Source organism: Streptomyces sp. NPDC001549 (genome assembly GCF_042894025.1).
In the GTDB taxonomy this organism is placed as follows: domain Bacteria; phylum Actinomycetota; class Actinomycetes; order Streptomycetales; family Streptomycetaceae; genus Streptomyces; species Streptomyces kutzneri.
The window spans coordinates 388,705-445,773 of sequence record NZ_JBIAVJ010000003.1 but is presented as its reverse complement, the minus strand read 5'-3'; the positions used below and the strand labels follow the sequence as shown (position 1 = coordinate 445,773).

Sequence of the window (57,069 nt, the reverse complement as noted above, 5' to 3'; positions counted from 1 at the left end):
CACGCCCGTGATCCAGATGTGTTCGAGGGTGGCGTCGGTGAGTTCCTGGGAGCGGGAGGTGACGTAGTCCCAGCAGATCCAGTCGTTCGCCACCAGGCAGTTCTGCGCCGCCATGCCCCCCACCCCCCGCCATTCGAACGTACGTCGTCACGATCACCCGTCACAGCGACCCTAACCCCCACCACCCTCAATGGCCGGAATCCTTCGCAGTGGGGCAACACGCCCTTCACAAATCAGCGGCCGGCGTGCGGAAAGATGGGTTTGTGATCCGATTCGAGCATGTGACCAAGCGCTACCCCGACGGGACGACAGCCGTCGAGGACCTGTCCTTCGAGGCGGCGGAGGGTGAGCTGGTCACGCTCGTGGGACCGTCCGGCTGCGGCAAGACGACCACGATGAAGATGGTCAACCGGCTGATCGACCCGACCTCCGGCCGGATCCTGCTGAACGGCGAGGACATCGCGGCCGCCGATCCGGTCGAGCTGCGCCGCCGGATCGGGTACGTCATCCAGCAGGTCGGGCTGTTCCCGCACAAGACGGTGCTGGAGAACACGGCGACCGTGCCGCAGCTGATCGGCACCCCGAAGGCACAGGCCCGCGCCCGGGCGGCCGAACTTCTGGAGCTGGTGGGCCTGGACCCCTCCGTCTACGGGGGCCGGTACCCGGAGCAGCTGTCCGGCGGGCAGCGCCAGCGCGTCGGCGTGGCCCGCGCGCTCGCCGCCGATCCGCCGGTGCTGCTGATGGACGAGCCGTTCGGCGCGGTGGACCCGGTGGTGCGCGAGCGGCTGCAGAACGAGTTCCTGACCCTGCAGCGGACCGTGCGCAAGACGATCCTGCTGGTCACCCACGACCTGGAGGAGGCGATCCGGCTCGGCGACCGCATCGCGGTCTACGGCACGGGCACCATCGAGCAGTTCGCCCGCCCGGCGGCGGTGCTCGGGGCGCCCGCCACCGAGTACGTGGCCTCCTTCGTCGGCTCCGACCGGGGGCTCAAGCGGCTCGCGGTCACCGCGGTCGAGGCGGCCGACCTGGCCGCGGCGCAGGGGAAGGACCCGGCGGCCTCGGTGGAGCTGGGCGCGACCCTGCGCGAGGCGCTCGCCGCCCTGCTGCAGGAGGACTCGGGGCGGATCGGGGTCACGGACCCGGAATCCGGCGCGCTGGTCGGCGTACTGACGCCGGAGGGCGTCCACCGGGCACTGCGCCGGGCCCAGTTGCAGGAGGCGTAGGCCTCGGCCGGCAGGGCGCCGGGCGGCCCCGGAAACGGCTGTGACCGGCCTCGGGAGGCCGGTCACGGGTGCGTCGGGCGGTCGGGGGCGCCGGGTGTCGCCGGGTGTCGGGCTGTCGGCGCGAGGCGGGTCAGGCCTCGATGCGGTTGCTCATCCACATCAGCATCGGCGGGATCTCCCGTCGCCACGTGTTGAAGTTGTGGCCACCGCTGTCGAGGATGATGGAGGAGACCCGGTCCGGGCCCTGCACCTTCTTGATGAACTTCCTGGTGTCGGTGAGGTTCGGCTCGCCCTTCTCGCTGCTGGTCACGAGGAAGGACGTACCGCTCGGCTTCTTGTGCTCGATGCTGTGCAGCACATCCGCACGCTTCTTCAGCTTCTCGTCCCCGTGGAACAGGTCACCGGTCGTCGGGTCGTCCGGGGCGTCGTAGTACGCGGACAGACCCGCGGCGGCGCCGAAGGTCTGCGGGTAGTGCGCGGCGATCTTCAGGGCGCAGTAACCGCCCGTGGAGTTGCCGATGAAGCCCATGTTCTGGGGCTTCTTGCCGACCCGGAAGGTGTCCGTGATGGCCTGCGGGAGGTCCTCGCCGAAGAAGGTCTCGGTCTGCGGGCCGCCGGGTATATCGACGCACTCGGTGTCACGCGGCGGCGCCACGGTCGGACGCAGCATGACCAGGATCATCGGCTTCATCTTGCCCGACTTGGACAGGCTGAAGGCCTTCATGGGGTAGTCGAGCCCTTTGATGAGGTTCTCGGCGGTGCCCGGGTAGCCCGTCAGGACGATGGACGCAGGGAAGTTCTGGTCCTTGTGCTGGGGCTGGAAGTACTCCGGCGGGAGCCAGACGTAGCCGGGGCTCGTTATCTTCGACTTCTGCCCGGTTATGGCAACCTTCAGGATCTGACCACCGACCTGGGGCTTGGCGCCACCGGGTACGTCCAGCTTCTGCTTGTCGACGACCTTGATGTCCTTGCTGCTCATCGAGTGGTCGACGACCTTGCCCATGGACGTCTCCTGACCGAGCAGGTCGGCCCAGGAACCGTAGAAGAGGAACGACTTGTTAGCCGCCAGCCCCACAGCCGAGAACAGCGCCAGCTGGGTCGCCAGCAGCAGCCCGATCCGGCCGGCGAACGCGCGCCAGGTGCGGCCCGAGAGCTTCGGCCAGAACCACACCGTGGCTGCGAAGAGCAGCACACCGGCGAAGATGGCCAGCGCCAGAACCGTATTACTGGTGAGACCCATGAGCAGTAAGTCGACTTTCTGGTGGCAGGACTGTTTTTTTCCGACGAAAGAGTGAACCCGCTCCTCGTCGATGTCGTCCTAAGGGACGCACCACACACCGGAGGCTGTCGCGGCCTTCGGCCACATGTATCTCTCGCGGAGCAACGGGAAGCGATGTCTAGCAGGATAGATGGCGATAAGTCGGGACAGGTTCCGAGCAGGGTCCGCCGAATCCTCCGAGGCCCACAGTCGGAGTCGGTGCCCGGCCTGGTAGGTACGGCCGTCATGATCGTCGGCCTTCTGGACATCGCGGCAGGGGTGTTCCCGCGTTTCCGGCACAGCCGGATCCACGCGCTGGCGGAGGTGCTGCCGGTCTTCGGGCCGTTCGCAGCGGCCCTCGCCATCAGCGCGGGCGTACTGCTCCTGCTGCTCGCGCACGGCCTCAAGCGCCACAAGCGCCGGGCCTGGCGGGCGGCGGTCGTGCTGCTGCCGGCCGGTGCCGTGGCGCAGTTCCTCTACCGGCACTCGATCCCCGGCGTGATCATCGCGGCGGTGCTCTTCGTGCTGCTGCTGCGCCACCAGAGTGAATTCAAGGCGCTGCCCGACCCGCGCAGCCGCTGGAAGGCCCTCGCCAACTTCGTCGTGATGAGCGCCGGCTCCATCGGGCTCGGCCTGCTCATCGTGAACGTCCACCCGAACCGGGTCGTCGGCAACCCCAGCCTGTACGAGCAGATCACGCACGTCGTCTACGGCCTCTTCGGCTTCGAGGGCCCCGTCGACTACGCGGGCCAGGTGTCCTGGACCGTCGGGTACTCCCTCGGCGCCCTCGGCATGCTGACCGCCCTCACCACCATCTACCTGGCCTTCCGCCCCGAGCACCCGGCCGCCCGGCTCACCGCGGACGACGAGGGCAAGCTGCGCGAACTGCTGGCCAAGCACGGCGGCCGCGACTCGCTCGGCCACTTCGCGCTCCGCCGCGACAAGGCCGTCGTCTTCTCCCCCAGCGGCAAGGCCGCCGTCACCTACCGCGTCGTCTCCGGTGTGATGCTCGCCTCCGGCGACCCCATCGGCGACGTCGAGGCCTGGCCCGGCGCGATCGAGCGGTTCATGGAGGAGGCCAAGGCTCACTCGTGGACCCCGGCCGTCGTGGGCTGCAGCGAGACCGGTGGCGAGGTCTGGACCCGCGAGACCGGTCTGGACGCCCTGGAGCTGGGTGACGAGGCGATTGTCGATGTCAAAGACTTCTCCCTCGCAGGCCGTCCCATGCGCAATGTCCGCCAGATGGTGAAGCGCATCGAGCGCAACGGCTACACCACCCAGGTGCGCCGGGTCAGCGAGCTGACCGAGGAGGAGCTGGAGCGGGTCCGCGGCGCGGCCGAGGCCTGGCGCGGCACCGACACCGAGCGCGGCTTCTCGATGGCCCTGGGCCGGGTCGGCGAGGAGGGCGACGGCGACTGCTTCATCGCCACCGCGCACCGCGTGGAGGAGGGCGACACCAGCCCGTTCGGCGACCTGAAGGCCGTCCTGCACTTCGTCCCGTGGGGCACCGACGGCATGTCGCTGGAGCTGATGCGCCGCGACCGCGCCGCCGACCCCGGCATGAACGAGCTGCTGATCGTCGCCTCCCTCCAGGCCGCCCCCGCCCTGAAGATCGAGAAGGTCTCGCTGAACTTCGCGATGTTCCGCGCGGCCCTCGCCCGCGGCGAGAAGATCGGCGCCGGCCCGGTCCTGCGGATGTGGCGCGGCCTGCTGGTCTTCCTCTCCCGCTGGTTCCAGATCGAGTCGCTCTACAAGTTCAACGAGAAGTTCCGCCCCCGCTGGGAGCCGCGCTTCATGGTCTACCGCACCTCCCGCGACCTGCCCCGCATCGGCTTCGCCGTGATGCAGGCCGAGGGCTTCGTCACCGTGGCCCTGCCCCGGCTCTTCGCCAGCCGCCGCCGTCCCAAGCCGGTGCGCACCTGCACGCACACCCACATGACGGCCGTGCCCAAGCAGGCGGAGCGCGAGGTCCAGGCGGCGTAACCACCGGCAAGCGCCCGTCCAGGGCCCCGGCGGTCGCGAGACGCCGGGGCCCTGTCGTATCCAGGTCAGCCCTACCCTTGGACCTATGAACACGAAGCGCGGAGCCACCGGCAGGGGCCGGGTCGCAGGTCTGCCGGACTGGGACCGCTGCGCGGTCATGGGCGTCGTCAACGTCACCCCCGACTCCTTCTCCGACGGCGGTCGCTGGTTCGACACCACCGCCGCGGTCAAGCGCGGCCTCGACCTGGTCGAGCACGGCGCCGACCTCGTCGACGTCGGCGGCGAGTCCACCCGCCCCGGCGCCTCCCGCGTCGACGAGGAGGAGGAGCTGCGCCGGGTCGTCCCCGTGGTCCGCGGCCTGGCCTCCGAAGGCGTCACCGTCTCCGTGGACACCATGCGCGCCACCGTCGCCGCCCGCGCCGTCGAGGCCGGGGCGGCCCTGGTCAACGACGTCAGCGGCGGCCTGGCCGACCCCGGGATGATCCCGGCCGTCGCCGCCGCCGAGGTGCCCTTCGTCGTGATGCACTGGCGCGGCTTCAGTGCCGGCATGAACAGCCTCGCCGTCTACGACGACGTGCTCGCCGAGGTCACCGCCGAGCTGCGGACCCGGATCGACGCGGTCGTGGCCGGCGGAATCGCCCCCGAGCGGCTCCTCGTCGACCCCGGACTCGGCTTCGCCAAGAACGCCGAGCACGACCTGGCCCTCGTCGCCCACCTGCCCGAGCTGCGCGCCCTAGGCTTCCCGCTGCTGGTCGCCGCGTCGCGGAAGCGTTTCCTCGGCCGGGTCCTGGCCGGCGGGGCCGACAGCGCCCCGCCGCCCGCCCGCGAACGGGACGCCGCCACGGCCGCCGTCTCCGCGATCGCCGCCCATCAGGGCGCCTGGGCCGTACGGGTGCACGAGGTACGGGCGACCGCGGACGCGGTTCGGGTGGCCCGTGCCGTGGAAGGCGCACTCTGATCCGTACCCACCGACAAGGAGCACCGTGAGCAGAACCGACATCGAGGCGGTCGAAGAGGTCAACACGGCCTTCTACGAGGCAATGGAGCGGGGGGACTTCGACGCACTGTCGGCGCTCTGGCTGGAGGACGAGATCTCCTGCGTCCACCCCGGCTGGCCGGTGCTCTCGGGCCGCGGCGAGGTCCTGCGCTCGTACGCGCTCATCATGTCGCACACCGACTACATCCAGTTCTTCCTCACCGACACCAAAGTGGCCGTAATAGGTGATACCGCCCTGGTCACATGTACGGAGAACATCCTCAGCGGCGGCCCCGCCGAGGACGGCGGGGAACTCGGCCCGCTCGTCGGTCAGCTGGTCGTCGCGACGAATGTGTTCCGACGCACATCCGAGGGCTGGCGGCTCTGGTCCCACCACGGTTCTCCCGTCCTCACGGAGTCCGACGAGGACGAGGAGGAGGACGCCTCCTGACCCCTCCGGCGGGATCCGGAGTATTTCGCAGGTAAATTCGAAGACGGACGACGCCGACCGCACTCGGCGCAGCCATGGCCCCGGGGAGCCCCGGGACCGGAAGCACCTACCAAAGCAGGAGTGATTCGCGTGGATCGTGTCGCGCTGCGCGGCCTCAAGGCTCGCGGGCACCACGGCGTCTTCCCCCGGGAACGCGAGGAAGGCCAGACCTTCATCGTCGACCTCGTGCTGCACCTCGACACCCGCCCCGCGGCGGCCGGAGACGACCTGGCGAAGACCGTGCACTACGGGGTCGTCGCCGAGGAGGTCGTCGACGTGGTCCAGGGTGAGCCCGTCGACCTGATCGAAACCCTGGCCGAGCGAATCGCCCAGCAGTGCCTCAAGCACGAAGCGGTGGCACAGGTGGAGGTCGTCGTCCACAAGCCGGACGCGCCCATCACCGTCCCCTTCGACGACGTGACCATCACGATCACCCGGAGCCGCGCATGAACAACGGACTGAACGCACCGAGCGACCCCACCGTCCAGCCGGTACCCGCCTCCGTCGTCGAGACGGTCGACGCGGCGGACGTGACCCTGTCCAACCCCAAATGGGCCGTGATCGCGCTCGGCGCGAACCTCGGCAACCGGCTGGAGACCCTGCAGGGCGCCATCGACGCCCTCGGCGACACCCCCGGCATGCGGGTCAAGGCCGTCTCCCCCGTCTACGAGACCGAGCCGTGGGGTATCGAGCCCGGCTCGCAGCCCTCGTACCTCAACGCGGTCGTCGCCGTGAAGACCACTCTGCCGCCGTCCTCGCTCCTGGAGCGCGCGCACGCCGTCGAGGAGGCCTTCGACCGCGTCCGCGAGGAGCGCTGGGGCCCGCGCACGATCGACGTCGACATCGTCGCGTACGCCGACCGGGTCTCCGACGACCCGGTCCTCACCCTCCCGCACCCGCGCGCCCACCAGCGTGCCTTCGTACTGGCCCCCTGGCACGACATCGACCCGGAGGCCCAGATCCCGGGCCGCGGCCCGGTCACGGCGCTGCTGGCCGAAATCGGCCTGGTCGGCGTGGCGCCGCGCCCCGACCTGGAACTCCACCTCCCCGAGTAGTCGTTAGTAGCCTGTTCACGGCTACTCGCTGAAAGTGGGGAACGGGCAATTGAAGCAACTGAGGCCGGGGGTCCTGGCGGGCATCTTCGTGGTCGCCGGGGTCCTGTCCTGGGCCGGTGCCAGGCTGTGGAACGCGTACGGCACCCTGCCGGGCGTTCCGCTGGCCGCGCCGATCGTCCTGGGCGTCATCGCGGCGGTGCTGCTGGCCACGGCCCTGTCGATGCGCGCCCGCCTCAAGGCCCAGCGGGAGCGCCGCCCGGGCGCCAAGGGCGTGGAGCCGCTGATGGCGGCCCGCGCGGTGGTCTTCGGCCAGGCCAGTGCCCTGGTGGCGGCGCTGGTGGCGGGCATGTACGGCGGTGTGGGCGTCTTCCTGCTGACCGACGCCCTCGACGTCCCCGCCCGCCGTGACCAGGCCTGGTACGCCGGCTTCTCGGTCCTGGCGGGCGTGGCGGTCATCGCCGCGGCCCTCTTCCTGGAACACGTCCTCAAGCTCCCGGAGGACGAAGACCCGAGCAAGGCCCCGGCCCAGGCCTAGGGCCACCACGGTACCCACGGCATCGCGTGCGTGCGTCCATCCGTCAGGAGTCCACAGAAGCTGGTCGGGAGACACGGCGAAGGTCGCATGATCCGTGGTCACGCCGACGAGCAGGCGGGCCTTGGCCGCACGCACGTCAGTGACCTCGGTCTGTTCGGTTCGGCCTTCTCGCAGAGTCCACAAGCGGTCCCCCGGGCGGACATCACAGGCCCGGAGTCGCCCGCCGACGGCGTTCACCGTCTGCCTGCTCGGTACGCCCCAATGCATCGGTCCCCCTCCGTGACGCCTTGGAGGGGGACCGTAGCGGACAGTGCTGACAATCCGGCTAGCGCGCCATGATCAGGCTCATCGCCTCGGCACGGGTGGCCGTGGCACGGAGCTGGCCGCGGACTGCGGACGTGGTGGTCTTGGCGCCCGGCTTGCGTATACCGCGGACCGACATGCACATGTGCTCGGCCTCGATCACCACGATGGCGCCGCGCGCGTCGAGGATGTCCATCAAGGAATCCGCGATCTGCGTGGTGAGACGTTCCTGTACCTGCGGTCGGCGGGCGAAAACGTCCACGAGGCGAGCCAGCTTCGACAGGCCCGTGATCTTGCCGTTCTCCGCCGGGATGTAGCCGACGTGGGCGACTCCGTGGAACGGCAGCAGGTGATGCTCGCACAGAGATACGATTTCGATGTCCTTCACCAGGACCATCTCGTCATGCCCTAGGTCGAAGACCGTCGTCAGGACGTCTTCTGGCTTCTGCCACAGGCCCCCCAGGATCTCCTTGTACGCCCGCGCCACGCGCGCCGGGGTCTCCAGGAGGCCCTCGCGGTCCGGATCCTCGCCGACCGCGATCAGGAGCTCACGGACCGCCGCTTCGGCGCGCTTCTCGTCGAACACGCCGATCGTGCCCTCGTCGCCGGTCAGGGTCACTGGGTCCGTCATCGATTCCTCGTTCCTGTGAAAAAATACCGCGCCCCCCAGGCTAGAACCTGGGGGGCGCGGCTTCCATTCCGGGTGGCGCGAGCCGCCGGTTACTCGGGGCGGTCCTCGGGAGCCACCTCGATGCCCTTCTCCGTGGAGACCGGCGCGACGGCGGCCGACGTGCCGTTCGCCGAGTTCGTCAGCTGGAGCTCCTTGGGAGAGAGCACCGGCGGACGGGTGGAGGGGGTGCGGCGGGAGGAGCCGGTCCACGCGGGGCGGGCCGGACGCTTCACGATCGTCGAGAAGATCTCGGCGATCTGCTCCTTGTTCAGCGTCTCCTTCTCCAGCAGCGCGAGGACCAGGTTGTCGAGGACGTCGCGGTTCTCGACCAGGATCTCCCAGGCCTCGTTGTGCGCGGTCTCGATGAGCTTCTTGACCTCTTCGTCGACCAGCGCCGCGACCTCTTCCGAGTAGTCCCGCGGGTGCGACATCTCGCGGCCCAGGAACGGCTCGGTGTTGTCGCCGCCGAACTTGATCGCACCGAGACGCTCGGTCATGCCGTACTGCGTGACCATGGCCCGCGCCGTGGCGGTGGCCTTCTCGATGTCGTTCGCCGCGCCGGTGGTCGGGTCGTGGAAGACCAGCTCCTCCGCCGCGCGCCCGCCCAGCATGTACGCCAGCTGGTCGAGCATCTCGTTGCGCGTGGTCGAGTACTTGTCCTCGTCGGGCAGGACCATGGTGTAACCCAGGGCCCGGCCGCGGGACAGGATCGTGATCTTGTGGACCGGGTCGGAGTTCGGGGAGGCCGCCGCGACCAGGGCGTGTCCGCCCTCGTGGTACGCGGTGATCTTCTTTTCCCGGTCCGACATGATCCGGGTCCGCTTCTGCGGGCCCGCCACGACACGGTCGATCGCCTCGTCCAGCGCGTGGTTGTCGACCAGCTTCTTGTCCGAGCGGGCCGTGAGCAGCGCGGCCTCGTTCAGGACGTTGGAGAGATCGGCACCGGTGAAGCCGGGCGTGCGACGGGCAACGGCGCCCAGGTCGACGTCCGGGGCGACCGGCTTGCCCTTCTGGTGGACCTTGAGGATCTCCAGACGGCCCTGCATGTCCGGACGGTCGACCGCGATCTGCCGGTCGAAGCGGCCCGGGCGCAGCAGCGCCGGGTCGAGGATGTCCGGGCGGTTCGTGGCGGCGATCAGGATGACGCCGCCCTTCACGTCGAAGCCGTCCATCTCGACCAGCAGCTGGTTGAGGGTCTGCTCGCGCTCGTCGTGACCGCCGCCGAGACCCGCACCGCGGTGCCGGCCGACGGCGTCGATCTCGTCGACGAAGACGATCGCCGGGGCGTTGGCCTTGGCCTGCTCGAACAGGTCACGGACACGCGAGGCACCGACACCGACGAACATCTCGACGAAGTCGGATCCGGAGATCGAGTAGAAGGGGACACCGGCCTCGCCCGCGACGGCACGCGCGAGCAGGGTCTTTCCGGTGCCGGGCGGGCCGTACAGCAGCACACCCTTGGGAATCTTGGCGCCGACGGCCTGGAACTTCGCCGGCTCCTGCAGGAACTCCTTGATCTCGTGGAGTTCCTCGACGGCCTCGTCCGCGCCCGCGACATCGGCGAACGTGGTCTTCGGGGTGTCCTTGGTGATGAGCTTGGCCTTGGACTTCCCGAAGTTCATGACCCGGGAGCCGCCGCCCTGCATCTGGTTCATCAGGAACAGGAAGACAACGACGATGAGCACGAAGGGCAGGAGCGAGAGCAGCACGCTCAGGAACGGGCTGGTCTTGTCCGGAGTGACGGAGTACCCGTCCGGGATCTGACCGGCGTCGTACTTGGTCTGGAGGCTCTGGGCGAGCTGAACGCCCTGATCCCCGATGTAGTTGGCCTGGAACTTTTTGCCGTCGTGCTTGCCGAGCTTCTGGCCTTCGCTCAGCTCGATCTTGATCATCTGGCTGTCGCCGGTGGTCAGCTTGGCTGTCTCCACCTGGCCAGTGTTGATCGCCTTGATGACCTCGCTGGTGTCCACCGACTTGTAGCCGCCGCCGGAGCCGACGACATTCATCAACACGACCACGGCGAGGACGGCCAGCACGATCCACATGACCGGCCCACGGAAGTATCGCTTCACGTCCATCCATACGGGACGCCAGGCGTCCCGTCCCTCCTGCCCGTAGGTAAATGCTGCTGTGAGTAAAGACTGTTCTTCGGAATGTACCCCTGAATTGTCACCCGCGGCCCTGTGGGACGGCTGACAGACCCGCCTTCCCCTGCTCCAACGGCGGGAATCGCCCCCAGGTTCCCCGCAGGCTTGCCGGGGTTCCCGGGGGCGGGATCAGCCGCCGTAGACGTGCGGGGCGAGCGTGCCGACGAACGGCAGGTTGCGGTACTTCTCCGCGTAGTCCAGGCCGTAGCCCACGACGAACTCGTTGGGGATGTCGAAGCCGACCCACTTCACGTCGATCGCGACCTTCGCGGCCTCGGGCTTGCGCAGCAGCGTGACGACCTCCAGGGAGGCCGGCTGGCGGGAGCCCAGGTTCGACAGCAGCCAGGACAGCGTCAGGCCCGAGTCGATGATGTCCTCGACGATCAGGACGTGCTTGTCCTTGATGTCGGTGTCCAGGTCCTTGAGGATCCGCACCACGCCGGAGGACTGGGTCCCGGCGCCGTACGAGGACACCGCCATCCAGTCCATGGTGAGCGGGGTGGACAAGGCACGCGCCAGGTCCGCCATCACCATCACGGCGCCCTTGAGCACACCGACGATGAGCAGGTCCTTGCCCGCGTACTCCGCGTCGATCTTCGCGGCCAGCTCGGCCAGCTTCGCGTCGATCTCTTCCTTGGTGATGAGCACCGACTGGAGGTCGTTGCCCATGTCCTTCTCGTCCACCCGCATCACTTTCGTTGTCGGCCGGGGCTCCGGGGGCGACCCCGGAGGACTCAGCCGTGTTTCAGCACCAATCAGCCCTGCCGGATGACAAGTCTGCCACCCTGCCGCTGGGCCTCGACCCGGCCGGGCAGGTTGATGGCGCCCTGACCGCGCCATCCGGTGATGAGACGGTCGACTTCTTCGATGTGACGGGCGAAGAGCGAGCCCGCGGGGGAGCCCGCCGCGACGACGGCCCTGCGCAGCACGCGGCGGCGGACGGCCGGGGGCAGGGCGTAGAGCTTGGCGCACTCCAGGCGGCCGTCCGCGTCGCGTACGCCGGTCTCCGCCTCGGCGGCCCAGGCGTCCAGGGCGTCGGCGTCGTCCCGGGAGAGCTGCGCGGTGCGGGCGAGTGCCTCGACGACTCCCTTGCCGAGCGCCTTCTCCAGGGCGGGCAGTCCCTCGTGGCGCAGCCGGGAGCGGGTGTAGGCGGGGTCGATGTTGTGCGGGTCGTCCCAGACGGGGAGGGACTGGACCATGCAGGCCTTGCGGGCGGTCTGCCGGTCGACCTGGAGGAAGGGGCGGCGGTAGCGGTTCGTGCGGCCCGCGCTGCCGCCGGAGACCTCCGGCATGCCGGAGAGCGAGCGGATGCCGGAGCCGCGGGCCAGGCCCAGCAGGACGGTTTCGGCTTGATCGTCCCGGGTGTGGCCGAGCAGCACGGCGGCGGCGCCGAGGCGGTCCGCGGCTTCGTCCAGGGCCCCGTAGCGGGCGTCGCGGGCGGCGGCCTCGGGTCCGCCGTCGCGGCCGACGCGCACGGCGACGGACTCCACCGGGTCGAGGCGGAGTGCGGTCATGCGGGTGACGACCTCGGCGGCGCGCAGGTCGGAGCCGGGCTGCAGTCCGTGGTCGACGGTGATGCCGCCGGCCCGGATGCCGAGCTTGGGGGCCTCGAACGCGAGGGCGGAGGCGAGCGCCATGGAGTCGGCGCCGCCGGAGCAGGCGACGAGGACGAGCGGCAGGGGGCCCCCGGCGCGGCGGGGGCCGGCGGGACTGCCCGTGTGGTCGGTGAGGACGTCGTGGAGTACGCGGCGGACCGCCAGGCGTATCGCCGCGACCGCAGGATGGGGACCCATGTCCGGTGCCCTTCGATGGAGTTCGGATGCCTCGGAGGCGTTGGGGTGGTGTGCTGGAGTGCTGCTGCCCGGCTGCCCCCGCGGAACGGGAGGATGTCACTCAGAGTGCGTCGATGGTGACAGAACCGAGCCGTTCCCCGAGCATCGCACGCCCTTCCACGGCCCACGGTCCCTCGGATGGGTGACGCTGCTTCCCCCAGTGAGACATGTTTACGCCCCCTGTGTCACTCCGCTTCGCTCGGTTCGCTCCCCTTGCGGTGCACCCGGGCCACCCAGTCGGCGGGCCTGGCGATCTCGGCCTTGGTCGGCAGTGTGTTCGGAGAGGTCCACACCCGGTTGAAGCCGTCCATGCCGACCTGGCCCACGACGGCGCGTACGAAGCGCTCGCCGTCGCGGTACTGGCGCAGCTTGGCGTCCAGGCCCAGCAGCTTGCGCAGGGCGGCGTCGAGGCGGCCGGCGCCGCTGGCCCTGCGCTGCTGGAACTTCTCGCGGATCTCGGCGACCGAGGGCACCACCTGGGGGCCGACCCCGTCCATCACGAAGTCGGCGTGGCCCTCCAGCAGGGACATGACGGCGGTGAGCCGGCTCAGGATCTCGCGCTGCTCGGGGGTCTGCACGAGCTCCACGAGGGAGCGGCCCTCGTCGCCGTGCTCGGCGTCGGGGCGGGCGCCGACGAAGGACTGGGCGGCCTCGCGGATGCGTTCCAGGACGGTGGACGGGTCCATCTCGGTGGCGCCGAGGAACGTCTGGATTTCGCCTTCGAGGTGGTCGCGCAGCCACGGGACGGCCGTGAACTGTGTACGGTGCGTCTCCTCGTGCAGGCAGACCCAGAGCCGGAAGTCGTGCGGGTGCACCTCCAGCTCGCGCTCGACGTGCACGATGTTGGGCGCGACGAGCAGCAGCCGGCCGCCGGCGGCGGAGGCGGGCAGGTCCCGGGAGACGGGTGCGAAGGTCTCGTACTGGCCGAGGACCCGGGAGGCCAGGAAGCTCAGCAGCATGCCCAGCTCGACGCCGGTGACCTTGCCGCCGACGGCGCCGAGGACGGCTCCGCCGGAGGCGCCCGCGCGGCGGTCCTGCATCTTGCCGAGGAGCGGCTGGAGCAGTTCGCGGAAGCCGGCGACGTTGGCCTTGACCCAGCCGGCCCGGTCGACGACCAGGACGGGCGTGTCGGGGACGGCCGACCCCTCGGGGATCATCCGGGTGAACTCGCGCACGTGCCGTTCCGAGGTCCTGGCGTGCCGCCGCAGCTCGGCGACGACGGCCCGCGCCTCGTCCCGGGTGACCTCCGGGCCGGGTCGTACCAGTCGGGTCGCGGTCGCCACCGCGAGGTTCCAGTCGACCATCTCCACACCACCGATGCTCGTCATGCGTCAACCGTACGTGGACCGGCCCTCCGGCGGACCCCCTACGAAGCGGTCGAGACGGCCGCGGCCAGCTTGTCGAGGGCCTTCTCGGCGCCCTCGGGGCCGGGGGTGTTCGCCGCCAGGAAGGCGAAGGCGAGGAGTCGGCCGGAGGGGTCGACGACCGTCCCGGAGAGGGAGTTCACCCCGGACAGGGTGCCGGTCTTGGCGCGGAGCAGGCCTGCGGCCGGGGAGCTGCCGGAGTTGCGGGCCTTCAGGGTTCCGGTGAATCCGGCGACGGGCAGTCCGGTGAGGACCGGACGCAGCTCGGGGCGCTGGGGGTCGGCGGCCTTGGTGAGGAGCCCGGTCAGCAGGCCGGCGCTGACCTTGTCGGCGCGGTTGAGTCCGCTGCCGTCGGCGAAGCGGGAGCCGGCGGTGTCGATGCCGAGGGCGGCGAGCCGGTCGGTGACGGCCTGCTCCGCGCCCTCGAAGCTCGCGGGACGGCCGGAGGCGAGGGCGGTCTGCCGGGCGAGGGCCTCGGCGATGTCGTTGTCGCTGTTGGTCAGCATCCGCTCGACGAGCCCGGCGACCGGGGTGGAGAGGGTGACGGCCAGCGGCTGGACGCCGGCGGCGGCCTTGGCCTTCGCCGGTTCGCCGGTGACCTTGATGCCGCGTTCGGCCAGCAGGGTGCGGAAGGCCCGGGCGGCGTCCTTGGAGGGGTCGTCGGACCGGTCCACGGGCCCGGAGGTGGAGTCGTCGGGGCGGCCCTCGTCGGCCGTCAGGGCGGTCACCGGAGCGATGTTGGGGTTGGCGCCGATCGGGTGGCGGACGGGGCCGGTGTAGAGGCTGTCGTCGTATCCCAGGGTCACGGTGTCGGTGCCGGCGGCCTTGAGGGCCTGCGCGGTGTCGGCGGCGAGGGCGACGAGGCTGCCGCCGGATCCGGCGGGGCTCTTCTTCTTCGCGGTGAGCGAGGGGTCGCCGCCGCCGGCCAGGACGATCTGCCCGGGGGCGGCGCCGGGCGTGACGGTGGTCCTGATCCGGTGCTCGGGTCCGAGGGCGGCCAGCACGGCCGCGGCGGTGGCGATCTTGGCGGTGGAGGCCGGGGTCATCGCGTCCCGCGCCCCGGACTCGTAGAGGACCTGCCCGGTGGCGGTGTCGACGACGGACGCGGTCCGCAGGCTGCCGAGCGCGGGGTCGGCGAGCAGCGGCTTCAGCGCGGCGGCCAGGCCCCCGGCGGAGGCGGGCGCGGCGGGCGCGGCGGGGGCGCTCTGCGCGCGCGGGGCGCCGGGGCCGATGGCGCCGAGCACCCCGGGGGCGCTGGGGGCGGCCTCGGGCAGGGTGCCGGAACCGGGCCCTCCACCGTGATCTGCGCCACCCGTACGGTCCCAGGAGGCGGCGGTGTCCCGCTCGGCCTTACGCTGGCCGGAGTCCCAAGGACCGGCCGCGGTCACCGCTGCCACCGACAGGGCGAGGCCGGCTACGGCCGACCCTGCGATGAGCTGCCAGGTCTTGACCAATGGCACCTCGGACCAGCCCCTTTCGCGATCACACATATGCGTGAGGGACACTTAACCACTGCGTCTTGCCGCGAGCATGGCACCCCACCCGGCAGGGCTGGGCCGGACGCGCACGCAGATCAATCGACGCAGTCCCGAAGCAATGCAGCTGATCATGGAGGAGCAGGACGTGGAGTTCGACGTCACCATCGAGATCCCCAAGGGTTCGCGGAACAAGTACGAGGTGGACCACGAGACCGGCCGGATCCGCCTGGACCGTCGCCTCTTCACCTCGACCAGCTACCCGGCCGACTACGGCTTCGTCGAGAACACCCTCGGCGAGGACGGCGACCCGCTGGACGCGCTGGTCATCCTTGACGAGCCGACCTTCCCGGGCTGCCTGATCAAGTGCCGCGCGATCGGCATGTTCAACATGACGGACGAGGCGGGCGGCGACGCCAAGCTGCTGTGCGTGCCGGCCTCCGACCCGCGTGTCGAGCACCTGCGCGACATCCACCACGTCTCCGAGTTCGACCGCCTGGAGATCCAGCACTTCTTCGAGGTCTACAAGGACCTGGAGCCGGGCAAGTCCGTCGAGGGCGCGAACTGGGTCGGCCGCACCGAGGCCGAGGCCGAGATCGAGGCCTCGTACAAGCGCCTGGAGGCGCAGGGCGGCCACCACTGAGCTCGCGCTCGGCGGTAACGGGCCGGGGCACTCCCCCGCGCCCCTTGTGACATGGCGGGCGGTATCCCTCGGGGATGCCGCCCGCCGTCGCGTTCGCGGGCCGCTGCGGCGGGCGCGGCCGGGTGTGCGGCGGGCAGGCGTTGGGTGTGCGGCGGGAGGAAACGATTCCGCATACTGATACCCCGGGTGATCACGGACTGGAGGACGCGTGGCGGAGGCCGACGGGGCAGCGGACAGGAAGCCCCAGTCCGACGAGGCGCACAGCGCCTTCACGCCGCCGCCCGGCATGGAGCCGGACGTTCCCGAGGAGGACCAGCCCACCTCGGAATTCGCCCGTCCGGCGGGCGCCGATCCGGTGGAGCCCGAGCCCGAGGGGTCGGCCTTCGCCGCCCCGGCCACCTACCGGGCCGCGCAGTCCCCGCCCGCCTACACCCCCGGCCAGGGCTTCCCCGTCGCGCAGATGAAGGAATCGCCCTGGCAGGACCGCATGCGCACGATGCTGCGCATGCCGGTCGACGTGCGCCCCGTACCGGACCTCGTGCAGCGCCACAGCGAGACCGGGCCCGCCGTGGGCCGCGTCCTCGACCTGACCCTGCGCATCGGCGAGCTGCTGCTCGCGGGCGGTGAGGGCGCCGAGGACGTGGAGGCCGCGATGTTCGCGGTGGCCCGCTCCTACGGGCTGGACCGCTGCGAGCCGACCGTCACCTTCACCATGCTGTCGATCACCCACCACCCCTCGCTGGTGGGCGACCCGGTCACCGCCAGCCGGACCGTGCGCCGCCGCGGCACCGACTACAACCGGCTCGCGGCCGTGTTCCGGCTCGTGGACGACATCAGCGCCCACGAGATCGACGTGACGCTGGAGGAGGCCTACCGGCGCCTCGCCGAGATCCGCCGCAACCGGCACCCGTACCCCGGCTGGATGCTCACGGCCTCCGCCGGACTGCTCGCCGGGGCCGCCTCCACGCTCGTCGGCGGCGGGGTCCTCGTCTTCTTCGCCGCAGCGATCGGCGCGGTCCTCGGCGACCGCCTGGCCTGGCTGTGCGCCGGGCGCGGGCTGCCCGAGTTCTACCAGTTCGTGGTCGCCGCGATGCCGCCGGCCGCCATCGGGGTCGCGCTCAACATGACGGGGATCGACGTCAAGGCCTCCGCCGTGATCACCGGCGGGCTGTTCGCGCTGCTGCCGGGACGGGCCGTGGTCGCGGCCGTGCAGGACGGCCTGACCGGCTACTACATCACCGCGTCGGCCCGGCTGCTGGAGGTCATGTACCTCTTCATCGGCATCATCATGGGCGTGCTGGTGGTGCTCTACGTCGGGTTGCAGTTCGACGCCTCGCCGCGCCCGGAGGAGGTCCTCCAGATCCAGCAGCGGCCGCTGATCCAGATCGCCGCCTCGATGGTGCTGGTGTTCACCTTCGCGATCCTGCTCCAGCAGGAACGTTCCACGGTGTGGATCGTGACGCTGAACGGCGCGGTCGCCTGGGTCACCTTCGGGGCCCTGCACTACGCGGGGGGCATCCCGCCCGTCCCGTCCACGGCCATCGCCGCCGGGCTGGTGGGCCTCTTCGGGCAGCTCTTCTCCCGCTACCGCTTCGCCTCCGCCCTGCCGTACGTGACGGCCGCCATCGGCCCGCTGCTGCCCGGCTCGGCGGTGTACTACGGGCTGCTGCTGATCGCCGAGAACCGGCTGAACGAGGGCCTGGGCTCGCTGGTGAACGCCGCGGCCATCGCGCTGGCCATCGCGATCGGGGTCAACCTCGGGTCGGAGGCCTCGCGGCTGTTCATGCGCATCCCGGGGGCCACGAGCGCCGCCAAGCGCCGTGCGGCGAAGCGGACCCGCGGCTTCTGAGCGCCGCGCCGCGTACGTGTGCCCGTACGCGGCCTCGTACGGGCACACGTACGCCCCGGGGCCTCTCACGGGCCTCCGGGGCGTACGGGCTGCACGGGGGTGCTGCGGGCGGGCCTCAGCGCTTGGCGTGGCGGCCGCGCGCGCCCGGGGCCTGCGGGGCGGAGCCGTCGGCCACGGCCTCGGCCTCGGCCGCCTCGGCGCCGCCGTTCGCCTTGTTCTCCTTGCGGGCCTTGAGGACCTCGAAGACCACCGGGATGACCGAGATGAGGACGATGCCCACCAGGATCGGCTCGACGTGCTCCTTGATGAACTCGATCTGCCCGAGCCAGTAGCCGGCGAGCGTGACGCCCGCGCCCCAGCCGATGCCGCCGATGACGTTGTACGTCAGGAAGGTGCGGTACTTCATCGAGCCGGCGCCCGCGACCATCGGGGCGAAGGTGCGGATGATCGGCACGAAGCGGGCGAGCACGATGGCCTTCGGGCCGTGCTTGTCCATGAACTCGTGCGCCTTGTCCAGGTTCTCCCGCTTGAAGAGCTTGGAGTTCGGCCGGTTGAAGAGCTTCGGCCCGAAGAACTTGCCGATCATGTAGCCGACCTGGTCACCGATGATCGCGGCGGCCACGATCAGGGTGCAGACCAGCCACAGCGGCTGCTTGATGTACTGCCCGTCCGCGACCAGCAGGCCCGCCGTGAAGAGCAGGGAGTCGCCGGGGAGGAACGCGAAGAGCCCGGACTCGGCGAAGACGATGACCAGGATGCCGATCAGACCGAAGTGCGAGATCAGATAGTCCGGGGACAGCCACTGAGGGCCGAGCGCAAGCGTATACACGGGTTCCGGGCTCTCCTGGATCAGGGGTGTGCTGAGGGACGGGCGGTTTTCAATTATCAACGCACACGACCCCCGCCCGGTTCCAGGCCCGGGAGGGGGTCGCTTGCGTGACATTCCGCTTACACCTTGCGCACGCCGTTCGCGAGGATCGCGTCCCGCAGGTGCCCGGCGAGACCCGGCTTCATCGCGTCGTAGAACGCCGTGAACCGCTCGTCCGCCACGTACATCTCGCCGAGGCACGTGTGCGTCTCGTACGGGCAGTCGTAGAACCACTTGTGGATGTGCAGGCGGTGCTCCTCGGCCAGGTCCATCGCGCGCTCGCCGTCGGCGGGCTCGCCCGCCTCCATGGCCGCCACGTACCGGCGGCCCCAGTCGGCGGCCTCGTCCTGGATCCGCTGCCAGTCGTCCTTCGTGTACGAGGCCGCCCGGCGCTGCGACTGGGCGTACGCCCCGGTGTCGCCCCAGCGCTCCTCGACCTCCTGCGCGTACTGCTCCGGGTCGTTGTCCCCGAAGACCTCGAACTTCTCCTCGGGCGTGAGGTTGATGCCCATCTTCTTCGCCTCCATGGCGTGCTCAACGGCCTTGGCCATCTGCTGGAGCCGGGCGATCCGGTCGGTCAGCAGGGCATGCTGCCGGCGCAGATGCTCCTGTGGATCCGATTCCGGGTCGTCCAGCAGGACCGCGACCTCGTCGAGGGGGAAGCCGAGCTCCCGGTAGAACAGGATCCGCTGCAGCCGGTCCAGGTCGGCGTCGTCGTACCGCCGGTGTCCCGCGCCGCTGCGGCCGCTCGGGGAGAGCAGACCGATCTCGTCGTAGTGGTGCAGGGTGCGCACCGTGACTCCGGCGAAACCGGCGACCTGGCCCACGGAGTGGCCCATCTCTTCCCTCCTCTGGTTGGGTACGCCCTTCACTGTGGGTCCTCACGCGGCGTGAGGTGCAAGCCCGCTACGGGAGCTACTTGCCCAGGCCCCGGAACCTGCCCACCGCCGACGGGAAGAAGATCGCCAGCAGCAGGACCGGCCAGGCCACCGCCAGCAGCGCCGCGTGATCGGCGGCCCACGACGGCGGAGCCGCGGCCGGGTTGCCGAACAGGTCGCGGACGGCCGTGGCCGTCGCCGAGAGCGGATTCCATTCCACCACCGCGCCCAGCCAGCCCGGCATCGCCTCCGGTGTGGCGAAGGCGTTGGAGAGGAAGCCCACCGGCCACACCAGGATCTGCACCGCCTGCACCAGCTCCGGACGGCCCGCGACCATCCCGAGGAAGATGCCGATCCACAGCATCGCGAAGCGCAGCAGCAGGAGCAGGGCGAAGGCCGCCAGGGTGGCCGCCGGCGAGCCGTGCGGGCGCCAGCCCAGCAGCAGGCCGACGCCCGCGAGGACGGCCAGGCCCACCGCCGACTGGAGCATGTCCGCCGCGCTGCGGCCGACCAGGACCGCCGCCGAGGACATCGGCATGGCGCGGAACCGGTCGATCACCCCCTTGCCCAGGTCCTGGGTGACGGCGGTCATCGTCGCCTCCAGCCCGAAGGCCATGGTCAGCGCGAGCATCCCGGGCACCAGGAACTCCACGTACTCGCCGTCGATCCCGCGTCCGCCGCCGATGAGGAAGCCGAACATCAGCAGCAGCATCACCGGGAAGACCAGTCCGACGACCATCTGGACCGGCCTGCGGCCCCAGTGCGCGAGCTCGCGCCGGGTCATCGTCCAGGAGTCCGAGACCACCCATGCCGCGCTCATGCGGCCACCTCCGTGGCGTCCGTACGGTCGGTCAGGTGCAGGAAGACCTCGTCGAGCGTGGGGCGGCGGACCGCGAGGTCCCGTGCCTCGATGTCCGCCCCCTCCAGCGCGCGCAGCGTCAGGGCCAGGCCCGCCATCCGGTCCTCCACCGGGAAGCTCAGGGTGAGGGAGTCCGGGTCCACGGCCGGATCCGGCAGCAGCCGCGCCGCCTGCGCGAGCCGCGCCGCGTCCCGCAGGACGACGACGATCCGGTCCGGCCCGACGAGGGACTTCAGCTCGTCGGCCGTGCCCTCGGCCGCCATCCGCCCCGCGTCGATCAGCGTGATGCGGTCGGCCAGCTGGTCGGCCTCCTCCAGGTACTGCGTGGTCAGCAGGACGGTGGTGCCGCCGCCCACCAGGGAGCGGACCGCGCTCCACACCTCGGTGCGGCCGCGCGGGTCGAGCCCGGTGGTCGGCTCGTCGAGGAAGAGCACCTCCGGCTCGGTGATCAGGGACGCGGCGAGGTCGAGCCGGCGCCGCATGCCGCCGCTGTACTGCTTCACCGGCTTGCGGCCGGTGTCCGCGAGGCCGAAGCGTTCCAGCAGTTCGCCGGCCCGCAGCCCGGACCGCCGGGCGCCGAGGTGGTGGAGGCGGCCGAACATCTCCAGGTTCTGCCGCCCGGCCAGTTCCTCGTCGAGCGCCGCGTGCTGGCCGAGCAGCCCGATCCGGGCGCGGACGGCCGGCGCCTGGGTGCGTACGTCGTGGCCGGCGACCCGGACCACGCCCTCGTCGTGCCGCAGCAGGGTGCTCATGACGCGCACCGCCGTGGTCTTTCCGGCTCCGTTGGGGCCGAGGACGGCGTGCACCGTCCCGGGCTTCACCTCCAGGTCGAGCCCCGCCAGCGCGGGCTTGCCGCCGTACCGCTTGTGGACACCTTCGACGAAGATCGCCAAAACCGCTCCTCCAGTAATCAAATTTGAGTAGCTGGGCGCGCCCAAGGTAATGCCCGCCTCTCGGCTAGTCAAACTTGATTACGCATCCTGGTGCGCGGCGTACGGATTCTCCTGGCCGTCCGCGAGGACCCCCACGAACGGATCGCCGCCCTCACCGGCGAAGGAGTACGCGCCCCCCTCGATCCGGGCGACGAGCCCCCGCGTCCACTCCGCCTCGGCATCCGCGGAGTGGACCCACCTGTGCATGATCTCGCCGATGTGGCCCAGCGCCTCCGGGCCGCCCTCCGGCGTGTAGTAGTCCGTCACCGACGACCGCCAGAGCGCCAGCTTCGCCATCCGCTCCCGGAGCAGCGCGAGCACCTCCGCACGCGGCAGATCGACCATGAAGCCGATCGCCGCCGACAGCACGTCCGTCTTCTGGTCGTACGCCGCGAGGGCCTCGCGCAGCAGCCGGAAGTACTCCTCGCGGCCGGCGTCCGTCACCTCGTACTCGGTGCGCGGCGGCCCGCCCGCCGCGCTCGGTGCCACCTCGTGCGCGTGCAGGACGCCCTGCTTCGCCATCTGCTTGAGCGCGTGGTAGATCGATCCGGGCTTGGTGTTCGACCACTCGTGGGCGCCCCAGTACTCCAGGTCGTTGCGTACCTGGTACCCGTGGGCCCGCCCGTGCTGGCGGACCGCGCCGAGGACAAGAAGCCGGATCGCTGACATGGGGCCAGGCTAAGCCCCCGCCGTCCAGGCCGTCTCTTCCGGATCTTGCCTGACCCGCGGCGCCTGGCAAGATCCCGAAGAGAGGACCTAGCCCATCGCCTTGGTGCCGTCCAGGGACTCCCGGACGATGTCCGCGTGGCCCGCGTGCCGGGCGAACTCCTCCACCAGGTGCAGGAGCATCCAGCGCATCGAGACCTTGGCGTCCTTGGGGAACCAGGGCGCCGGCGGGAGCGGGAAGGTGTCGTCCAGGCTCGGCACGGCGGCGACGAAGGCCGCCGTCTGCTCCGCGACCTCGTCCCAGAAGGCGAGGACCGACGGGATGGACTCGCCGTCGACCAGGCGGAAGGCCTCGCCCCAGGTCTCCTGGGTGCGCGCCTTCTCGTTCGGCACCTGCTGGGCGAGGCGCAGCCAGTTCAGCTCGACCTCGGCCACGTGCTTGAGCAGCCCGGACAGGGTGAGCTCGCTGACGCTCGGGCGGCTCGCGGCCTGCTCCTCGCTGAGCCCGAGGAGCGATTCGCGGATCGCCGTGCGCTGGGCGACGACGAAGGCGAGGAGGGTGCCGCGCTCGTCGCCGGGGACTTCGGTGGAAATCTGAGCCATGACCGACCGCCTTATGCGTGAGGTGTGTCCTGCCGGGAGGCTTCTCCCCCCGACACGACACACGCTACGGAGCATTGCGGTCAGATCCTGTCCTCATTGACCGTTCAGTTGCCTTCGATCTCCCCGTCGGGGCGGATCGCCGGCAGCGCGGTGGCGGGCTGCGGGAGCAGGGCCTTGGAGAGGTCCTGCTTGCCCGTCGGGTCGAGCCCGTACATCGCCTCGTAGATGTTGCGGACCGCCGGTCCCGAGGCACCCGAGCCGGTGCCGCCCTGGGAGATCGTCATGACGATCGCGTAGTCCTCGGTGTACGAGGCGAACCACGAGGTCGTCTGCTTGCCCTGGACCTCGGCCGTACCCGTCTTGGCGTGCATCGGGATCTGCTTCTGCGGCCAGCCGCCGAAGCGCCAGGCCGCGCTGCCGTTGGTGGCGACGCCCGCGAGGGCCTCGTCGATGTTGTCGCGGGTCTTCGCGTCCATCGGCAGCTTGCCCTGCTCCTTCGGCGCGATCTCCTGGACCGACTTGCCGTCGGCACTGACGATCGCCTTGCCGATGCCGGGCTGGTGGAGCGTGCCGCCGTTGGCGATGGCCGAGTAGACGGAGGCCATCTGGATCGGGGTGACGAGCGTGTCGCCCTGCCCGATCGAATAGTTGATGGCGTCACCCTCGCGCATCTGGTTGCCCTGGCGGCAGTTCTCGTAGGCGATCTTCTCGGCGAAGGAGCCGTTCTTCTTGCCGTCGCGGCACCAGGCGTCCTTGTTCGCGTCGAAGAAGTCCTGCTTCCACTTCCGGTCGGGGACCCGGCCGGGGACCTCGTTCGGCAGGTCGATGCCGGTGCGCTTGCCCAGCCCGAACTCGTGGGCGGTCTTGAGGAACCAGTCCTTCGGGTCCTTCTTCGGCTTGATGCCGCCGTCCTTCTTCCACTCCTGGTCCGCGATGGCGTAGTAGACGGTGTCGCAGGAGACCTCCAGCGCCCGGCCGATGGTGATGTCACCGTGGCCCTGCGACTCGAAGTTCGTGAAGGTCTGGCTGCCGACCGAGTACGAGCTGGGGCAGGGGTAGCGGTTGTTGAACGGGTACCCGGCGTTGACCGCGGCCGTCGAGGTGACCACCTTGAAGATGGAGCCCGGCGCCGCCTGGCCCTGGATGGCCCGGTTCAGCAGCGGGTAGTTCGACCCCTTGTCGGTGAGGGAGGCGTAGTCCTTGGCGGAGATGCCGCCCACCCAGGCGTTGGGGTCGTAGGTCGGGTTCGAGGCCATCGCCACGACCCGGCCGGTCTTGGTCTCCATCACCACGACGGCGCCCGAGTCGGCCTCGTAGTTGCGGCCGGTGTTCTTGTCCCGGACCTTGCGGGCTTCGATCATCGCGTTGTTCAGCTCGCGCTCGGCGACCGCCTGCACCCGGGAGTCGATCGAGGTCACGATGTTCGAGCCGGGCCTCGCCGGGTCGGTCTCGCCCTGGCCGATGACCCGGCCGAGGTTGTCCACCTCGTAGCGGGTGATGCCCGCCTTGCCGCGCAGCTCCTTGTCGTACGTGCGCTCCAGGCCGGAGCGGCCGACCTGGTCGGAACGCAGGTACGGCGAGTCCGACTTCTTCGCCTTGGCGATCTCCTCGTCGGTGACCGGCGAGAGGTAGCCCAGCACCTGGGAGGTGTTGGCCTGGTCCGGGGCCGCGTAACGGCGCAGGGCGGTCGCCTCGGCCGTGATGCCCGGGAAGTCCTCGGGGTGCTCGCGGATCTGCAGGGCCTGCTCGGTGGTGGCCTCGTCGCTGACCGGGATCGGCTGGTAGGGGGAGCCGTTCCAACAGGGCTGCTTGGTCTTGGCGTCGCAGAGCCGGACCTTGTCGATGACCTCCTGGGCGTCCATGCCCAGCACCCCGGCGAGCCGGGTCAGCACGGACCTGCCCTTGTCCTTCATGGTCAGCAGCTCGGTGCGGCTGGCGGAGACCACCAGGTGGGTCGCGTTGTCGGCGAGCGGGATCCCGCGCGAGTCCAGGATCGAGCCGCGCACGGCCGGCTGGACCACCTGCTGGACGTGGTTGTTCTTCGCCTCGTCCGTGTACTCCGAGCCGTTGCGGATCTGGAGGTACCAGAGGCGTCCGCCCAGCGTGAGCAACAGCGAGAAGACCACGATCTGGATGACGACGAGCCGGTTCTGGACCCGAGGGGTCCGGCCGGTCTCCGGTATGTTGCTCAACTCGTTCTCCCCCGGGCGGCTGCCTACGCCCGGCCGAGTCTAGGGGGTGTCTTGTCGATCAGGTCGGATCAGGGAGCGGTGGCCGGTGCCGTGGATCGCAAGGCGGACGAGGGAGGCGACGCGGAGCGTCGCCGACCGAGGACAACGCGGCGAGGCGCGGTGCCGGCCACCGCGAGCCCGGCCTGATCGGCAAGACACCCCCTGGGGGATGACGGGGATGACCTAGAACGGGAAGGTCGTCCGGCCGTGCTGTACGGAGATCCACTTCTGCGTGGTGAAGGCCTCGATCGTGGCCTCGCCGTTCAGCCGGCCCAGACCCGAGGCCTTCTCGCCGCCGAAGGCGGCCAGCGGCTCGTCCCCGATCGTGGAGTCGTTGACGTGCATCATGCCCGTCTCGATCCGCTGGGCGAAGCGCACGCCCCGCTCCACGTCCCGGGTGTGCACGGCGCCGCTCAGCCCGTAGGGGGTCGCGTTGGTCAGCCGTACGGCCTCGTCCTCGCCGTCGAAGACCACCAGCAGGGCCACCGGGCCGAAGATTTCCTGGCTCAGCAGCGGGGAGTCCTCGGGGATCCCGGCGAGCACCGTGGGTTCGACCAGGTTGCCGCGCGTAGACCCGCGTACGAGCGCCTGCGCGCCGGATTCCACGGCCTGGTCCACGAGCGCGGTCAGGGCGTCGGCCTGGAAGGAGTTGATCAGCGGGCCGATGTGGGTGTCGGCCTCGTGCGGGTCGCCCGTCTTGAGGGCGCGCACGCGTGCGGTGAACTTCTCGGTGAACTCCTCGGCGACGGAGGCGTCGACGAGGATCCGGTTGGCGGCCATACAGACCTGGCCCTGGTAGACGAAGCGGCTGAAGACGGCCGCGTCCACCGCGTAGTCGAGGTCGGCGTCGTCGAGCACGACGAGCGCGCTGTTGCCGCTGAGCTCCAGGACCGTGCGCTTGAAGTGGCGGGCGGCGATCGCCCCGACGTGCCGGCCGACCCGGTCCGATCCCGCGAACGAGATGACCTTGGGGACGGGGTGGGTCAGGAGCGCGTCGCCTATCTCGGCGATGTCGGTGACCAGGACGTTCAGCAGGCCGGCCGGCAGCCCGGCGTCCTCGAAGATCTTGGCGATCACGCCGCCGCCCACGACCGGGGCGTTCTGGTTGGGCTTGATGACGACCGCGTTGCCCAGCGCCAGGGCCGGGGCGACCGACTTCAGGGTCACCAGGAAGGGGAAGTTGAAGGGGCTGATCACCGTGACGACGCCCACGGGGAGCCGCTGGACCCGGTTCTCCTTGCCCTCGACCAGCGAGGGCAAGATCCGCCCCTCGGGCCGGACGGCGAGCTGGAGGGACTCGCGGATGAACTCCATCGCGAGGTGGACCTCGTACTCGGCCTTGGGACGCGTCCCGCCGAGCTCGTCGATCATCGCCTCGACGATCTCCTTCTCGCGCTCCTCGGTGATCCGCAGGGCGCGCTCCAGGACGGCGCGTCTGATGTAAGGGCTGGTGGCGGCCCACTCGCGCTGGGCGCGCTCGGCGCCGCGGTAGGCCTGGTCCACCTGCTCGACGGTGGCCACGGTGATGGCCGCGAGCTTCTCCCCGTTGAAGGGGTTGACGTCGATGATGTCCCACGAACCGGTACCGGCCAGCCATTCGCCGTCGATGTACTGGTGAGCCAGGTCGCTGAATATGGACATGCCATCCCTTACTGCGAGCGCGCACCCGTGCGCTGCACCGGAGACCGATCGGTCATCATGCACTGATCAGACGTCATACTACGTGCGAATCAAGACAGTTGGAGCAGGCCGCGGAGAAGATCCCGGGTCCGCTCGGCATCGGGGCAGTCCGCCTGGAGCCGTTCCATCGCCCGCTCGTACTGCCCCACTTCCTCGCCCTTGTCCAGGTAGAGGGCACTGGTGAGCTGTTCCAGATAGACGATGTCCTGGAGGTCGGACTCGGGGAAGCGCAGCAGGGTGAAGGCTCCGCTCTCGCCCGCGTGGCCGCCGAAGGAGAAGGGCATCACCTGGAGCTGCACGTTGGGCCGCTGGGAGACCTCGATGAGGTGCTCCAGCTGACCGCGCATGACCTCGCGGTCGCCGTACGGGCGGCGCAGCGCGGCCTCGTCGAGGACGGCGTGGAAGATGGGGGCGTTCTCTGAGACGAGGGCCTTCTGGCGCTCCAGGCGCAGGGCCACGCGGCGGTCGATCTCGGCGCCGGTGGCGCCGGGCATGCCGCGGCTGACGACGGCGTGGGCGTACGCCTCGGTCTGCAACAGTCCGTGGACGAACTGGACTTCGTAGATCCGGATGAGTGAGGCGGCGCCCTCCAGGCCGATGTATGTCTGGAACCACCCGGGCAGCACGTCGCCGTAACTGTGCCACCAGCCGGTCGCGTTGGCCTCCCGGACCAGTCCGAGCAGCGACTCGCGCTCCGTGCTGTCCGTGACTCCGTAGAGCGTGAGGAGGTCCTCGACGTCTCTGGCCTTGAAGCTCACCCTTCCCAACTCCAAGCGGCTGATCTTCGATTCGGATGCGCGGATCGAGTAGCCGGCCGCCTCACGGGTGATGCCGCGGGATTCTCGGAGTCGCCTGAGCTGGGAGCCCAGGAGGATGCGGCGCACCACAGAACCGCTTGCTTCTGCGGTCACTAGTACTGCCCTCCCCATCGCATTGGCGTGCGCGTGGTGTGCGCGAGCGTCTCGGGGCCCCCGTACCCCAGGGGCCGCAGTCTGCCACCAAAACGCATCGGCCCGTACTCGTTCTGTAACGGAATCCCGTCTCCGGGAAAAGAAGTCCGTAAGGATGCGTAGGAAGAAATGAGTCAGAACCGTCACGGGAGGGGACAGGTCCGGCGCGTGCACGTGCATCTGCCCTTGCATCCGGCTCCGGCATTCGGAACGATGGTCCCCGCGCACCTGCGTGCTGTTCGCGCCGGCGCCGGACCCACCCCGCAGTTCTTTCTGGACGGAGATGACCGCTCCGCCCGCGAATCCCGGGAGTGCCTCGCATGGGGACGAATGGATCGACCATGCTCGAGCCGTTACGGCAGGGGCTGCCCCCGGTCGACCCCACGGCTGTCTCCGGGTCCGCCTCCTGCGCTCTGCCCGCCCGCTACGAAGCGGTGCGCGGAGCCCGCTCCTTCTGTCGTTCGACCCTGTCCCAGTGGGGCCTCGACGACCGCTTCGACGATGTGGCCCTGGTGGTCTCCGAGCTCGTCACCAACGCGCTGCGCCATGCCCTGCCCGAGGACGCGCGGGGGGCGGACGCCGAGCCGGAGCCGCCGGTACGGCTGCACCTGATGCGGTGGAGCACGCGGCTGGTGTGCGCGGTGCGGGACCCCAGCGAGGACCGGCCCGGCGGGGGCTTCTCGCCGGAGCGCACCGAGGAGAACTTCGACCTGGAGTCCGGGCGCGGGCTGTTCCTGGTGGACTCGTACAGCGACAGCTGGGGCTGGCACCCGCTCGCGGGCCGGCTGACCGGCAAGGTGGTCTGGGCGCTCTTCCTGCTCCAGGACTGAACGGCCGACAGCCGCCGATCAAGGGCGAACACAGGACAACTGGCCGGGATTGATCATTGCGATCAGTCCCGGCCAGTGCACGTGCATGGCGTGATGGGTGCGCTGTTCCGTCAGCTGATCAGGTGATCGAACTCGCCGTCCTTGACGCCCAGAAGCAGAGCCTCGATCTCGGCCGGCGTGTAGACGAGCGCCGGTCCGTCGGGAAAGCGCGAATTGCGCATGGCGACATCGCCTCCCGGCAGCCGTGCGAACTCCACGCAGGAACCCTGCGAGTTGCTGTGTCTGCTCTTCTGCCACGTCAGCTCAAACAAGGTAGCGAGTTCTGCAGCTGCCATCCCGTTGTACGCGTGGTCCACAGGAAGCCCCCGATAGTGCAGATGTCAACTCCTCCGGATCATAGCCGTGTTCATGAGCTGCTGCATGGGCAGATGCACGTGCACGCGGGGTGGTCCGTTGATCACAGACAGGTCCGTACTCAGGAGTAGGGAACATCTAGCGGGGCAGTGGCTTCTGTCTGCCGCCCATGTGGGCGCGGTCGGCGGCGGCCGTGCCGTCCTCCCAGCCCGCGTGGTCGGTGGCGCCGCGCAGCCGGGTCGTGGTGGTCCGGGGGAACATCTCCTCCGCCCGCGAGGTGACCGCCACGTCACGGGCCACCAGGGCCGGCAGGTTGCCGGGGGCCTCCGTCGCCGTGTGCTCGGCGGTCTCGGCGAGCCGGTGGCCGAGCCGGCTGGCGTAGGCGAGCAGGAAGGACTGCCTGAAGGTCTTCGTCCGCTTGCGCCCGCCGGAGCGCTGCGCGGCCTCCGCGCGGGTCATCGCGGCCGTGCCCTGCACGAGCAGCGAGGTGTAGAGCAGCTCCACCGCCTCCAGGTCGCTCTCGAAGCCGACCACCGTGGAGAACTCGAAGCCGCTGTTCCACACCGCCCGGCAGCGGTTGGCGCCGGCCACCGCGTCGAGCAGCACCGCCTTCGCCTCCTCGTACGGCGGCTCGACACCGATCCGGCAGGCGCCGGGCACCTGGGCCGGGCCCTTGCCGCTCGCCGCCAGCAGCGCCTCGTCCACGGTGTGCCGGGCCATCAGCTCCTGGGCTTTGGCGCTGAGCGCCTCCGCCTCCTCCGGGAAGGTCGTCGCCTCGGCCTTGGCGAGCAGGGCCCGGATCCGGCCCAGCATGCGCGGCTCGATGTGGGCGTGCTCGGCGAGCGCGTCGGCCGGGTCGCCGGGCAGCGGACCCACCGGTTCGATCGAGGGCAGCCGGATCAGCAGCCGCAGCACCTCCAGGAAGGCGGTGGCCAGCGTGAACCGGTCCGCCCGTTCCCGCTGCGCGAGCCGGTCGGCGTACTCCCCGTCGCCCGTCCACCACACCTCGGCGGCGCCCCAGCGCGCCGGGAGCCGGGCGTAGCGGCGCGCCTCGGCGGCGATCAGGTCCCCGGTGATCCGCAGGTGCCGCTCGTCGAGGTCCCGGCGCACCAGCCGCAGCACGTCGGCCGGCTGCCAGCCCCGCTCCCAGCCCTGGCGTACGTACGCCTCTCCGCGCGCCAGCAGCTCCCGCCCGACGGCGGGCCAGCCCGCCTGGTCCGCGACGAGCAGCGACGCGCCGGTGTCCAGCCCGGCGTCGTCCTGGGCGTAGAGGGCGGCGGCGAAGGCTCGGTCGACGGTCTCGGCAAGGTCTCTCACACCTCTCAGCTTGGCATGTCCGCCTTCGCGTCCCATTCCCGGCGGGCGGCCTCGATCTGCGGGCGGTGCGCCGGCGACCAGTCCGCGAGGCCCTTGACCAGCCGGGTCAGGCTGCGGCCGAGGTCGGTCGGCTCGTACTCGACCCGGGGCGGCACGGTGGCGTGCACGGTCCGGGTGACCGGGCCGTCGCGGTCCGGGCGGCGGACGGTGAGGGTGAGCATCCGCTGCGAGATGCCGTCGACCGCGCGCTGGAGAGGTGGCGGTCCGGGTGGCCCTGTAGCCGGGGGAGTTTGAGGCGCGGGGTCCGGGGCGGAGCCCCGGCCATGGCGCGGGCGGAGCCCCGGCCATGGCGCCGCGCCCGCCCCGCAGACCTGCACTCCGCGGCACGGCGGGACCGCCCCTGTCAGACCCCGGTGGGACACTCGCACCCATGAGCGACCGCACTCCCCGGTGGGCCCTCGCCGAGGACGGCGACGGGTGGTGGCACGCCGCGCCCGTACCCCCCGCCGAAGGCGTCCGGATGCGCGTGCGCGACCCGGCCGACGCGGTGCGCGCCGCCCCGCCCGGCACGCGCTGGGTCTGGCGGTCCACCGCGGCCGTGTACCCCCGGCTGCTCGCCGCGGGCGCGCGCGTCGAGCGGTGCCACGACATCGAGGACGCCGAGCTGCTGCTCCTCGGCCACGAGGGCCGCTTCGGCGAGCCCCGCTCGGCGGCCGCGGCCTGGGCCCGGCTCACCGGCGCCCCCGTACCGCCCGATCCGCGCCCGCGCGCCGCCGAACCCCGCGCCCAGGACTCCCTCTTCGACCCGCAGCCCACCCCGGTCCCGCTGGACGCCCTGCTCGCCATCCACGCCGACCAGGCCAAGCGGCTCGACGCCACCGCCCACCCCGACCGGATGCGGCTGCTCACCGCCGCCGAGTCGGCGGCCTTCCTCGTCGCCGCCGAGATGAACCGCGTGGGCCTGCCCTGGCGGGCCGACGTGCACCGCGCCCTGCTGACCGAGCTGCTCGGCGAGCGGTACGCGGGCGGCGGGGAGCCCCGGCGCCTCGCCGAGCTGGCCGACCGCGTGTCCGCCGCCTTCGGCAGACGCGTGCGCCCCGATCTGCCCGCCGACGTCGTCAAGGCCTTCGCCGGGGCCGGGATCAAGCTCAGGTCCACCCGCCGCTGGGAGATCCAGGAGCTGGACCATCCCGCCGTCGAGCCGCTGATCGAGTACAAGAAGCTGTACCGGATCTACACCGCCCACGGCTGGGCCTGGCTCGCGGACTGGGTCCGCGACGGCCGCTTCCGCCCGGAGTTCATCCCCGGCGGCACCCTCACCGGCCGCTGGGTCACCAACGGCGGCGGCGCCCTGCAGATCCCCAAGGTGATCCGCCGGGCCGTGGTCGCCGACCCCGGCTGGCGGCTCGTCGTCGCCGACGCCGACCAGATGGAGCCGCGCGTCCTCGCCGCGATCTCCCGCGACCCCGCCTTCATGGAGGTCGCCGGGGAGGCCTCGGACCTCTACACCGCCGTCTCCCGCCAGGGCTTCTCGGGCGACCGGGACAAGGCCAAGATCGCGGTGCTCGGCGCCGTCTACGGCCAGACCTCCGGGGACGGCCTGAAGAACCTGGCCGCGCTCCGCCGCCGCTTCCCCCGGGCCGTCGCGTACGTGGACGACGCGGCGAAGGCCGGGGAGGAGGGCCGGCTCGTACGGACCTGGCTGGGCCGCACCTGCCCGCCGCCCGCCGGCTCCGGCGAGGGCGACGAGGCCGGTGACGGCGGCGTCGACCCGGGCGAGGGGTACGGGGAGGGCGGGGCCGGGACCCCGCAGGACCGCGACGACGGCTGGACCCCGAGCTACGCCTCCACCAACACCCGGGCCCGCGGCCGGTTCACCCGTAACTTCGTCGTCCAGGGCAGCGCGGCCGACTGGGCCCTGCTGCTGCTCGCGGCCCTGCGGCAGGCGACCGCCGGCATGCGGGCCGAGCTGGTGTTCTTCCAGCACGACGAGGTGATCGTGCACTGCCCGGCCGAGGAGGCCGGGGCCGTCGTGGAGGCGATCCGGGCCGCCGGCGAACGGGCCGGCCGGATCGCCTTCGGCGACACCCCGGTCCGGTTCCCGTTCACGACGGCGGTCGTGGAGTGCTACGCGGACGCCAAGTGAGGGGGGTCAGCGGGCGGGACCGGCCAGGTTCCACTCCGGGGCGAGAGCGATCTGCCTCAGCTGCCCCATCGTCAGCGCGGGCGAGGGGCGGGTGGCCGGGCCGTTCTGGTCCGCCGTGCTGAAGGCGGTGACCAGCACGCGCAGCCCGTCCTTGCGCAGGGTGTCCACCTTCCACTGGGTCACGCTCTTGTTCTTCTCCCCGGGCCCCGCCGTGACCTTCACCTTCGTGCCGTCGGACTCCGTGGTGACGGCCGGGTTCCCCGTGAAGCCCGGGGGGTTCGCGTGGGACTGGACGTTGATCTGGACCAGGGACTTGCCCTTGCCGTCGTCGAGTACGACGTAGCCGTACGTCCCCTGCCCGCCCTTGGAGACGATCGGGACGGTGATGCCGAACCGGTTCATCAGGTGCTCCAGGGCGTCCACGGCCTTCCGGTCCCGCAGGGCGATCGACTCCGGCTTGGGCGCCGGCTCGGGTTCGGCCTCGGGCAGGTCGTTCAGGGCCGCGTGCCACGTGTCCGAGGTGACCAGGCTCTTCAACTGCGCGAGGGTCAGCGGCGGGTCGGTCCGGGAGACGGGAGCGCCCTTGTCGGCCGCGGCGTTCCACTCGGACGCGTCGACCAGGAAGCCCTTCACGGTCACCAGCACGGCCCGCCAGACCTTGGTGTCCACCCGGCGGTCCGGGTACTCGTACCCCTGGTGGAGCAGCAGCCTGGAGCCGTCCGGGAGCTGCTCGGTCCGGCAGTCGTCGTAGGTGTGCAGGTTCTTGTCCTCGCACTCGGTCTGCGCACGGGAGCTGCTGCCGAACGGGTCCACCCGCTGGAGGCTGAGGGAGACGGCCGCCGGGCCCTTCCCGTCGTCGTACACGACGCCGACCCTCGGTCCCAGCTCGTCCTCCGTGCCCCGCGCCGTGGGCTCGGTGAGCCGACCGCCCGGCAGGAGCGACTTCAGGTTGCCGATCATCTGGTCGGCGGTGACCGCGCCGGTGCCGGTCTGGCGCCCGTTGCCCGGCGGGGTCGGCAGCGGCGCCGCGGCATGGACCGCGCCCTCGGCCCCGGAGCCGCCGAACAGGCCGCCGGAGTAGGCCCCCGCCGTGGCGATCAGTGCGAGGGCCAGCACGGATCCGCCGGCCACGGCGGCCCGGCGGCGCGCCACCCGCCGCCGGCCGCGCTGCTCGCCCGCTTCCGCGAGGGCCCCGGGGTCGGTCGTGAAGCCCTCCCCCGTGCGCCGGAGGGCTTCGGAGAGTTCGTCTTCGACGGACATGGAGAACCAGGCCTTCCGTTTGCCGGGTGGGTGAGGGGAGGGAGCCGACCGGAGCCGACCGGAGCCGACCGGCGGTCTCAGAGGTCCACGAAGGCGGCGAGGCTGCCGCCCAGCTGCTCCCGCAGCCGGGCGAGCGCCCGCGAGGTCCGGGTACGGACTGCCGCCGAGGAGGCGTTCATCGCGTCGGCGGTCTCCTCGACGCTGCGGTTCTCCCAGTAGCGCAGCACCAGCACCGCCCGGTCCTTGGGCGCCAGCCGCCCCAGCGCCTCCAGCAGCGTCAGCCGCTGCGCCGGATCCCCTCCGTCCGGAGCGGGCGCGCCCCGGTCGGGGAGCTCCCCGGCCGGCCGCTCCCCCGCCGGCCGGCGGCGCTGGTGCGTGAGGAAGACCCGTACCAGCACCGTCTGGGCGTAGGCCGCCGGATTGTCGATACGGGAGATCCGGCCCCACCGCTGGTACATCCGCCCCAGGGTCTCCTGCACCAGGTCCTCCGCGAGGCGGGTGTCCCCGCCCACGAGCAGACATGCCGACCGGTACAGAGGGCCCGAGCGGCCCGCGGCGAACTCACGGAACCCGTCCCTGCGCCCCTGGCGCATGTGCTCCCCCCTCGCGTCCGTCTCACCCTGTGACGCGAGGGCGGCGGAAAATGTTTCATCCCCCGCCGCCGTTCTTGTCGGTACTCCTGCGGCAGGCCGGTCAGCCCAGGTCGTGGAAGTACACGTGGAACTCCTCGCGGACGAAGCCCTCCGCCTCGTACAGCCCCTGCGCGACGGTGTTGTCGTACGCGGTCTCCAGCTGCACACCGGACACCCCCGCCTCGCGGGCCCGGCGCAGCACCTCGCGCAGCAGCGCCCGGCCGGCCCCGGTGCGGCGGCCGGCCGGGGCGACGTAGAGGTCGTTGAGGACCCAGGCGGTCCGCAGGGTGAGGGAGGAGAACCCGCGGTAGACCTGGGCGAAGCCGACCGTTCCGGCCTCCGGGACATCGGCGAGCAGCACCAGCGATTCGTCCTTGGCGATCCGCTCCGCCAGGAAGGCCCGCGGGGCGTCCGGGTCCTCGATGTCCACCTCGTAGAAGTCGAGATAGCCGCGGAACAGTACGGCCGCCGCGTCGACGTCCGCCTCGCCGGCCGCGCGGACCGAGACCGCGGAAGCGGAGTCCTCCGCCGGGGACCGGCCGTCCTTCTGTGCTGCCTGACCGTTCATGTGCGTCTCCCTCAGGGGTGTTTCGCGCGCCGCGGACCATGGTGGGTGGAGGGTGCCGAGCTGTCCGGCCCCCCGGCACCCTCGACTCCCTACGCTACGGCCGGAGTCGGCCGGGGCGAAGGACGGGCCGCACACGCGGCGGCGGGCCCCGGGACCGAAGTCCCGGGGCCCGCCGTACACATGCGTGGCCGGCCGGCCCCGCTCACGACGCCGGCTGGGCGGGGAGCGTGTAGATCCGGCCGGGAGTCACGATCTTGGTGATCGCCTCGCCGAACAGGGTGCTGGGCTCCTGGCCCTGGTACCCGATGTCCGTGTTGACCAGCACGACCAGTGTGGCCTTCGATTCCGGCAGGTAGAGGACCAGCGACCCGTAGCCCGGCAGTGAGCCGTTGTGCCCGATCCAGCCCTGGACGTTGAAGATGCCGAGGCCGTAGCCCGTGCCCGGGAGCGCGTCGACCACGTCGAGGCGCTGCGCCTGGGTGGCGGGGGTCAGCAGGGTCCCGGTCGCCAGGGTCTTCGCCCAGCTGCGCAGGTCGGGGAGGTCGGAGATCATCGCGCCGGCCGCCCAGGCCCAGGAGGGGTCCCAGTCGGTGGAGTCCTCGACCTTCCCGGAGGCCGTCTGGTTCGTGTAGCCGTGGGCGTGCGGGCTGGGGAACCCCGGACCCGTGGGGAACACCGTGTGCTTCAGCCCGGCGGGCTCGACGACCTCCCGGTCGATGAAGCGGTCGAGGGGGACGCCGCTGACCTTCTCCACGACCAGGCCGAGCAGGATCAGGTTGGTGTTGCAGTAGTAGAACTCCGCGTTCGGCTCGAAGAGCACCGGGTGCTTGAAGGAGTATCCGAGCAGCTCCTGCGGGGTGAAGGGCCGGTCGGGGTTGCTGGTCAGCGCCTTGTAGAAGTCCTCGTCCGCCGAGTAGTTGAACAGGCCGCTGCGCATCCCGGCGAGCTCGCGCAGGGTGATCCGGTCGCCGTTCGGCACCCCGTCGATGTACTTGCCGATCGGGTCGTCCAGACCGACCTTGCCCTCGTCGACCAGCTCCAGCAGGGCGGTCACCGTGAAGGTCTTCGTCACGCTGCCGATCCGCATGTTCAGGTTCGGGGTCATCGGCGCGCCCGTGGCCTTGTCGGCGATGCCGAAGGACCGTACGTAGTCACCCTTGCCCGGGGCCGACACGGCCACGATCACGCCGGGGATCTTCGCCTCCGCCAGGACCTTCTCGATCGCGGCGTCCAGCCGGCGGGTGACCGCGGGTGTCAGCTGCGCGAACCCGTCCGAGGCGGGTGCCGGGGTCGGCGCCGGGACCGTGGCGGCCGGCACGGGCGCCGCGGGCGCCGGCGCGTCCCCTGCGTACACCGCGCCCGGCCCCGTACCCACGAGTCCCGCCACGAGTACGACCGCCGCCACGGCCACGGCGGCGCTGCGCCGGCGTGTCGTCATGCCCGGCCTCCTCACCCCCCAAGCCAAGGAACCATCACTCCACGCTAGACCTGTGCACCCGGGCGGGCGACCGGAGCTGCTCGCGGCGAATTCGTCCAAAAATCTATTCTAGAAATATCTCCGGATCGGCCAGACTGCCCCCATGACCGGTCGTACCTCCGGCCCACGGCCGGAACCCGACGAACAGGGGCCCGCCGGCTTCGGCCCGCCGCCCGCCCCGTTCGCAGCGCCCGCACCACCTCCACCGCCCGCACCACCCGCACCACCTCCACCACCTCCACCGCCCGCACCGTTCGCACCGACCGCCCAGCGATCCGGCGGCCGGCCGCGGCTGCCCCGGCCCGTGACCGCCGTCGGCGCCGTCGCGGCGCTGCTCGCCGCCCTGCTCCTCATCGGCGGCGGCGCCTACCGCCTCACGGTCCGCGGCGGGCCCGCGCAGCCCCTGGCCGGGCCCTCCGGTTCGCCCTCGGTCGACCAGGGCGACGGCAAGGGCCCCGGTGGGGGACCCGGCACCTACGACCCCAACGCCGGCATCCGGGCGGGCGAGGCCCGGGTCTGGCTGCGCGACAACCAGGCCGAGGTACCCGGGTCGGGTGTCTCGCAGTACGGCCCCTGGCGCGTGGGCGACACCGTGGTCGGCGCGATCCCGAGCGGTCTCACCGGCTACGCGGTGGCCGACGGCCAGGAGAAGTGGAAGCTTCCGCTCCAGACCCCGCTGTGCGGGGTCCCGCCGGCCCCGTCCGCGCAGGGCAAGCTCGTCGTGGGGGTGAAGGAGAGCACGTCGGAGACCTCGCGCTGCACCCACCTCCAGCAGGTCGACCTCGCCACGGGGAAGGCGGGCTGGAAGATTCCGCTGCCGCCGGAGAGCGACCGCGACACCACGACGCAGTTCGAGCTGGCGATCAGCGGTGACACCGTGGTCGTCGCCCGGCCAGCCCTCATGAGCGGCTTCTCGGTCACCGACGGGCACAAGCTCTTCGGCACGTCGAGCCCGAACGGCTGCTACCCGTCCGCCTTCGCCGGGGGCTCGCGGCTGATCGGCATCCGCCGCTGCCCCGACCCGAACGACGTCCGCGCACCCGGACAGGAGATGGTCGAGGAGCTGGATCCAGCCACCGGCGGAGCGCGGTGGAGCTACAAGTTCGCCCCGGACTGGACGGTCGGCCGGGTGCTCTCCGTCGACCCGCTGGTGATCGCCGCACACCACAAGGACAAGAAGACCTGGAACCTCACGGCGTTCGCCGCCGACGGCACGGTCCGCTCGCAGAGCACCCCGTCCTTCGGGGTCAGCGGCCGGTGCAACGGATGGGGCAACGCGAGCGGCTTCCAGGAGTGCTACGCCGCCGCGGCCGACGCCGACACGCTCTACATCGGCGCGGGCAAGCCCGGCACCACCCTCGACACCGAGGCCACCGACCAGGTCGTCGCCGTCGACCTGAACACCGGCAAGGAACGGTGGCGCACCACCGAGCAGCCCAAGGGGCGCACCATGTGGCCGCTGGCGGTCGAGGACGGCAGGGTCCTCACGTACGTCACCCCCGGCAACAACGAGGCGGGGGCGGTCGTCTCCCTCGCCGCGGCCGACGGGGCCTCGCAGCCGTTCCTGCAGAGCCCGGCCGCGGCCCGTGGCGCCCAGGGCGTCTTCTATTCCCACGGCATCCGTATCTCGTGGGCGGGCGGACGGCTGTTCCTGCTCAACGGCCGGGTCAACAGCCCGGAGCCGCGCAAGGCGAGCCGCGCGATCCTGTCCTTCGGCAAGTAGGGCAGGCAGGTACCAGGAGGGGCACCGTGCAGAACCCGTACCAACAGCCGAGTCACCCCGGCGGCCCGTACCGGCCGCCGCCCTTCGGGCCGCCGCAGGAGCCCGGCGGCGGGCGCCGGATCAGCAGAAGACGGCTCGTCGTCGGGATCTGCGCCCTGACCGCCCTGGCGGTCGCCGCCGCCGCGACCGGCGTCGTACTCGGCGTCCGCGAGAACCGGGACCGCTCGGCGGCGGCCGCGGCGGCGTCGGCGGCGGACCCGACGAGGCCGCTCATCGCGGGCTGGAAGACCGTGATCAACCCCACGCACGGCACCGCGTTCGACGTCCCGCCGGGGTGGGAGGTCCTCGAACCCCAGATCTTCAGCGGCTATGAGGACAACAAGGACACGGAGAAGGTCCTCATCGGGCACACGGCCCCCGCCTTCTACAAGTCCCAGTGGTGCAGCATCGACGCGAACGGCGACGGCCAGGTCACGGACGTCCGGCTCGGCAACGTCGGCACCAAGGGCGCCGGCGGCGCCAAGGACCCCGCCGACATCGCCGTGAAGGAGGCGCCCACCTGGGTCTACGCCGCCTACACCCAGCCGGACAAGAGCGTGGTCACGGCGGACAAGCCGGTGGAGTACACCACGAAGTCGGGGGTCAGGGGGAGTTACGTCAAAGCACGCTCCTCGGGCGCGCAGCGGCCCAACCGCTGCGCGGGCGACGGCCAGGCGGTCGTCTTCGGCTTCAAGAACTCCCGGGGCGACCTCGTCTCCTGGGACTTCTACGGCCGCACGGGCGTCCCGGGCGCCGTCGACGACGCCCTGATCATGCGCATCCTGAGCACGGTCCGGCTGGCGGGCGACCCGAAGGACCCCGGCCCCGGGCCGTGATCGCCCACGGCCGTCCGCCCGCCGGTCCGTGTGGTCGCGTCAGCCCTTCAGGAGCCGGGCCTCCGCCTCCTCGGACAGGCCGTCCGCGAGGGTCGGCCCGCCCTCCGGGACCGATCGCTGCCAGGCCCAGGTGTCGGTGACCGTCTCCGTGACCGGGCGGCAGACGAGGCCCGTGGCATGGGCCCGGGAGACGTCTCCCGCGTGGATCGCGGCGTGGAAGTCCGTACCGGGCGGGGCCCAGACGGGAAGGTCGGTCCACGGGGAGAGGTCCGCGGCGGCGATCGCCTCGGGGGAGGTCCAGCGGAGTTCGGCCGCGGCGCCCGTGACGCGTACACAGGTGTCCAGGAGTTCACCGATGGTGGTGTGGCCCGGCTGCGAGACGAGGTTGTAGGGGCCGTGCAGGGACGACTCCAGCGCATTCAGCAGCCAGGCCGCCAGGTCGCGTACGTCGACGTACTGGAGCGGGGTGTCCCGGGGGCCGGGGGCCGCGATCTCGCCGCCCCGGGCGATGCGGGACAGCCACCACGGCAGGCGGCCCGCGTTCTCGCGCGGGCCCAGGATCAGGCCCGGCCGGACCAGCAGGGTGCGGTCCTCGCCGAACGCGCGCAGCACGGCCAGTTCCGCCCCCCGCTTGTCGGCCGCGAAGTCGGTCGCCTCCGCGTCCGGGTCTCCCTCGGCCAGCGGTCCGAACTCGTCCAGCCCCGCCGGCACCGGCCACGCGTACACCGAGCGGCTGGAGACGAAGGCGTGGCGTCCGGTGCGCCCGGCCAGCAGGGCGGCCGCGTCGCGCACCACGGCCGGGGCGCCCGACCAGGTGTCGACGACCGCGTCCCACTCCCCCGTCGCGAGGGCGGCCAGACCGCCCTCCTGCGTACGGTCGCCGTGGCGGACCCGCACGCCGGGCGGGGCCGGGTGCTCGCCCCGGTGGAAGACGGTCACGTTCCAGCCGCGGGCGACCGCGCCCTCGGCGACGGCGCGCCCCGCGAAGTCCGTTCCGCCCAGCAGCAGCAGCCTCATCCTGGTCCCTCTCCGTGGAGCTCGTACGTCGTGTCGTGCAGCGCGCGAACGCCGCCGGGGGCCGTGCGGGCCGCCGGCGGCGTTCGCGGAGGAGCTGGTCAGCGGGCGGTGCGCTCCCGGTACGCCGCGAAGCGCTCGGCGATCTCCTGGGCCCGGCCCTCGGCCTCCGAGAGCTTCATCTCGGCGCAGTCGTAACCGAGTTCCTCCTTCATGATCGCCATGGCGGAGGGCTCGAAGACGACGGTGCCGTCCGCGCGGATCTCGCCGATGCCGTCGTGCAGCTGTCCGGAGACGTTGATGGCGTGCGCCTGGTCCGCGGTCATGCCGTCGGGGAGCAGCGCGCGGAACTTGCCGTTCTCGATCGCCACCGGGTAGCCGCCGAGCGCCCCGTCCGCGCCGGGCGCGTGGACCACCGCGTCGCGCCCGTCGGCGAGCGGCTCCAGCACGCTGAGCGCGGAGGACGCGGTCATCGTCTGGCCGGGCAGGCCTCCGGTGCGGCGGTACGCGCCGGGCAGCCGGTTCAGGAGCTCCGCGACGTCGAGCTCGCCGGTGACGTCGCGCCCGTCGAGGCGGATGCCGAGGCCCATGCCGGCGGGGCCGCTGTTGCCGGTGCGGGACAGGCGGTGCGAGACGTAGTGGTGGGCCACCAGGCGCACCTCGACGTCGGCGGTGCTGCGGCCGAGCTCGTCGGCGGCCACGGCGGTGATGCCGGGAACGTTGTTGGCGACGTTGCCGATGCCGATGTCCGGGGAGAGGCCGATCGCGGTGAGCGCGGGGTGCACGGCGTCGGGGTAGGCGGCGTTGACGACCAGGGCCTGGGTGCCGGAGAGGCGCACGGCCTCCATGGCCTTCATCACCGGGACCAGGTGCATGGGCAGCCACGGGCCGTAGTTGGCGGCGTAGACCCGCTGGAAGGCGTCCTGCTGGAGGGTGGAGATGACCCACCAGGACTGGTAGCTGACGGCCAGGAAGATGATGTCGGGGTCGAAGGCGGATATCCGCTCGGCGGTGCGCGCCACGTCCGTGATGTCGGTCTGCGCGTGGCTGACCTCGTTGGTGTGGCCGCGCTGGACGCTGCAGAAGCGCGTCAGGTTGGCGGCCTTCAGGACGGTCTCCTCGTCGCGGCCGACGAGCTGGACGTGGCGGGGGTTCGGGCTGTGCGCCAGCTCGTGGAAGACACGGCGGCCGATGTCACCGGCACCCAGGACCATGATCTTGCGGGCGTTGTTCACGAGGTACCTCCGAAGGGTGCGGCAGCGGCGAAGGGGGCGGCGGCGGGCGCCATCAGGTGGGCGTCGCGCACGAGCCGGGGCAGCGAGCGCATGGACGGGAAGGTGAGGGCGCCCTCCCGGTGGGGCGGGGTCGCCGGGTCGGCGGTGTACTGCAGGACCCGCATCCCGGCGGCCACGGCGGCGTCCACGCCGACCGGGCTGTCCTCGACCACGACGCACTCGTCGGGCGTGACACCGCAGCTCTCGGCGGCCCAGCGGAACAGCTTCGGGTCGGGCTTCCAGGCGTCGGCGTCGTACGCCGAGAAGAGCCGGTCGCCGAAGTGGTGCAGGATCCGGGCCTTCTCCAGGCGGCTGCGCATGATGGCGAGCGGGCTGTTGGAGGCCACGCACATGCGGTCGCCGACGGCGGCGGCGAGCTGTTCGAGGGCGTACGCGACGCCGTCGATGGGCTCGATGCGGTCGCCGATCAGCTCCTCGCACCTGGCGCGGGCGATCGCCATGGCGTCCTGCGGCGGGGCGTTGCCCGACAGGTCCGCCATCAGGTCGAAGCACTCCTGCATCTTCTTGCCGGAGAACAGCTCGTCCCGCTGGTCCTTGTCCAGCCGCAGGCCCATCATCTCGCCGACGTGGGCGATCCCGCCGTTCTCGGCGTCCTGCGTGTCGACGAGGACGCCGTCCAGGTCGAAGACGACGAACTCGCGCGCTCGTACGGGGAACTCACTCATAGTCGATCCAGTCCACGCTCTCGATGGCGGCGACGGTCGCGGCCAGTTCCTCATGGGTGGCGGCGGAGCCGATGACGGCCGCCGTGTTGCCGCGCGCGCCGATCCGCCAGTCCACGTCGGCGCCGGGCTCGGCGAGGACGACGACCCGGTCGACGCGGGCGAGGCGGCGCAGCGCGGAGACGCCCCGGATGGCGCGCACCCGGCGGGCGCCGACGGGCGGCACGGTCAGGTAGTGGAAGGCGATCGGCCCGCCCTGCTTGACCTCGGGGGTCTCGTACGGGAGGCCGAGCGCGGCGGCGACCGCGACGTACGCCGGGTCGGAGGTGCCGGAGCGGACGGCGAGGTCGTCGACCCAGGCGCCGAGCCGGCCGTTGACCTCGATGACGCGGGGGCCGTCGGCGGTCAGTTTGATCTCGACGTCGGCGACGCCGTGGATGTTCAGGGCGCGCACCGCGCGGCAGGCGAGGTCGCGGACCTCGCGCTCCTCGGCCTCCGGCACGACGGAGAAGCCGCCGTAGCCGCCGCGCTCGCGGAACGGCTCGGCCAGGGCGAACTTGCTGGTGACGAACACCGGCCGGACGTCGTCGCCGTCGGCCACGCAGTCCACCGCGATGTAGTCGCCCCAGGGCGCCGGGGTGGGCCGCCCGACCAGGAGCTCCTCCAGCATCACGGCCGTCTCGGCGGGCCCGCCGTCGGAGCCGGTGAAGATCGCCGCGAGGGCGGCCCGGCACTCCTCGGGGGTGGCGACGGCCTGCGTGTTGCGGCTGGACGCGCCGATCACCGGCTTGATGATGGCCGGCAGTCCGACGTAGGCGATCGCCTCGTCGGCCTGGGCGGGGCCGGTCAGGGTGCGGAAGCGCACGCTGTCGACGCCCGCCTCGGCGAACCGCCGGCGCTGCAGGTCCTTGTGGGTGATGGCGTCGACGTCGGCCGGCCGGTGGTAGCGCAGGCCGAGCGCCTCGGCGAGCCGCACGGTGGGTGCGATCTGGAACTCGCTGAAGGTGATGATGCCCGCCGGGGCGAGCGCGCGCAGCGCCTCCTCGGTCTGTGCCTCGGTGCGGCCCGCGGTGTTCACCACGGTGCCGACCATCTCCAGGGTCGGGATCATCTCCTGGGCGTGCGCGGTGTCCGCGGTCACGAACACCAGGTCGCAGCCGGCCTGCCGGGCCGCCTCGGCGAGCCGGGTGGGTGCGAGGCTGCCGGCGTCGTAGACGACGAGCAGCACGGGGTGGGCGGGGGTCGCGGTCATGGGTCAGCCTCCGGCCGGGAACGCGCCGGTGCGGCGGGCGACGGTCAGGGCCCCCGCGAGCGACTCGACGGTCGAGTAGGTGAACAGGGTGCGCACCGGGATCTCCAGGCCGAATTCCTCCTGGAGCCGCAGCGCCACGCGGGTCGCGGTCAGCGAGTCGCCGCCCAGGTCGAAGAAGTCGTCCCCGGCGCCGACCTCGTCGGCGTACAGCGTCTCGGCCCAGACCCGGGCCACGGCCCGCTCGGCCGGGGTGCGGGGGGCGATGAACTCGGCCTCCAGGCCGGTGCGTTCGCCGTCCGGTGCGGGCAGCGCCTTGCGGTCGGTCTTGCCGCTGGTGGTCAGCGGCATCCGGTCCAGGAAGACGTACGCACCGGGCACCATGTAGCCGGGCAGGGTGCGGCCGCACCAGTCGCGCAGCGCGCCGATGCCGGGCACCGGGCGGCCGGACACCGGGACGACGTACGCCACGAGCGTCTTCTCGCCGGGCACGTCCTCGCGGACCGTGACGGCGCAGGAGCCGACGTCCTCGTGGGCCAGCAGCGCGGCCTCGATCTCGCCGAGTTCGATGCGGAACCCGCGGACCTTGACCTGGTGGTCGAGGCGGCCGAGGAACTCCAGGTCGCCGCCGGGCAGCCACCGCACCAGGTCGCCGGTGCGGTAGACCCGGCCCGCGGCGAACGGGTTGCGGGTGAAGCGCTCGGCGGTCAGGTCGTCGCGGCCGAGGTAGCCGCGGGCCACGCCGGCGCCGCCGATGAGCAGCTCGCCGGGGACGCCGACGGGGACCGGGCGGTCCGCGTCGTCGACGACGTACAGCTCGGTGCCGGCGGTGGGGCGGCCGATGGGGACGGCGCCGGTGGCGCCGGTGATCTCGGCGACGGAGGCGTAGACGGTGGTCTCCGTCGGGCCGTAGCCGTTGAGGACCCGGGTGCCGGCGCGCAGCATCCGCGCGGCCAGTTCGGCGGGCAGGGCCTCTCCGGCGGCGAAGATCTCCAGGTCGCGCGGCCGGTCGCCGAGGGCGTCCAGGAGCGGGCGCAGCGCGGACGGCGTGGCCTGTACGAGGGTGACGGCGTGCCGGTCGATCAGCTCGACGAGGGCGGGCGGGTTGTGGATCTGGTCCTGGTACGCGCCGATGATCCGGCCGCCGGTGATCAGCGGCAGGAACACCTCGACGCCCGCGATGTCGAAGGTGGCCGAGGTGGTGAACAGGACCCGCTCGTTCGCCGGCGCCGGGAAGGTCTCCCGCATGCCGCACAGCAGGTTGCGCAAGCCGCCCCGGGTGACGGCGACGCCCTTGGGGGTGCCGGTGGAGCCGGAGGTGTAGAGGACGTAGGCGAGGTGCCCGGGCCCGGCGGCCGTCGCCGGCTCCACGACGGGGGAAGCGGCGATCTCCGCGGCGTCGGTGTCGACCGCGACGAGGGTACGGGGCCCCGCGCCGTCGCCGCCGGACAGCCGCCCGCGCAGCGACTCCTGGGTGACGACCACCGGTGCGGCCGTGTCCCGCAGCACGAACTCCAGGCGGTCGACCGGGTGCTGGGGGTCGAGCGGCACGTAGGCCGCACCCGAGCGGAGCACGGCGAGCAGCGCCACGATCAGTTCGGGGCCGCGCTCCAGGCAGACCGCGACGGGCACGTCGGGGCCGGCGCCGAGGCTGCGCAGGTGGTGGGCGAGGCGGTCGGCGCGGGCATCGAGCTCCCGGTAGGTGACCTCCTCGGCGCCGAAGACGACCGCGACGGCGTCGGGGACGCGCCGGGCCTGCCCGGCGACCAGACCGGCCACGTCCGCGTCGGCGTCCGCGTCGGCGTCCGCGTCGGCGTCCACGGCAGCGTCCGCGTCGGCGGCTTCGGGGAATGCGGCGCCTCCGCGGCCCCAGCCCGTGAGCAGGAGCTCGCGCTCGGCGGCGCCGAGCGGATCGAGTCCGTCCAGCGCGATGCCCGGGGCTTCGGCGATCGCGGTGAGCAGAGTGAGGTAGCCGTCGGTCAACCGCTCGGCGCTCGCCGCGTCGAACAGCTCGGCGGCGAAGCCGACGCACAGGCCGAGGCCCTCCTGGCCTCGGTCCGGGTCGAGCGCCAGGGTCAGGTCGGGCGGGCAGACGCCCTCGGCCCGGTAGGCCGGCCCGTCCGTGAACAGGGCCTGGAACACGGGGTGGTGACCGTCGGCTCCGGGTCCGGACGCGGCGGCCAGGCGGGCCATCGGCAGCGCGGCGGCCCGGCCGCGGGTCAGCGCGGCGTCGGTCCGCGCCACGAGCTCGGCGAAGGCCGGGCCCGCGGCCAGGTCGGCGCGCACGACGGCCAGACCGCCGTCGGCGCCCGGGACGCCCACCGCGAGGTCGCGCTGCCGGGTCCACCGGCCGAGCAGCACCTGGTAGGCGGCGAGCAGCACGGCGGGCAGCGGGGCGCCGTACTCGGCGGCCGCCTTGTCCAGCCCCCGCGCCGTGCCGGCCGGGACGGTGCGGGTGACGTGGCCCAGGGCGCCGGTGCGCGCCGAGGGGCGCGGCCGGTCGGTGGCCGGCTCCAGCGGTTCCAGGCCCGCCAGTTCGGTTCGCCAGTACTCCAGCGCGTCGGTCATGACCCCTCCGTCGTGTCGAGGATCCGCGCCAGTGCCTTGCGGTCCGTCTTTCCGTTGTCGTTGAGCGGCAGCCCGCCCGGCAGGTGGGTGAGCGAGGCGGGCACCATGTGCAGCGGCAGCAGCTCGCGCAGCCAGGCGTCGAACCGCTCGGGGTCCACCTCGCGGCCCGCGTAGGCGCCGGCCAGCTCGGTCTCGCCGTCCGGGCCGGGCAGGGCGAGCACCGCGGCGTCGATGACGTGCGGGTGGCGGTGCACGGCCGCCTCGACCTCGCCGAGCTCGATGCGGAAGCCGCGTACCTTGACCTGCTGGTCGAGGCGGCCCCAGTGCACGTAGAGCCCGTTCTCCCGCCGGACCCGGTCACCGGTGCGGTACCAGTGGCGGTCGGTCAGCGCGGTGCTGCCGTCGTAGCCCTCGGCGGGGCCGGCGCCGGGCTCGTACGAGACGAACCGCCCGGCGTTCTCGCGCGGGTCGAGGTAGCCGGCGAAGCGCTGCGGGCCGCGCACGCACAGCTCGCCCTCGTCGGCCGCCAGGCCGTCCCCGTCCAGCAGCACCATCTCCATGCCCGGGAAGGGGACGCCGATCGGCACGGTGCCGTTGGAGAACTCCGGCCAGTCCGTACTCGGCCCGGACAGCGCGTGGTTGGTGCAGCACACCGTCAGCTCGGTGGGCCCGTACACGTTGTGGATCACTGCGTTCGGGGCGACCGCGCGCCAGAGTGCGGCGTGCTGCGCGGTGACCGGCTCGGCTCCGAACATGCTGTGCCGGAGGTTCACGGCGCGGCCCACGGGCAGGTTGCCGAGCCGCTGCGCCTCCCGGATCACCGAGGGCACCGAGAACCAGTGGGTGAGCTCGCGTTCGACGATGAAGTCGACCGGCCGGTACAGGTCGGCGGCGAGCGGCACCACCAGGGTGGCGCCGCCGCCCCAGGTGGCGAACAGGTCGATGAGGCTGGCGTCGAAGGTCAGGCCGAAGGTCTGGGTGAGCCGGGCGCCCGGCGCGATCTCGTACCGCTCGATGTTGTGCGCGAGGAACAGCGAGGTGTTCCGGTGCCGGATCGGCACGCCCTTGGGCTGGCCGGTGGAACCGGACGTGAACAGCAGGTACGCCTCGCGGTCCGGGTCGTCCGGGACCGGCGGGAGCGACTGTTCCAGCACGCCGGCCGCCGCCGCGGGCACCCGCTCGTCCTCGTCGAGTCCGAGGACGGTCGGCCGGTGGCGCTCGGGCAGCCGGGTGAACAGGCCGGCGGACCGGGTGTCCACCAGAGCCACCTCCGCACCGGCCCGCTGGGCGATGTCGAGGTTGCGCTGCGCGGGGTAGTCGGGATTGAGCGGGACGGCGCTCGCGCCGAGCCGCTGGATCGCCAGGTAGCCGGCGTACGCGGCGACCGAGCGGGTGGCGGCGAGCGCCACCCGGGCGGGCAGCGAGCCGTGCTTGGCGGCGATGCGGTCGGCGAGGGTGAGCGCGAGGGCGCGCAGCTCGCCGTAGGTCAGTACCTCGTCGCCGATCTCCAGGGCGGGCAGGCCGGGGTGACGCAGGGCCGATTCCTCGAACCACTGGTAGAGCGTGCGCTGTTGCCGGTCGTTCATCGCTTCCTCGGTATCGGTGTACTGGTCTGGCGGGTGCGGCCGCGGGCGCGCATGGCCTCGGCGCGGGCCTGGGCCCGGCTGTGCCCGCGCTCCCCGGCGGCCGACGGGGCGTCCGTGGCGGGGGCGCCGCCCAGGAAGGCGGCCATGGCCTTGACGGTGGAGTGCCGGAACAGGTCCACCACGTCGACCTCCCTCTCCAGTGCGCTGCGCAGCCGGTCGCGCAGCCGGATCAGGAGCAGCGAGTTGCCGCCGGCGTCGAAGAAGTTCTCCGACGCTCCGACCGTCCGGCCCAGCACCTGCTCCCAGGCCGCGGCGACGGTCCGCTCGGCGTCGCTCGCCGGCTGCGCGTCGGCCCCGTCGGCCGGCTGCCCGGCCCCGGCGGCGGCCGCCTCGGCGAGCAGCTTGGCGATCGCCTCCCGGTCGGGGCGCCCGCCCGGCAGCAGCGGCAGCCGGTCGGCCAGGTGCAGCCGGGCGGGCAGCAGGTGGCCGGGCAGCAGGTCCCGCAGGTGGGTACGGAGTGCGTCGGCGGTCAGGTCCGCGCCGGGCCGGGCCGCCACGGCCGCCGCGAGGGCGCCGTCCGCCGGGTCGGTCAGGACCTGCGCCCGGACGACACCGGGGTGCGCGAGCAGCGCGCCCTCGACGTCGAGGGCGGCCACGCGGACGCCCCGCACCAGGGCCTGGTCGCCGGACCGGCCGGCGAAGACGATCCGCCCGTCGGGGAGCCGGCGGGCCAGGTCGCCGGTGGCGAACAGCCGTGCGCCGGGCTCCCCGCCGAACGGGTCGGGCAGGAAGCGTTCGGCGGTGCCGCCCGCCCGGTCCGGGTAGCCGCGGGTGACGGCCGGGCCGCCGATGTGCAGCTCGCCGACCGCGCCGGTCGCCGCGATCGCACCGCGCGCGTCCAGGACGTACGCCGTGGCGCCGGCCGGCAGCCCCAGCGGCAGGGGGCCGTAGCCCTCCCCCTCCGGGGACCGCGCCGGGCCCGCGAGCGCGGGGCCGGCCGTCTCGGCGCACGCGTACAGCTGGTGCACGTCCGTGGCCCCGGCGGCCAGCGCGGCCGCGAGGGTGCCGGGGAACAGGGGCTCGCCCGTGGCGAGTACGGGGACCCGCGCGCCGCCGGCGAGCAGCCCCGCGAGCTCGGCGGGGGCCGCGAGCACGGTGGCCGCGTCGCCGCCGGTGGGGACGACCGCGCGGCCGCCGCGGGTCAGCGGGCCGAACAGCTCCAGGAACGCGGCCGGCGAGTCCGGGACCGCCAGCAGGGCGACCGCGTCGAAGGCGGCCGCGGGCAGCTCGCGGTGGGCCCAGCGCAGCCGGGACACCAGGTTGCGGTGCTCGGCGACGACCGCGCGCGGCTCGCCGGTGACACCGGCCGTGCGCAGCACCCAGGCGGCGCCCCGCGCGGTGACCCCTGCGGACTCCGGCACCGCCCCGTCCTCACCGGCCGCGTCCTCACCGGCCGCGTCCTCACCGGCCGCGTCCTCACCGGCGGCGTCCTCGTCGGCGGCGTCCTCCGGGTCGAGCACGTCGACCTGGGTGTGGTCGAACAGGGCGCCGGAGTACGGGTCGGCGAGGACCGTCCGCAGCCCCGTGTCGTCCACGGCGAGCCGCAGCAGGAACGCGGGCAGCTCCGGGTCGAGCGGTACGCACATCCCGCCCGCCCTGACCACCCCGAGCTGGGCCGCGGCCAGCGCGAAGGACTTCGGGACGCACACCCCGACGGGGGTCTCGGGGCCGGCCCCGAGCGCCCGCAGGCGCGCCGCCACCCGGTCCGCCGCGCGGTCGAGTTCGCGGTACGTCCAGGTGCGCGCCCCCGCGGCCACCGCGACCGCGTCGGGGGTGCGGGCGATCTGCTCGGCGACCAGCTCGTGCAGAGTGCCCGCGTCCTCGTACGCGGGCACGGGCGCCGGGGCCCCGGTGCGCAGCAGCGCGGAGACGCGGGACTTCGGGTCCGCGCCGATCCGCTCCAGGACCGTGCGCAGCCGGTCGAGCAGCAGCCGGGCGGTGGCCTCGTCGAAGAGGTCGGTGCGGTAGTCCACGAGGGCGAGCAGGCCGTCCTCGGTCTCCACGGTGTCGATCGCCAGATCGGTCTTCATGGTGGGCAGGCGCAGCTCGGCCGCGCCGAACCGGGAGCCGGCCGCCTCGTGGACGGGCGCGGCCGGCGCGTGCGTGTACATGACCTGGTAGAGCGGGTGGTAGCTCGGGTCGCGGGCGAGCCCGAGCCGGTCCATGACCTCGTCGACGAGCAGGTCGGGGTGGTCGAGGGCGTCGAGGAGGTCCCCGCGCACCCGGCCGGTCAGGTCGGCGAACTCCGGGTCGTCGGCGAGCTCTCCGCGCAGGACGACGGGCCGGGTGAGGTAGCCGATCACGCCGGCGCTCTCGGTGGTGTCGCGGCCGGAGACGGCCATGCCGGTCAGCACGTCGGTGCCGCCGTACTGGCTGAGCACCACGTCCACCGCGGCCTTGAGCACCATGAACAGGCTGGCGCGCTTGGTGCGGGCCAGCCGGCGCAGCGGCTCCACGACCGGCCCGGGTACGACGGTGGTGACCCGGGCCCCGGCGTGCCCGGCCCGCGCCCGGCGGGGCCCGGCGAGCGGCAGTTCGAGGAGTCCGGGGGCGCCGGCCAGGCGCTGCGTCCAGTAGGCGAGCCGTTCGGGCCTGGCTGCCTCGTCCAGCGCGGTGCGCGCGGCGAGGAACTCCCCGTACCCGACGGCGGGACGGGGCAGCGGGTCGGCGAGGCCGCCCGCGAACGCCCCGTACAGGGCGACGAGTTCGGCGGTGAACAGTTCCAGCGAGGCCCCGTCGAACACGATGTGGTGGACGCCGACGAGGAGTTGGTGCCGCGTCTCGGACAGGCGCAGCAGCTCGGCCCGCAGCAGCGACCCGCCGTCGAGGTCGAAGGGGGTGCGGGCGAAGGCGTCCGCGCGGGCGGCCGCCTCCTCCTGCGTCGCGTCGACGCGGTCGAGGCCGACCGGACCGGGCGCCCCGATCCGCTGCACGGGCTCGCCGTCGCAGTCCCGCACGATGCGCACCCGCAGCGCGTCGTGCCGCTGGACGAGGGCGTCCAGCGCGCGCTGCAGGGCGTCGCCGTCGAGCGGGCCCTCGATGGTGACGGCGAAGGGGATGCTGAAGAACGGGTCGCCGGGCCGGAGCTGGCCCAGGGCCCACAGCCGCCGCTGGGCGGGGGTCAGGGGAAGGGCGGGCGGGGGAAGCGTGCTCATGCGACGGCCTCCGGTTCCGGGGTGCCCGCCCGGTCACCGCGGCCGCCGCGCAGCCGGGGGACGAGGAGGGCGAGGGCCGCGACGACCAGGACGGCGCCGGCCACCACGATGGAGTCGGCGATGCCGACGAGTCCGGCGAGCAGGCCGCCGACGACCACGCCGAGAACGGTGAAGTTGACCATCAGGGCGTTGAGCAGGCCGACGCCGCGGCCGCGCAGCTCCTCGGGCAGGTCGCTGAGGAGCGTGTTGGCGACCGGCACCTGGAAGAGCCCCGAGCCGAGCCCGGCCAGGACGCACCAGAGCAGGACGACGGTCAGACCGAGTGCGCCCTGGTCGGTGGCCTCCCATGCCGTGCCCGTGGGGGCGAGCAGCAGCAGGGAGGCGCCGAAGAGCACGATCGACCCGATGAGCAGCCCCCGGTCGGAGAACCGGCGCACCAGCGGCGGACCGGTGAGCGCGCCGATCACACAGCCCGCGCCGAAGCCGGCCTGGGCCAGCCCGTACTCGAAGGCCGGGAGCTCGAAGACGCTCAGGAGCTGGGAGTTGAGGTTGGTGGTGAACAGGCCGAGGACCAGCATCACCGGGACCATGACGATCGCCAGGAAGCGCAGCGAAGGCACGGCGAGCACACCGGAGATGCCCGTGCGCAGCGACTGCCAGTACCCCTCGCGGCCGCTGTCGGCGCCCCGCACGGGCACCTCCCGCAGCACCGCCATGCTGGCGAGCAGCACCGCCGAGAGCACGAACGTCACGGCGTCGAGCACGAAGACCGCGGTGACGCTGCCGAAGGCGATGAGCAGCCCGCCGAGCGCCGGGCCCACCAGGTTGAGGGTGTGGTTGGTGGACTGGAAGAGGGCGACCGCCGTGGGGATGCTGTGCCCGCGCACGATCAGCGGGATCGCGGTGATGCGGGCCGTCTCGAAGAAGGCCTTGGCGATGCCGCTGAGCAGGATGAGCACGAGCAGCAGCAGCGGCGAGTCCCGTACGGCGATCATCGCGAGCACCAGGGCGACGCGGACCAGGTCCGAGCCGACCATGAGCAGCCGGGCCGGCAGCCGGTCGGCCAGCGGGCCCACGAACGCGCCGAGCACGCCGAAGGGCAGCAGCTGTGCGATGACGACCAGGGACACGTACAGGACCGGGTCGTCGGTCTCGGTGGCCACCACGTAGATCAGGGTGATCTTGGTGATGGCGTCACCGAGGAAGGAGGCGACGACGGCCAGCCAGTACCGGATGTACGTCCGGTCCTTCAGCAGCTCAAGCATCGTCTCCCTCACCGTTCCCGGCAGCGCCGTTCAGTACCTCGTTGAGGACTTCGGCGACGCCCTCGATGTGGGGGTGTCGCATCATCGTGTAGTGGTTGCCGCCGACCGTGCGGACGTCGAAGTGCTGCCCGGTCAGCTCGTTCCAGGAGGTGGCGAGGTCCCACTCCTCCTCGTCGGCGCGGATCAGCGTGACCTTGCCCTTGACGGGGCCGGGCCGGAAGTTCCACACCAGGCGCAGGTTGGCGACCCACAGCTCGTAGATGTCGCGGATCTGCTCGCGTCCGGCGTCCGGCGGCAGGTAGTCACACTCGCGGGCGATGCCGAGCAGGTAGTCGAGGTGCGCGTCCTCGTCCATGCTCTGGAGTTCGGCGAGCGGCTTGAGGCGCCGGCCGTAGTCCCACTGCAGGTTGGCGGCGATGGCCTCGACGATCTCGGCCGGGTCCGGCTCGGAGCCGGCCGGCACGACGGCGGGCGCGTGCGCGTCCATCATGACCACCGACACCTCGGCGCCGCTCTTCTCCAGCTCCCCGGCGACGGCGAAGGCGTTGGCCCCGCCGTAGCACCAGCCGGCCACCGTGTAGGGGCCCTCGGGCTGGGTCTCGCGGATCAGCGCGGCGTACTGGGCGGCGCGGTCGCCGAAGCCGGTGAACGGCAGCTCGCCGCCTGTGGGCGGCGGCGAGGCCAGCGCGTACAGCGGGCGCCCGGCGGGCTCGACGAGCGCGGCGAACGGCATGTAGCAGACCACCTCGCTGCCGGCCGGGTGGGCGAAGAACACCGGGGAGCCGGTGCCGTCGCCGGAGCCGAGCTCGACCAGGTGCACCCCGGTCTCGTCCTGGTAGCCCTCGCGCAGCATCCGGGCGAACCGCTCGACGGTGGCGCCCCGGAAGATCGCCGCCATCGGGAGCTGCTGCCCGAACCGCTTCTCGATCTCCGCCATCAGGCGCAGCACGAGCAGCGAGTGACCGCCCAGGTCGAAGAACCGGTCGTGCAGGCCGATCGGGGAGACCCCGAGGACCTCCTCCCAGATGTGCACGACCTCCAGCTCGACGGCGTCGCGCGGGGGCACGTAGCTCGCCGCGTCGCGCTCGACGGCGGGGGCGGGCAGCGCCCGGCGGTCGATCTTCCCGCTGGTGTTCAGCGGGAAGGTCTCCAGGCGGACGATCGCGGCGGGGACCATGTAGTCGGGCAGGAAGGCGCGCAGGTGCTCGCGCAGCTCCTCGGCGGTCAGCGCCTCGTCGGCGGACTCGACGTACCCGGTGAGCCGCTTGTCGCCGGGGCGGTCCTCGCGGACCAGGGCGACCGCGCGGCGCACCGCCGGGTGCTCCTCCAGCCGGGCCTCGATCTCGCCCAGCTCGATGCGGAAGCCGCGCAGCTTGACCTGGCCGTCGTCGCGGCCGAGGAAGACGAGCGTGCCGTCCTCGCGCAGCCGCGCCTTGTCGCCGGTGAAGTAGAGGCGGGCACCGGGGCGGCCGCCGAACGGGTCGGGCACGAACCGCTCGGCGGTCAGGCCGGGCCGGCCGCGGTAGCCGCGGGCGACGCCGGTGCCGCCCAGGTACAGGTCACCGGGCATGCCGACGGGGACCGGGGCGAGCCGGTCGTCCAGGACGTACACCTGGGTGTTGTCGAGCGGCCGGCCGATGGAGATCTGCCCGGTGCCGCTGTCCAGGCGCTGGAACGTGGACCAGACGGTGGTCTCGGTGGGGCCGTACACGTTCCAGGTGCGGCCGGGCTCGCGGACCAGCTGCTCGGCCAGGGCGGGCGGCAGGGCCTCGCCGCCGACCAGGACGCGCAGCGAGCCGTCGTTGCGCCAGCCCGCCTCCACCAGCAGGTGCCAGGTGGCGGGGGTGGCCTGCATGACGGTGGCGCCGGTCTCGGCGAGCAGCCCGGCGAGCCGCCGGCCGTCGACGGCCTGCTCCTTGGTGACGACGTGCACCCGGGCCCCGCTGATCAGCGGGGCGTACAGCTCCAGGCCCGCGATGTCGAAGGTGACGGGGGTGACGGCCGCGAGCGTGTCGCCGGGGGCGAGCCCGGTCTCGCGGGCCATCGAAAGGAGCAGGTTGACCAGGTTGCGGTGGGTCACCTCGACGCCCTTGGGACGGCCGGTGGAACCCGAGGTGAAGATGACGTACGCGAGCCGGTCCTCGCCCGAGGCGGGCTTCGCCGGGACGGCGGGCGCGGCGGCGATCGCCTCCGCGTCGGTGTCCAGGCGGATCCGCTCGCCGGGGCACTCGGCGAGCGCGCCGAGCAGACCCTCCCGCGTCAGCAGGAAGCCGGTGCCGGCGTCGCCGGTCATGTCGGCGAGGCGCTGCGCCGGGTAGGCGGCGTCGAGCGGCAGGTAGGCGCCGCCCGACATGATCACGCCGAGCAGGGCGACGACGAGGTCCACCGAGCGGTCCAGGCAGACGCCGACGACGGTCTCGGGGACCACGCCCCGCGCCTGCAGGTGGGACGCCAGCCGGCCGGAGCGGTCCAGGAGTTCGCCGTACGTCAGCCGCTCGTCGCCGCAGGAGACGGCGACCGCGTCGGGGGTGGCGGCGGCCTGGCGGCGCACCAGGTCGTCCAGGCCCAGGCCGGGCTCGCGCTCGGCCTCGGTGCTGTTCCACTCGACGAGCAGGGTGTGCGCCTCGTCGGCGTCGACCAGGGACAGGTCCTGGACGGTGCGTCCCGCGTCCTCGGTCATCTGCTCCAGGAGGCGCACGACCTGGCGGGCCATACGCGCCATCGTGCTCTCGTCGAACAGGTCGGTGTTGTACTCGAACAGGCCGTGGAGGTGGTCGGCGGCGAGCTGCGGGTCGTCGAGGAACCCCAGGAACACGTCGTCCTTGGCGGTGGCGTTGTCGAGCATCAGCTCCTCGACGCGCAGCCCGGCCATCGGCGGCGGGTCCTCGTGGACGAAGTCCACCAGGATGAAGGAGGCCTGGTAGATCGGGGTACGGCTGGGGTCGCGGGGGATGTCGAGCTCGTCCAGCAGGGTGCCGAACGGGATGTCGAAGTGGTCGAAGGCGCCCAGCATGGTGGAGCGGGTCGCCTGGAGCAGCTCGCGCACCGTCATCGCGGGCGAGACCGTGGTGCGCAGCGGCAGCATCGTGAGGAAGTAGCCGATCATCGGCTCGGTCTCGGGCCTGCCGCGCGTCGACGAGGTGGTGCCGACGACGACGTCCTGCTGGCCGGTGAGCCGGTGCAGCAGCGTCTTCCAGGCGGCGAGCAGCACGATGTTGATCGTGACGTCCTCGCGCTTGGCGAGGTCGCGGACCGCCTGGGTCAGCTCCGGGGTGAGCGGGAACTGGTAGCGGGCGCCGTTGGAGGTCATGACCGGCGGGCGCGGCCGGTCGGTGGGCAGCTCCAGGACCAGTTCGGCGCCTTCGAGCTTCTTCTTCCAGTACGGCAGGTGCTTGTGCCGGACCTCCTCGCGCAGCCACTGCGGCTGCCACTCGGAGTAGTCCGCGTAGTGCACCTCCACGGGCGGCAGCTGCGGCTCCCGGCCCGTGGCGAACGCCGTGTAGAACTCGGCGAACTCGGCGTTGAAGATGCCCATCGAGCCGCGGTCCCAGACCAGGTGGTCGACGGTGCCGACGAGCACGTGCCGGTCGTCGGCGACCCGCAGCACCGCGATGCGCAGCAGCGGTCCCTTGACCAGGTCGAAGGGGGCGCGCATCTCCTCGGTGGCCAGGCGCGTCAGCTCCGCCTCGCGCCGCTCCTGCGGTACGGAGCGCAGGTCGACGTGGCGGACCGGCACCTCCATGGCCGGGTGGACGACCTGGACGGGAGTGTGGCCGTCCTGCTCGAAGGTGGTGCGCATCGCCTCGTGGCGGTCCACGAAGGCGTCGGTGGCGCGCTGGAGCGCGTCCCGGTCCAGCTCGCCGTGCAGCTTCGAGGCGAAGTACACGTTGTAGAGCGGGTCTTCGGCGTCGAACTGGTGGATCAGCCAGATGCGCTCCTGGTCCACCGTGAGCGGCACCCGGTCGCCGCCCGTGCGCCGGGGGATGGGGCCGGCCGTCGCGGGCGTCCGGGCGCGCTCGCGCATCTTCTTGTCCAGGAGGGCCCGCTGGGCGGGGGTGAGGCCGGCCAGCCGGTTGGCGAGTTCGGTCACGACTGGTCTCCTTCGGCGGCGGCCTCGGCGGGCCGGTACCGGTTCTTGAGTTCGGTGAGGTGTTCCAGGCCCTTGAGGACCTGGCCCGGCGCGAGGCCGAAGTCGACCAGGCAGGCCACCTCGTCCACGCCGATGTCGACCAGGTCCTCGATCAGGGACTCGCACTTGTCGGGCGTGCCGAGGAGCGCGAGCGTGTCGAAGTACCGCTCGAAGGTGGCGTTCAGCATCACGTCGCGCTCGGCCTCGGAGAGCTTGGAGTACTCGCTGCCGAAGCTGTCCTGCTGCGCGAGGAAGGTCTTGAGGTAGCCGGTCAGCGGCTCCCGCACGATCTCCCGGGCGCTCTCGTCGTCGGAGTCCAGGAACGTGTGCACCATCGCGGTGACCTTGGCGCGGGACGGGTCGTGCCCGGCTCCGACGAGCGCCTCGCGGTAGGCGGCGATCTTGTCCTTGAGGTCGGCGGGCCGCTGGGCGACGAGACCGGTCAGCAGGTACGCACCGGCCTCACCGGCCTTGACGAACGTCTCGGGGCTGCCCTGCGCCGACACCCACACCGGGAGCTCGGGCTGGATCGGGCGCGGCAGGGTGCGCACCGACTGGAGCGAGCCGTCGGTGCGCGGCAGTTCGACGCTCTCCCCGGCCCACAGCCGCTGGATCGTCTCGATCGCCTCGAACATCTCCTCCTTGCGGCGCGGGTAGCGCTGCTGCCCGTCGCCGGGGGCCAGGAGGAAGTCGTCGGGGTGCCAGCCGGAGGCCGCGGAGATCGCGGCCCGCCCGCCGGACAGGTTGTCGACGACCGCCCACTCCTCGGCGACCCGCACCGGGTGGTGCAGCGGCAGGACACAGCTGCCCGCCCGGATCTGGATCGCCTGCGTCTGTACGGCGATGGCCGCGGCCAGGACCGACGGGTTGGGGTAGAGCCCGCCGAAGTCCACGAAGTGCCGCTCGGGCACCCAGATCCCGGCGAAGCCGTTGGCGTCGGCGAACCGGGCGCTCTCCATCAGGAGGTCGTACTTCCCCGGGCCGGCCGCGGTGCCGTCGCCGGAGAAGAAGAACAGGCTGAACTCCATGGTGCTCCCGGGGCGCCGGCTGCGGCGCGGCGCGGCGGCCTGCCGGGCGCCGGCCCGCTCCCCCGCGTCCACGGTGGCGGGCGCCTTCAGGCCGCGCTCGCGCATCGCGCGCAACAGGACCTCGCGCTGCTCCGGGCTCAGCGAGGCGAGCCGCTCCTGGAGCATGCGGGCCTGCGCCGCCTCGGCGTCGGTGGTCGTGTTCTCGTCAGCCATGGTCAGCTGTCACCCTTCAGCTTGTGCTCGGCCTCGGCGGCGGAGAGGGCTTCGACCTCGCGCAGCATCGCCTCGAACTCGTCCAGACCGATGGACTCGGCCTGGTGGGCGCGGATCGCCGCCGCGAGCCCCGGTACGGTCGGCGCCTCGAAGACGGCGCTCATCGGGAAGTCACCGTGCGCCTGGCGCA

The 57,069-nt window shown here is 72.3% G+C and carries 46 protein-coding genes and 2 pseudogenes (2 of these 48 cut by a window edge); 13 read left to right on the top strand and 35 right to left on the bottom strand.

What is annotated here, in order from left to right; genetic code table 11:
- Positions 1–114 carry the beginning of an ABC transporter permease gene (locus ACFY04_RS07475; protein WP_389114741.1) on the bottom strand. It extends 651 nt beyond the left edge of the window, so the window shows 114 of its 765 coding nt (coding positions 1–114); it begins with the start codon at positions 112–114; its stop codon lies off the left edge, out of view.
- Between the two features lie 149 nt (positions 115–263).
- Between ACFY04_RS07475 and ACFY04_RS07470 the strand changes: the two genes are divergently transcribed.
- On the top strand, positions 264–1,226 hold the full coding sequence (locus tag ACFY04_RS07470) for an ABC transporter ATP-binding protein (RefSeq protein WP_389114740.1): 963 nt from the start codon (positions 264–266) through the stop codon (positions 1,224–1,226).
- A 130-nt stretch (positions 1,227–1,356) separates the two neighbouring features.
- On the opposite strand, the gene ACFY04_RS07465 is transcribed toward ACFY04_RS07470, so the two are convergent.
- Positions 1,357–2,466, bottom strand: a complete 1,110-nt coding sequence (locus tag ACFY04_RS07465; protein WP_389114738.1) for an alpha/beta hydrolase — start codon at positions 2,464–2,466, stop codon at positions 1,357–1,359.
- Between the two features lie 153 nt (positions 2,467–2,619).
- Between ACFY04_RS07465 and ACFY04_RS07460 the strand changes: the two genes are divergently transcribed.
- The 6 genes from ACFY04_RS07460 to ACFY04_RS07435 all read left to right on the top strand — a co-directional run bounded on the left by ACFY04_RS07460 (position 2,620) and on the right by ACFY04_RS07435 (position 7,523).
- A complete protein-coding gene (locus tag ACFY04_RS07460; RefSeq protein ID WP_389114737.1) occupies positions 2,620–4,467 on the top strand; it encodes a phosphatidylglycerol lysyltransferase domain-containing protein in 1,848 nt (615 codons plus the stop codon).
- Between the two features lie 85 nt (positions 4,468–4,552).
- On the top strand, positions 4,553–5,425 hold the full coding sequence (folP, locus tag ACFY04_RS07455; protein ID WP_389114736.1) for a dihydropteroate synthase: 873 nt from the start codon (positions 4,553–4,555) through the stop codon (positions 5,423–5,425).
- A 25-nt stretch (positions 5,426–5,450) separates the two neighbouring features.
- Positions 5,451–5,894, top strand: coding sequence for a nuclear transport factor 2 family protein (locus ACFY04_RS07450; RefSeq protein WP_389114735.1), 444 nt, complete (start codon positions 5,451–5,453; stop codon positions 5,892–5,894).
- Between the two features lie 129 nt (positions 5,895–6,023).
- Positions 6,024–6,383 carry a dihydroneopterin aldolase gene (gene folB / locus ACFY04_RS07445; RefSeq protein ID WP_030010912.1) on the top strand — a complete coding sequence of 120 codons (360 nt, stop codon included), beginning with the start codon at positions 6,024–6,026 and terminating at the stop codon, positions 6,381–6,383.
- Positions 6,380–6,988 carry a 2-amino-4-hydroxy-6-hydroxymethyldihydropteridine diphosphokinase gene (gene folK, locus ACFY04_RS07440; protein WP_389114734.1) on the top strand — a complete coding sequence of 203 codons (609 nt, stop codon included), beginning with the start codon at positions 6,380–6,382 and terminating at the stop codon, positions 6,986–6,988. Before folB ends, folK begins: the two co-directional genes overlap by 4 nt.
- A 49-nt stretch (positions 6,989–7,037) precedes the next feature.
- Complete coding sequence (locus ACFY04_RS07435) at positions 7,038–7,523, top strand: DUF3180 domain-containing protein (RefSeq protein WP_389114732.1); 486 nt, start codon at positions 7,038–7,040, stop codon at positions 7,521–7,523.
- Between the two features lie 325 nt (positions 7,524–7,848).
- Here the strand turns inward: ACFY04_RS07435 and folE are convergent, their stop codons facing one another.
- The 6 genes from folE to dacB form a co-directional block, all read right to left on the bottom strand.
- Entirely contained in the window at positions 7,849–8,457 is a 609-nt protein-coding gene (gene folE / locus ACFY04_RS07430; protein ID WP_301368324.1) for a GTP cyclohydrolase I FolE, read from the bottom strand.
- An 89-nt stretch (positions 8,458–8,546) separates the two neighbouring features.
- Complete coding sequence (gene ftsH, locus ACFY04_RS07425; protein WP_389114730.1) at positions 8,547–10,574, bottom strand: ATP-dependent zinc metalloprotease FtsH; 2,028 nt, start codon at positions 10,572–10,574, stop codon at positions 8,547–8,549.
- Positions 10,575–10,772: 198 nt separating this feature from the next.
- On the bottom strand, positions 10,773–11,333 hold the full coding sequence (hpt, locus tag ACFY04_RS07420; RefSeq protein ID WP_030010907.1) for a hypoxanthine phosphoribosyltransferase: 561 nt from the start codon (positions 11,331–11,333) through the stop codon (positions 10,773–10,775).
- 65 nt (positions 11,334–11,398) lie between these two features.
- Entirely contained in the window at positions 11,399–12,436 is a 1,038-nt protein-coding gene (tilS, locus tag ACFY04_RS07415) for a tRNA lysidine(34) synthetase TilS (RefSeq protein ID WP_314242530.1), read from the bottom strand.
- A 224-nt stretch (positions 12,437–12,660) separates the two neighbouring features.
- Positions 12,661–13,803, bottom strand: a complete 1,143-nt coding sequence (locus ACFY04_RS07410) for a zinc-dependent metalloprotease (protein WP_389114729.1) — start codon at positions 13,801–13,803, stop codon at positions 12,661–12,663.
- A 38-nt stretch (positions 13,804–13,841) separates the two neighbouring features.
- The gene (dacB, locus tag ACFY04_RS07405) at positions 13,842–15,299 is read right to left on the bottom strand and encodes a D-alanyl-D-alanine carboxypeptidase/D-alanyl-D-alanine-endopeptidase (protein ID WP_389114728.1); all 1,458 of its coding nucleotides are present in this window, start codon (positions 15,297–15,299) and stop codon (positions 13,842–13,844) included.
- A gap of 163 nt (positions 15,300–15,462) precedes the next feature.
- Here dacB and ACFY04_RS07400 point away from each other — a divergent pair, with 163 nt between their 5' ends.
- Together ACFY04_RS07400 and ACFY04_RS07395 are read left to right on the top strand one after the other, a co-directional pair.
- Positions 15,463–15,957, top strand: coding sequence for an inorganic diphosphatase (locus tag ACFY04_RS07400; protein WP_214947725.1), 495 nt, complete (start codon positions 15,463–15,465; stop codon positions 15,955–15,957).
- Between the two features lie 208 nt (positions 15,958–16,165).
- Complete coding sequence (locus tag ACFY04_RS07395; protein WP_389114726.1) at positions 16,166–17,806, top strand: threonine/serine exporter ThrE family protein; 1,641 nt, start codon at positions 16,166–16,168, stop codon at positions 17,804–17,806.
- Positions 17,807–18,016: 210 nt separating this feature from the next.
- Here ACFY04_RS07395 and ACFY04_RS07390 read toward each other — a convergent pair.
- The 9 genes and pseudogenes from ACFY04_RS07390 to ACFY04_RS07350 all read right to left on the bottom strand — a co-directional run.
- Positions 18,017–18,635, bottom strand: a pseudogene (locus ACFY04_RS07390) (DedA family protein); the annotation flags it as partial.
- Positions 18,636–18,754: 119 nt separating this feature from the next.
- The gene (locus tag ACFY04_RS07385; RefSeq protein ID WP_389114725.1) at positions 18,755–19,513 is read right to left on the bottom strand and encodes a MerR family transcriptional regulator; all 759 of its coding nucleotides are present in this window, start codon (positions 19,511–19,513) and stop codon (positions 18,755–18,757) included.
- A 76-nt stretch (positions 19,514–19,589) separates the two neighbouring features.
- Complete coding sequence (locus tag ACFY04_RS07380) at positions 19,590–20,372, bottom strand: ABC transporter permease (RefSeq protein ID WP_389114723.1); 783 nt, start codon at positions 20,370–20,372, stop codon at positions 19,590–19,592.
- Positions 20,369–21,304: an ATP-binding cassette domain-containing protein gene (locus tag ACFY04_RS07375; RefSeq protein WP_389114721.1), complete on the bottom strand. Its 936-nt coding sequence runs from the start codon at positions 21,302–21,304 to the stop codon at positions 20,369–20,371. Before ACFY04_RS07375 ends, ACFY04_RS07380 begins: the two co-directional genes overlap by 4 nt.
- Positions 21,305–21,382: 78 nt before the next feature.
- On the bottom strand, positions 21,383–22,012 hold the full coding sequence (locus tag ACFY04_RS07370) for a PadR family transcriptional regulator (RefSeq protein ID WP_389114719.1): 630 nt from the start codon (positions 22,010–22,012) through the stop codon (positions 21,383–21,385).
- A gap of 87 nt (positions 22,013–22,099) precedes the next feature.
- On the bottom strand, positions 22,100–22,612 hold the full coding sequence (locus tag ACFY04_RS07365) for a DinB family protein (RefSeq protein WP_389114717.1): 513 nt from the start codon (positions 22,610–22,612) through the stop codon (positions 22,100–22,102).
- Positions 22,613–22,725: 113 nt separating this feature from the next.
- A pseudogene (gene mrdA / locus ACFY04_RS07360) lies at positions 22,726–24,804 on the bottom strand (penicillin-binding protein 2); the annotation flags it as partial.
- Positions 24,805–25,026: 222 nt separating this feature from the next.
- The gene (locus ACFY04_RS07355) at positions 25,027–26,484 is read right to left on the bottom strand and encodes an aldehyde dehydrogenase family protein (protein WP_389114715.1); all 1,458 of its coding nucleotides are present in this window, start codon (positions 26,482–26,484) and stop codon (positions 25,027–25,029) included.
- Between the two features lie 89 nt (positions 26,485–26,573).
- Entirely contained in the window at positions 26,574–27,452 is an 879-nt protein-coding gene (locus ACFY04_RS07350) for a helix-turn-helix domain-containing protein (protein WP_389114713.1), read from the bottom strand.
- A 341-nt stretch (positions 27,453–27,793) separates the two neighbouring features.
- Here ACFY04_RS07350 and ACFY04_RS07345 point away from each other — a divergent pair, with 341 nt between their 5' ends.
- Complete coding sequence (locus tag ACFY04_RS07345) at positions 27,794–28,303, top strand: ATP-binding protein (protein WP_389114712.1); 510 nt, start codon at positions 27,794–27,796, stop codon at positions 28,301–28,303.
- 110 nt (positions 28,304–28,413) lie between these two features.
- On the opposite strand, the gene ACFY04_RS07340 is transcribed toward ACFY04_RS07345, so the two are convergent.
- From ACFY04_RS07340 to ACFY04_RS07330, 3 genes are all read right to left on the bottom strand, one after another.
- A complete protein-coding gene (locus tag ACFY04_RS07340; RefSeq protein ID WP_030726905.1) occupies positions 28,414–28,659 on the bottom strand; it encodes a DUF397 domain-containing protein in 246 nt (81 codons plus the stop codon).
- A gap of 136 nt (positions 28,660–28,795) precedes the next feature.
- Entirely contained in the window at positions 28,796–30,010 is a 1,215-nt protein-coding gene (locus ACFY04_RS07335; protein WP_389114711.1) for a DUF2786 domain-containing protein, read from the bottom strand.
- Positions 29,980–30,195, bottom strand: coding sequence for a winged helix-turn-helix transcriptional regulator (locus tag ACFY04_RS07330; protein WP_389114709.1), 216 nt, complete (start codon positions 30,193–30,195; stop codon positions 29,980–29,982). The genes ACFY04_RS07335 and ACFY04_RS07330 overlap by 31 nt, the downstream gene beginning before the upstream one ends.
- Positions 30,196–30,404: 209 nt before the next feature.
- Here ACFY04_RS07330 and ACFY04_RS07325 point away from each other — a divergent pair, with 209 nt between their 5' ends.
- Complete coding sequence (locus tag ACFY04_RS07325; RefSeq protein WP_389114707.1) at positions 30,405–32,120, top strand: bifunctional 3'-5' exonuclease/DNA polymerase; 1,716 nt, start codon at positions 30,405–30,407, stop codon at positions 32,118–32,120.
- Between the two features lie 6 nt (positions 32,121–32,126).
- Here ACFY04_RS07325 and ACFY04_RS07320 read toward each other — a convergent pair whose 3' ends face one another.
- The 4 genes from ACFY04_RS07320 to ACFY04_RS07305 form a co-directional block, all read right to left on the bottom strand.
- A complete protein-coding gene (locus ACFY04_RS07320) occupies positions 32,127–33,380 on the bottom strand; it encodes a hypothetical protein (RefSeq protein ID WP_389114706.1) in 1,254 nt (417 codons plus the stop codon).
- Between the two features lie 77 nt (positions 33,381–33,457).
- Positions 33,458–33,973 carry a SigE family RNA polymerase sigma factor gene (locus tag ACFY04_RS07315; protein ID WP_389114705.1) on the bottom strand — a complete coding sequence of 172 codons (516 nt, stop codon included), beginning with the start codon at positions 33,971–33,973 and terminating at the stop codon, positions 33,458–33,460.
- 100 nt (positions 33,974–34,073) lie between these two features.
- Positions 34,074–34,580 (bottom strand): GNAT family N-acetyltransferase, encoded by a 507-nt coding sequence (locus tag ACFY04_RS07310; RefSeq protein ID WP_389114704.1) that lies wholly within the window; start codon positions 34,578–34,580, stop codon positions 34,074–34,076.
- 202 nt (positions 34,581–34,782) lie between these two features.
- Complete coding sequence (locus ACFY04_RS07305; RefSeq protein ID WP_389114703.1) at positions 34,783–36,018, bottom strand: serine hydrolase domain-containing protein; 1,236 nt, start codon at positions 36,016–36,018, stop codon at positions 34,783–34,785.
- A 343-nt stretch (positions 36,019–36,361) separates the two neighbouring features.
- Here ACFY04_RS07305 and ACFY04_RS07300 point away from each other — a divergent pair, with 343 nt between their 5' ends.
- Both ACFY04_RS07300 and ACFY04_RS07295 read left to right on the top strand, forming a co-directional pair.
- Complete coding sequence (locus ACFY04_RS07300; protein WP_389114702.1) at positions 36,362–37,780, top strand: PQQ-binding-like beta-propeller repeat protein; 1,419 nt, start codon at positions 36,362–36,364, stop codon at positions 37,778–37,780.
- Between the two features lie 26 nt (positions 37,781–37,806).
- Positions 37,807–38,655: a hypothetical protein gene (locus tag ACFY04_RS07295; RefSeq protein ID WP_389114701.1), complete on the top strand. Its 849-nt coding sequence runs from the start codon at positions 37,807–37,809 to the stop codon at positions 38,653–38,655.
- A gap of 39 nt (positions 38,656–38,694) precedes the next feature.
- On the opposite strand, the gene ACFY04_RS07290 is transcribed toward ACFY04_RS07295, so the two are convergent.
- From ACFY04_RS07290 to ACFY04_RS07240, 11 genes are all read right to left on the bottom strand, one after another.
- On the bottom strand, positions 38,695–39,672 hold the full coding sequence (locus ACFY04_RS07290) for an NAD-dependent epimerase/dehydratase family protein (protein WP_389114700.1): 978 nt from the start codon (positions 39,670–39,672) through the stop codon (positions 38,695–38,697).
- 98 nt (positions 39,673–39,770) lie between these two features.
- Positions 39,771–40,904 (bottom strand): hypothetical protein, encoded by a 1,134-nt coding sequence (locus ACFY04_RS07285; protein WP_389114699.1) that lies wholly within the window; start codon positions 40,902–40,904, stop codon positions 39,771–39,773.
- Entirely contained in the window at positions 40,901–41,629 is a 729-nt protein-coding gene (locus ACFY04_RS07280; RefSeq protein WP_389114697.1) for an HAD family hydrolase, read from the bottom strand. The genes ACFY04_RS07285 and ACFY04_RS07280 overlap by 4 nt, the downstream gene beginning before the upstream one ends.
- On the bottom strand, positions 41,622–42,878 hold the full coding sequence (locus tag ACFY04_RS07275; protein ID WP_389114695.1) for an ATP-grasp domain-containing protein: 1,257 nt from the start codon (positions 42,876–42,878) through the stop codon (positions 41,622–41,624). Before ACFY04_RS07275 ends, ACFY04_RS07280 begins: the two co-directional genes overlap by 8 nt.
- Positions 42,879–42,881: 3 nt before the next feature.
- A complete protein-coding gene (locus ACFY04_RS07270; protein WP_389114694.1) occupies positions 42,882–45,443 on the bottom strand; it encodes an amino acid adenylation domain-containing protein in 2,562 nt (853 codons plus the stop codon).
- Positions 45,440–47,029, bottom strand: coding sequence for an AMP-binding protein (locus ACFY04_RS07265; RefSeq protein ID WP_389114692.1), 1,590 nt, complete (start codon positions 47,027–47,029; stop codon positions 45,440–45,442). Before ACFY04_RS07265 ends, ACFY04_RS07270 begins: the two co-directional genes overlap by 4 nt.
- Positions 47,026–50,244: a condensation domain-containing protein gene (locus tag ACFY04_RS07260; protein WP_389114691.1), complete on the bottom strand. Its 3,219-nt coding sequence runs from the start codon at positions 50,242–50,244 to the stop codon at positions 47,026–47,028. Before ACFY04_RS07260 ends, ACFY04_RS07265 begins: the two co-directional genes overlap by 4 nt.
- Entirely contained in the window at positions 50,241–51,509 is a 1,269-nt protein-coding gene (locus ACFY04_RS07255) for an MFS transporter (protein ID WP_389114690.1), read from the bottom strand. The genes ACFY04_RS07260 and ACFY04_RS07255 overlap by 4 nt, the downstream gene beginning before the upstream one ends.
- Complete coding sequence (locus tag ACFY04_RS07250; RefSeq protein ID WP_389114689.1) at positions 51,502–55,599, bottom strand: amino acid adenylation domain-containing protein; 4,098 nt, start codon at positions 55,597–55,599, stop codon at positions 51,502–51,504. Before ACFY04_RS07250 ends, ACFY04_RS07255 begins: the two co-directional genes overlap by 8 nt.
- Positions 55,596–56,879, bottom strand: a complete 1,284-nt coding sequence (locus ACFY04_RS07245; RefSeq protein ID WP_389114688.1) for a MupA/Atu3671 family FMN-dependent luciferase-like monooxygenase — start codon at positions 56,877–56,879, stop codon at positions 55,596–55,598. The genes ACFY04_RS07250 and ACFY04_RS07245 overlap by 4 nt, the downstream gene beginning before the upstream one ends.
- 2 nt (positions 56,880–56,881) lie before the next feature.
- On the bottom strand, positions 56,882–57,069 hold the 3' end of the coding sequence (locus ACFY04_RS07240; RefSeq protein ID WP_389114686.1) for a beta-ketoacyl synthase N-terminal-like domain-containing protein. Its footprint extends 4,414 nt past the window's final position; 188 of the gene's 4,602 nt are visible here — the last part of the coding sequence; its start codon lies off the right edge, out of view; its stop codon occupies positions 56,882–56,884.

What these genes read in the sequence shown, in the direction of transcription:
- ACFY04_RS07290 (WP_389114700.1), bottom strand. Translation starts at nt 39,672, where the DNA reads ATGAGGCTGCTGCTGCTGGGCGGAACGGACTTCGCGGGGCGCGCCGTC.
- ACFY04_RS07370 (WP_389114719.1), bottom strand. Translation starts at nt 22,012, where the DNA reads ATGTCAGCGATCCGGCTTCTTGTCCTCGGCGCGGTCCGCCAGCACGGG.
- ACFY04_RS07320 (WP_389114706.1), bottom strand. Translation starts at nt 33,380, where the DNA reads ATGTCCGTCGAAGACGAACTCTCCGAAGCCCTCCGGCGCACGGGGGAG.
- ACFY04_RS07260 (WP_389114691.1), bottom strand. Translation starts at nt 50,244, where the DNA reads ATGAGCACGCTTCCCCCGCCCGCCCTTCCCCTGACCCCCGCCCAGCGG.
- ACFY04_RS07255 (WP_389114690.1), bottom strand. Translation starts at nt 51,509, where the DNA reads ATGCTTGAGCTGCTGAAGGACCGGACGTACATCCGGTACTGGCTGGCC.
- ACFY04_RS07275 (WP_389114695.1), bottom strand. Translation starts at nt 42,878, where the DNA reads ATGACCGCGACCCCCGCCCACCCCGTGCTGCTCGTCGTCTACGACGCC.
- ACFY04_RS07460 (WP_389114737.1), top strand. Translation starts at nt 2,620, where the DNA reads ATGTCTAGCAGGATAGATGGCGATAAGTCGGGACAGGTTCCGAGCAGG.
- ACFY04_RS07350 (WP_389114713.1), bottom strand. Translation starts at nt 27,452, where the DNA reads ATGGGGAGGGCAGTACTAGTGACCGCAGAAGCAAGCGGTTCTGTGGTG.
- ACFY04_RS07310 (WP_389114704.1), bottom strand. Translation starts at nt 34,580, where the DNA reads ATGAACGGTCAGGCAGCACAGAAGGACGGCCGGTCCCCGGCGGAGGAC.
- folK (WP_389114734.1), top strand. Translation starts at nt 6,380, where the DNA reads ATGAACAACGGACTGAACGCACCGAGCGACCCCACCGTCCAGCCGGTA.
- hpt (WP_030010907.1), bottom strand. Translation starts at nt 11,333, where the DNA reads ATGCGGGTGGACGAGAAGGACATGGGCAACGACCTCCAGTCGGTGCTC.
- ACFY04_RS07265 (WP_389114692.1), bottom strand. Translation starts at nt 47,029, where the DNA reads ATGAACGACCGGCAACAGCGCACGCTCTACCAGTGGTTCGAGGAATCG.
- ACFY04_RS07305 (WP_389114703.1), bottom strand. Translation starts at nt 36,018, where the DNA reads ATGACGACACGCCGGCGCAGCGCCGCCGTGGCCGTGGCGGCGGTCGTA.
- ftsH (WP_389114730.1), bottom strand. Translation starts at nt 10,574, where the DNA reads ATGGACGTGAAGCGATACTTCCGTGGGCCGGTCATGTGGATCGTGCTG.
- ACFY04_RS07325 (WP_389114707.1), top strand. Translation starts at nt 30,405, where the DNA reads ATGAGCGACCGCACTCCCCGGTGGGCCCTCGCCGAGGACGGCGACGGG.
- ACFY04_RS07330 (WP_389114709.1), bottom strand. Translation starts at nt 30,195, where the DNA reads ATGCTCACCCTCACCGTCCGCCGCCCGGACCGCGACGGCCCGGTCACC.
- ACFY04_RS07365 (WP_389114717.1), bottom strand. Translation starts at nt 22,612, where the DNA reads ATGGCTCAGATTTCCACCGAAGTCCCCGGCGACGAGCGCGGCACCCTC.
- ACFY04_RS07465 (WP_389114738.1), bottom strand. Translation starts at nt 2,466, where the DNA reads ATGGGTCTCACCAGTAATACGGTTCTGGCGCTGGCCATCTTCGCCGGT.
- ACFY04_RS07315 (WP_389114705.1), bottom strand. Translation starts at nt 33,973, where the DNA reads ATGCGCCAGGGGCGCAGGGACGGGTTCCGTGAGTTCGCCGCGGGCCGC.
- ACFY04_RS07380 (WP_389114723.1), bottom strand. Translation starts at nt 20,372, where the DNA reads ATGAGCGCGGCATGGGTGGTCTCGGACTCCTGGACGATGACCCGGCGC.
- ACFY04_RS07355 (WP_389114715.1), bottom strand. Translation starts at nt 26,484, where the DNA reads ATGTCCATATTCAGCGACCTGGCTCACCAGTACATCGACGGCGAATGG.
- tilS (WP_314242530.1), bottom strand. Translation starts at nt 12,436, where the DNA reads ATGGGTCCCCATCCTGCGGTCGCGGCGATACGCCTGGCGGTCCGCCGC.
- ACFY04_RS07280 (WP_389114697.1), bottom strand. Translation starts at nt 41,629, where the DNA reads ATGAGTGAGTTCCCCGTACGAGCGCGCGAGTTCGTCGTCTTCGACCTG.
- ACFY04_RS07270 (WP_389114694.1), bottom strand. Translation starts at nt 45,443, where the DNA reads ATGACCGACGCGCTGGAGTACTGGCGAACCGAACTGGCGGGCCTGGAA.
- folP (WP_389114736.1), top strand. Translation starts at nt 4,553, where the DNA reads ATGAACACGAAGCGCGGAGCCACCGGCAGGGGCCGGGTCGCAGGTCTG.
- folE (WP_301368324.1), bottom strand. Translation starts at nt 8,457, where the DNA reads ATGACGGACCCAGTGACCCTGACCGGCGACGAGGGCACGATCGGCGTG.
- ACFY04_RS07245 (WP_389114688.1), bottom strand. Translation starts at nt 56,879, where the DNA reads ATGGCTGACGAGAACACGACCACCGACGCCGAGGCGGCGCAGGCCCGC.
- ACFY04_RS07410 (WP_389114729.1), bottom strand. Translation starts at nt 13,803, where the DNA reads ATGACGAGCATCGGTGGTGTGGAGATGGTCGACTGGAACCTCGCGGTG.
- ACFY04_RS07335 (WP_389114711.1), bottom strand. Translation starts at nt 30,010, where the DNA reads ATGGGACGCGAAGGCGGACATGCCAAGCTGAGAGGTGTGAGAGACCTT.
- ACFY04_RS07385 (WP_389114725.1), bottom strand. Translation starts at nt 19,513, where the DNA reads ATGGGCCACTCCGTGGGCCAGGTCGCCGGTTTCGCCGGAGTCACGGTG.
- ACFY04_RS07345 (WP_389114712.1), top strand. Translation starts at nt 27,794, where the DNA reads ATGGGGACGAATGGATCGACCATGCTCGAGCCGTTACGGCAGGGGCTG.